The sequence below is a fragment of the Nonomuraea sp. KM90 genome, assembly GCF_052246675.1.
GTDB lineage: Bacteria > Actinomycetota > Actinomycetes > Streptosporangiales > Streptosporangiaceae > Nonomuraea.
In genome coordinates, this window is record NZ_JBQQCB010000003.1 from 227,106 (window position 1) to 283,439 (window position 56,334).

General features: G+C 70.0%; 54 protein-coding genes (2 of these 54 running past the window's edge). 34 read left to right on the top strand and 20 right to left on the bottom strand.

Annotation, left to right across the window (positions count from 1 at the left end; all coding sequences use genetic code 11):
- Window positions 1-258: the final stretch of a sigma-70 family RNA polymerase sigma factor gene (locus ACTWPW_RS05525; protein ID WP_375114995.1), read on the top strand. 684 nt of this gene lie to the left of the window's left edge; the window shows 258 of its 942 coding nt (coding positions 685-942); the start codon falls outside the window, past its left edge; it ends in the stop codon at window positions 256-258.
- Between the two features lie 47 nt (window positions 259-305).
- Here ACTWPW_RS05525 and ACTWPW_RS05530 read toward each other — a convergent pair whose 3' ends face one another.
- Window positions 306-875 (bottom strand): TetR/AcrR family transcriptional regulator, encoded by a 570-nt coding sequence (locus ACTWPW_RS05530; RefSeq protein WP_443168104.1) that lies wholly within the window; start codon window positions 873-875, stop codon window positions 306-308.
- 78 nt (window positions 876-953) lie between these two features.
- On the opposite strand from ACTWPW_RS05530, the gene ACTWPW_RS05535 reads away from it, so the two are divergent.
- Together ACTWPW_RS05535 and ACTWPW_RS05540 are read left to right on the top strand one after the other, a co-directional pair.
- Entirely contained in the window at window positions 954-1,757 is an 804-nt protein-coding gene (locus ACTWPW_RS05535) for an alpha/beta fold hydrolase (RefSeq protein WP_364114615.1), read from the top strand.
- A gap of 10 nt (window positions 1,758-1,767) precedes the next feature.
- Complete coding sequence (locus ACTWPW_RS05540) at window positions 1,768-2,529, top strand: MOSC domain-containing protein (protein WP_375114997.1); 762 nt, start codon at window positions 1,768-1,770, stop codon at window positions 2,527-2,529.
- Here the strand turns inward: ACTWPW_RS05540 and ACTWPW_RS05545 are convergent.
- A complete protein-coding gene (locus ACTWPW_RS05545; RefSeq protein ID WP_375114998.1) occupies window positions 2,522-3,448 on the bottom strand; it encodes an ABC transporter substrate-binding protein in 927 nt (308 codons plus the stop codon). The genes ACTWPW_RS05540 and ACTWPW_RS05545 overlap by 8 nt on opposite strands.
- A gap of 210 nt (window positions 3,449-3,658) precedes the next feature.
- Between ACTWPW_RS05545 and ACTWPW_RS05550 the strand changes: the two genes are divergently transcribed.
- The 7 genes from ACTWPW_RS05550 to ACTWPW_RS05580 all read left to right on the top strand — a co-directional run bounded on the left by ACTWPW_RS05550 (window position 3,659) and on the right by ACTWPW_RS05580 (window position 12,158).
- Window positions 3,659-5,014 (top strand): ammonium transporter, encoded by a 1,356-nt coding sequence (locus ACTWPW_RS05550; RefSeq protein WP_375114999.1) that lies wholly within the window; start codon window positions 3,659-3,661, stop codon window positions 5,012-5,014.
- Window positions 5,011-5,349 (top strand): P-II family nitrogen regulator, encoded by a 339-nt coding sequence (locus ACTWPW_RS05555; protein ID WP_020546578.1) that lies wholly within the window; start codon window positions 5,011-5,013, stop codon window positions 5,347-5,349. The genes ACTWPW_RS05550 and ACTWPW_RS05555 overlap by 4 nt, the downstream gene beginning before the upstream one ends.
- A gap of 109 nt (window positions 5,350-5,458) precedes the next feature.
- Window positions 5,459-7,684, top strand: a complete 2,226-nt coding sequence (locus ACTWPW_RS05560) for a [protein-PII] uridylyltransferase (RefSeq protein WP_375115000.1) — start codon at window positions 5,459-5,461, stop codon at window positions 7,682-7,684.
- A 223-nt stretch (window positions 7,685-7,907) separates the two neighbouring features.
- Window positions 7,908-10,766, top strand: coding sequence for a nitrate- and nitrite sensing domain-containing protein (locus ACTWPW_RS05565; RefSeq protein WP_375115001.1), 2,859 nt, complete (start codon window positions 7,908-7,910; stop codon window positions 10,764-10,766).
- Window positions 10,767-10,787: 21 nt separating this feature from the next.
- Window positions 10,788-11,210 (top strand): roadblock/LC7 domain-containing protein, encoded by a 423-nt coding sequence (locus ACTWPW_RS05570; RefSeq protein WP_043616017.1) that lies wholly within the window; start codon window positions 10,788-10,790, stop codon window positions 11,208-11,210.
- Window positions 11,211-11,236: 26 nt separating this feature from the next.
- Window positions 11,237-11,599 (top strand): DUF742 domain-containing protein, encoded by a 363-nt coding sequence (locus tag ACTWPW_RS05575; RefSeq protein WP_364114627.1) that lies wholly within the window; start codon window positions 11,237-11,239, stop codon window positions 11,597-11,599.
- 28 nt (window positions 11,600-11,627) lie between these two features.
- A complete protein-coding gene (locus ACTWPW_RS05580; RefSeq protein ID WP_364114629.1) occupies window positions 11,628-12,158 on the top strand; it encodes a GTP-binding protein in 531 nt (176 codons plus the stop codon).
- Here the strand turns inward: ACTWPW_RS05580 and ACTWPW_RS05585 are convergent.
- Entirely contained in the window at window positions 12,155-12,949 is a 795-nt protein-coding gene (locus ACTWPW_RS05585; protein WP_375115002.1) for a nitroreductase/quinone reductase family protein, read from the bottom strand. The two genes, ACTWPW_RS05580 and ACTWPW_RS05585, sit on opposite strands and share 4 nt — an antisense overlap.
- Window positions 12,950-13,024: 75 nt before the next feature.
- Here ACTWPW_RS05585 and ACTWPW_RS05590 point away from each other — a divergent pair, with 75 nt between their 5' ends.
- A complete protein-coding gene (locus ACTWPW_RS05590; RefSeq protein WP_443168105.1) occupies window positions 13,025-13,474 on the top strand; it encodes a MarR family transcriptional regulator in 450 nt (149 codons plus the stop codon).
- A 175-nt stretch (window positions 13,475-13,649) separates the two neighbouring features.
- Here ACTWPW_RS05590 and ACTWPW_RS05595 read toward each other — a convergent pair whose 3' ends face one another.
- Entirely contained in the window at window positions 13,650-14,423 is a 774-nt protein-coding gene (locus tag ACTWPW_RS05595) for a TetR/AcrR family transcriptional regulator (protein ID WP_443168106.1), read from the bottom strand.
- A gap of 78 nt (window positions 14,424-14,501) precedes the next feature.
- On the opposite strand from ACTWPW_RS05595, the gene ACTWPW_RS05600 reads away from it, so the two are divergent.
- Both ACTWPW_RS05600 and ACTWPW_RS05605 read left to right on the top strand, forming a co-directional pair.
- Window positions 14,502-15,440: an ATP-binding cassette domain-containing protein gene (locus ACTWPW_RS05600; RefSeq protein WP_375115005.1), complete on the top strand. Its 939-nt coding sequence runs from the start codon at window positions 14,502-14,504 to the stop codon at window positions 15,438-15,440.
- Window positions 15,437-16,231: an ABC transporter permease gene (locus tag ACTWPW_RS05605; RefSeq protein ID WP_375115006.1), complete on the top strand. Its 795-nt coding sequence runs from the start codon at window positions 15,437-15,439 to the stop codon at window positions 16,229-16,231. Before ACTWPW_RS05600 ends, ACTWPW_RS05605 begins: the two co-directional genes overlap by 4 nt.
- 16 nt (window positions 16,232-16,247) lie before the next feature.
- Here ACTWPW_RS05605 and betA read toward each other — a convergent pair whose 3' ends face one another.
- The 5 genes from betA to ACTWPW_RS05630 are packed head-to-tail and all read right to left on the bottom strand — an operon-like array spanning window position 16,248 to window position 22,769.
- The gene (gene betA, locus ACTWPW_RS05610) at window positions 16,248-17,873 is read right to left on the bottom strand and encodes a choline dehydrogenase (RefSeq protein WP_443168107.1); all 1,626 of its coding nucleotides are present in this window, start codon (window positions 17,871-17,873) and stop codon (window positions 16,248-16,250) included.
- Window positions 17,870-18,808, bottom strand: a complete 939-nt coding sequence (locus tag ACTWPW_RS05615; protein ID WP_364114641.1) for an ABC transporter substrate-binding protein — start codon at window positions 18,806-18,808, stop codon at window positions 17,870-17,872. Before ACTWPW_RS05615 ends, betA begins: the two co-directional genes overlap by 4 nt.
- Window positions 18,809-18,859: 51 nt before the next feature.
- Window positions 18,860-19,834: an ABC transporter substrate-binding protein gene (locus tag ACTWPW_RS05620; protein ID WP_375115008.1), complete on the bottom strand. Its 975-nt coding sequence runs from the start codon at window positions 19,832-19,834 to the stop codon at window positions 18,860-18,862.
- Complete coding sequence (locus ACTWPW_RS05625) at window positions 19,831-21,744, bottom strand: ABC transporter permease (RefSeq protein WP_375115009.1); 1,914 nt, start codon at window positions 21,742-21,744, stop codon at window positions 19,831-19,833. Before ACTWPW_RS05625 ends, ACTWPW_RS05620 begins: the two co-directional genes overlap by 4 nt.
- Complete coding sequence (locus ACTWPW_RS05630) at window positions 21,741-22,769, bottom strand: quaternary amine ABC transporter ATP-binding protein (RefSeq protein ID WP_375115125.1); 1,029 nt, start codon at window positions 22,767-22,769, stop codon at window positions 21,741-21,743. The genes ACTWPW_RS05625 and ACTWPW_RS05630 overlap by 4 nt, the downstream gene beginning before the upstream one ends.
- 366 nt (window positions 22,770-23,135) lie before the next feature.
- Here ACTWPW_RS05630 and ACTWPW_RS05635 point away from each other — a divergent pair, with 366 nt between their 5' ends.
- The 4 genes from ACTWPW_RS05635 to ACTWPW_RS05650 all read left to right on the top strand — a co-directional run bounded on the left by ACTWPW_RS05635 (window position 23,136) and on the right by ACTWPW_RS05650 (window position 27,140).
- Window positions 23,136-25,793 carry a nitrate- and nitrite sensing domain-containing protein gene (locus tag ACTWPW_RS05635; RefSeq protein WP_443168108.1) on the top strand — a complete coding sequence of 886 codons (2,658 nt, stop codon included), beginning with the start codon at window positions 23,136-23,138 and terminating at the stop codon, window positions 25,791-25,793.
- Window positions 25,790-26,212 carry a roadblock/LC7 domain-containing protein gene (locus tag ACTWPW_RS05640; protein ID WP_364114649.1) on the top strand — a complete coding sequence of 141 codons (423 nt, stop codon included), beginning with the start codon at window positions 25,790-25,792 and terminating at the stop codon, window positions 26,210-26,212. Before ACTWPW_RS05635 ends, ACTWPW_RS05640 begins: the two co-directional genes overlap by 4 nt.
- Window positions 26,213-26,278: 66 nt before the next feature.
- Window positions 26,279-26,593, top strand: a complete 315-nt coding sequence (locus ACTWPW_RS05645) for a DUF742 domain-containing protein (RefSeq protein WP_364114651.1) — start codon at window positions 26,279-26,281, stop codon at window positions 26,591-26,593.
- The gene (locus tag ACTWPW_RS05650; RefSeq protein ID WP_364114653.1) at window positions 26,574-27,140 is read left to right on the top strand and encodes a GTP-binding protein; all 567 of its coding nucleotides are present in this window, start codon (window positions 26,574-26,576) and stop codon (window positions 27,138-27,140) included. The genes ACTWPW_RS05645 and ACTWPW_RS05650 overlap by 20 nt, the downstream gene beginning before the upstream one ends.
- 10 nt (window positions 27,141-27,150) lie before the next feature.
- On the opposite strand, the gene ACTWPW_RS05655 is transcribed toward ACTWPW_RS05650, so the two are convergent.
- The gene (locus ACTWPW_RS05655) at window positions 27,151-28,110 is read right to left on the bottom strand and encodes an SIS domain-containing protein (RefSeq protein WP_443168109.1); all 960 of its coding nucleotides are present in this window, start codon (window positions 28,108-28,110) and stop codon (window positions 27,151-27,153) included.
- The gene (locus ACTWPW_RS05660; protein WP_443168110.1) at window positions 28,107-29,072 is read right to left on the bottom strand and encodes a hypothetical protein; all 966 of its coding nucleotides are present in this window, start codon (window positions 29,070-29,072) and stop codon (window positions 28,107-28,109) included. Before ACTWPW_RS05660 ends, ACTWPW_RS05655 begins: the two co-directional genes overlap by 4 nt.
- Before the next feature lie 361 nt (window positions 29,073-29,433).
- On the opposite strand from ACTWPW_RS05660, the gene ACTWPW_RS05665 reads away from it, so the two are divergent.
- From ACTWPW_RS05665 to ACTWPW_RS05680, 4 genes are read left to right on the top strand one after another with little or no spacing between them, the layout of a single operon-like run.
- Window positions 29,434-30,552, top strand: a complete 1,119-nt coding sequence (locus tag ACTWPW_RS05665; protein ID WP_364114659.1) for a polyamine ABC transporter substrate-binding protein — start codon at window positions 29,434-29,436, stop codon at window positions 30,550-30,552.
- Between the two features lie 11 nt (window positions 30,553-30,563).
- Entirely contained in the window at window positions 30,564-31,430 is an 867-nt protein-coding gene (locus tag ACTWPW_RS05670; protein ID WP_375115014.1) for an ABC transporter permease, read from the top strand.
- Window positions 31,423-32,202: an ABC transporter permease gene (locus ACTWPW_RS05675; RefSeq protein ID WP_375115015.1), complete on the top strand. Its 780-nt coding sequence runs from the start codon at window positions 31,423-31,425 to the stop codon at window positions 32,200-32,202. Before ACTWPW_RS05670 ends, ACTWPW_RS05675 begins: the two co-directional genes overlap by 8 nt.
- Window positions 32,189-33,238: an ABC transporter ATP-binding protein gene (locus tag ACTWPW_RS05680; protein ID WP_375115016.1), complete on the top strand. Its 1,050-nt coding sequence runs from the start codon at window positions 32,189-32,191 to the stop codon at window positions 33,236-33,238. The genes ACTWPW_RS05675 and ACTWPW_RS05680 overlap by 14 nt, the downstream gene beginning before the upstream one ends.
- Here ACTWPW_RS05680 and ACTWPW_RS05685 read toward each other — a convergent pair.
- The gene (locus ACTWPW_RS05685; RefSeq protein ID WP_375115017.1) at window positions 33,232-33,837 is read right to left on the bottom strand and encodes a TetR/AcrR family transcriptional regulator; all 606 of its coding nucleotides are present in this window, start codon (window positions 33,835-33,837) and stop codon (window positions 33,232-33,234) included. The genes ACTWPW_RS05680 and ACTWPW_RS05685 overlap by 7 nt on opposite strands.
- A 124-nt stretch (window positions 33,838-33,961) precedes the next feature.
- Here ACTWPW_RS05685 and ACTWPW_RS05690 point away from each other — a divergent pair, with 124 nt between their 5' ends.
- From ACTWPW_RS05690 to ACTWPW_RS05715, 6 genes are all read left to right on the top strand, one after another.
- On the top strand, window positions 33,962-35,230 hold the full coding sequence (locus tag ACTWPW_RS05690; protein ID WP_375115018.1) for a glycosyltransferase: 1,269 nt from the start codon (window positions 33,962-33,964) through the stop codon (window positions 35,228-35,230).
- A gap of 47 nt (window positions 35,231-35,277) precedes the next feature.
- On the top strand, window positions 35,278-36,675 hold the full coding sequence (locus ACTWPW_RS05695) for an aminobutyraldehyde dehydrogenase (RefSeq protein ID WP_443168111.1): 1,398 nt from the start codon (window positions 35,278-35,280) through the stop codon (window positions 36,673-36,675).
- Window positions 36,676-36,969: 294 nt separating this feature from the next.
- On the top strand, window positions 36,970-40,071 hold the full coding sequence (locus ACTWPW_RS05700; protein WP_443168112.1) for a nitrate- and nitrite sensing domain-containing protein: 3,102 nt from the start codon (window positions 36,970-36,972) through the stop codon (window positions 40,069-40,071).
- Entirely contained in the window at window positions 40,068-40,490 is a 423-nt protein-coding gene (locus tag ACTWPW_RS05705; protein WP_090935862.1) for a roadblock/LC7 domain-containing protein, read from the top strand. Before ACTWPW_RS05700 ends, ACTWPW_RS05705 begins: the two co-directional genes overlap by 4 nt.
- Window positions 40,491-40,511: 21 nt before the next feature.
- Window positions 40,512-40,916: a DUF742 domain-containing protein gene (locus tag ACTWPW_RS05710; RefSeq protein WP_225964010.1), complete on the top strand. Its 405-nt coding sequence runs from the start codon at window positions 40,512-40,514 to the stop codon at window positions 40,914-40,916.
- Window positions 40,917-40,944: 28 nt separating this feature from the next.
- A complete protein-coding gene (locus ACTWPW_RS05715) occupies window positions 40,945-41,475 on the top strand; it encodes a GTP-binding protein (RefSeq protein WP_443168113.1) in 531 nt (176 codons plus the stop codon).
- A gap of 186 nt (window positions 41,476-41,661) precedes the next feature.
- Here the strand turns inward: ACTWPW_RS05715 and ACTWPW_RS05720 are convergent, their stop codons facing one another.
- The 5 genes from ACTWPW_RS05720 to ACTWPW_RS05740 form a co-directional block, all read right to left on the bottom strand.
- Window positions 41,662-42,525 (bottom strand): DUF4429 domain-containing protein, encoded by an 864-nt coding sequence (locus ACTWPW_RS05720; RefSeq protein ID WP_443168114.1) that lies wholly within the window; start codon window positions 42,523-42,525, stop codon window positions 41,662-41,664.
- Window positions 42,526-42,665: 140 nt separating this feature from the next.
- Window positions 42,666-43,436: an ABC transporter ATP-binding protein gene (locus ACTWPW_RS05725; RefSeq protein WP_443168115.1), complete on the bottom strand. Its 771-nt coding sequence runs from the start codon at window positions 43,434-43,436 to the stop codon at window positions 42,666-42,668.
- 159 nt (window positions 43,437-43,595) lie between these two features.
- Window positions 43,596-44,384 (bottom strand): ABC transporter permease, encoded by a 789-nt coding sequence (locus tag ACTWPW_RS05730; RefSeq protein ID WP_375115022.1) that lies wholly within the window; start codon window positions 44,382-44,384, stop codon window positions 43,596-43,598.
- Between the two features lie 11 nt (window positions 44,385-44,395).
- Window positions 44,396-45,211 (bottom strand): ABC transporter permease, encoded by an 816-nt coding sequence (locus ACTWPW_RS05735; RefSeq protein WP_375115023.1) that lies wholly within the window; start codon window positions 45,209-45,211, stop codon window positions 44,396-44,398.
- A complete protein-coding gene (locus tag ACTWPW_RS05740; protein WP_364114687.1) occupies window positions 45,208-46,209 on the bottom strand; it encodes an ABC transporter substrate-binding protein in 1,002 nt (333 codons plus the stop codon). Before ACTWPW_RS05740 ends, ACTWPW_RS05735 begins: the two co-directional genes overlap by 4 nt.
- Window positions 46,210-46,832: 623 nt before the next feature.
- Between ACTWPW_RS05740 and ACTWPW_RS05745 the strand changes: the two genes are divergently transcribed.
- From ACTWPW_RS05745 to ACTWPW_RS05775, 7 genes are all read left to right on the top strand, one after another.
- Entirely contained in the window at window positions 46,833-49,679 is a 2,847-nt protein-coding gene (locus ACTWPW_RS05745; protein WP_443168116.1) for a nitrate- and nitrite sensing domain-containing protein, read from the top strand.
- Window positions 49,676-50,098: a roadblock/LC7 domain-containing protein gene (locus tag ACTWPW_RS05750; protein ID WP_364114691.1), complete on the top strand. Its 423-nt coding sequence runs from the start codon at window positions 49,676-49,678 to the stop codon at window positions 50,096-50,098. The genes ACTWPW_RS05745 and ACTWPW_RS05750 overlap by 4 nt, the downstream gene beginning before the upstream one ends.
- Entirely contained in the window at window positions 50,098-50,517 is a 420-nt protein-coding gene (locus ACTWPW_RS05755; protein ID WP_375115025.1) for a DUF742 domain-containing protein, read from the top strand. The genes ACTWPW_RS05750 and ACTWPW_RS05755 overlap by 1 nt, the downstream gene beginning before the upstream one ends.
- Window positions 50,498-51,085, top strand: a complete 588-nt coding sequence (locus tag ACTWPW_RS05760) for a GTP-binding protein (RefSeq protein WP_346104696.1) — start codon at window positions 50,498-50,500, stop codon at window positions 51,083-51,085. Before ACTWPW_RS05755 ends, ACTWPW_RS05760 begins: the two co-directional genes overlap by 20 nt.
- A 99-nt stretch (window positions 51,086-51,184) precedes the next feature.
- Window positions 51,185-52,564 carry an aldehyde dehydrogenase family protein gene (locus tag ACTWPW_RS05765; RefSeq protein ID WP_443168117.1) on the top strand — a complete coding sequence of 460 codons (1,380 nt, stop codon included), beginning with the start codon at window positions 51,185-51,187 and terminating at the stop codon, window positions 52,562-52,564.
- A 5-nt stretch (window positions 52,565-52,569) separates the two neighbouring features.
- Window positions 52,570-53,007 (top strand): DUF3598 family protein, encoded by a 438-nt coding sequence (locus tag ACTWPW_RS05770; RefSeq protein ID WP_443168118.1) that lies wholly within the window; start codon window positions 52,570-52,572, stop codon window positions 53,005-53,007.
- Window positions 53,008-53,994 carry a nitrilase-related carbon-nitrogen hydrolase gene (locus tag ACTWPW_RS05775; RefSeq protein ID WP_375115028.1) on the top strand — a complete coding sequence of 329 codons (987 nt, stop codon included), beginning with the start codon at window positions 53,008-53,010 and terminating at the stop codon, window positions 53,992-53,994. It abuts the gene before it with no gap.
- Here the strand turns inward: ACTWPW_RS05775 and ACTWPW_RS05780 are convergent.
- The 3 genes in view from ACTWPW_RS05780 to ACTWPW_RS05790 are tightly spaced (each overlapping or abutting the next) and all read right to left on the bottom strand, a layout consistent with a single transcriptional unit that may run on beyond the window.
- On the bottom strand, window positions 53,972-54,760 hold the full coding sequence (locus ACTWPW_RS05780) for an ABC transporter permease (RefSeq protein ID WP_375115029.1): 789 nt from the start codon (window positions 54,758-54,760) through the stop codon (window positions 53,972-53,974). The genes ACTWPW_RS05775 and ACTWPW_RS05780 overlap by 23 nt on opposite strands.
- Window positions 54,757-55,590 carry an ABC transporter permease gene (locus ACTWPW_RS05785; protein WP_443168119.1) on the bottom strand — a complete coding sequence of 278 codons (834 nt, stop codon included), beginning with the start codon at window positions 55,588-55,590 and terminating at the stop codon, window positions 54,757-54,759. The genes ACTWPW_RS05780 and ACTWPW_RS05785 overlap by 4 nt, the downstream gene beginning before the upstream one ends.
- Window positions 55,587-56,334: the 3' portion of an ABC transporter substrate-binding protein gene (locus tag ACTWPW_RS05790; RefSeq protein WP_443168120.1), read on the bottom strand. It continues 203 nt past the right edge of the window; 748 of the gene's 951 nt are visible here — the last part of the coding sequence; its start codon lies beyond the right edge, outside the window; its stop codon occupies window positions 55,587-55,589. The genes ACTWPW_RS05785 and ACTWPW_RS05790 overlap by 4 nt, the downstream gene beginning before the upstream one ends.

Genomic DNA, 56,334 nt, shown 5'->3' on the forward strand with positions numbered 1-56,334 from the left:
ATGATCGCCGACGAGACCTGGGCCGACCCCGAGCAGCAGGCCATCGACATCCTGGAGCGCGAGCGCCTCGACCAGTGGCTGACCGGGCTCGAGGGCTCCACCAGCGAGATGCTGCGGTGGCGGTACGGCCTGGTCGACGGGCGCGAGCACACGCTGACGGAGGTGGGGGAGCGCTACGGCATCGGCCGCGACCGCGCCCGCCGGATCGAGCGTGACGCGCTGGCCCGCCTCCGCAAGATGGCGACCGCGGCCGCCTAGGCTTCCCGGGTTTCACGGCGGCCGGGTCTGCCCCGGCCGCCGTTTCCTCATGAGTGGGTCAGGAGGCGGCGCAGGAACTCCTCGACCGCGGCCTCCGCCGTGGCGTGGTCGCCGCCCCTGGCCACCAGCAGGGCGCTCTCGTTGACCGCCGCCAGCAACATGTGCGCGTGCAGGTCGAGGAACTCGGGCGGCACCGCCCCCGTGGCCTGCAGGGCCGCCTTCAGCATGCCGAACGAATGGCGCTCCTCCAGGGCCCGCCACCGCTCCCACCCCAGCACCGACGGCGCGTCGATGAGGACGATGCGCTGGACGACCGGGTCGCCGGCGAGCCTGATCCAGGCCAGCACGCCGGCCCGCAGCGATTGCGCCGGATCCTTCAGGCCGCGGACCGCCTGCACGATCTTGACGCCCACGGCCGCCTCCGTGGCCTCCAGCACCGCCTCGAACAGGGCTTCCTTGCCCGCGTAATGGTGGTAGAGCGCCCCTCTGCTCAGCCCCGACTCCTGCAGCACCGTCTCGATCGAGGTGTCGTCGTAGCCCCGCTCGGCGAACAGCCGCGTGGCGATGGTCAGGACCCTGTCGCGGGTGGCCGCGCCGCGTTCGGCCTTGAGGTTCATGGATCCCAGTCTAGACAAACCGACTGTCGGTCTGTAATTTCGTAGACCGACAGTCGGTTTGTAATCGGGAGGGTTTCCATGGACGGCATCAATTACGTGGACGTCGGGCAGGGGCCGGTCAGCCTGTTCGTGCACGGCGTCGGCACCAGCTCCCACCTGTGGCGCAACGTCATCGCCGAGCTCCGCGACGAGCGCCGCTGCGTGGCCGTCGACCTGCCGGCGCACGGCGGCAGCGCCGTACGCGACGACCTCTCCATCCCCGCGCTCGCCGAGGCCGTCGAGGAGCTCTGCGAGCACCTCGGCCTCAGCGAGGTCGATCTCGTCGCCAACGACACCGGCGGCGCGGTGGCCCAGGTCTTCGCCGTACGCCACCGCGAGCGCCTGCGTACGCTCACCCTCACCAACTGCGACGTGCACACCAACACGCCGCCCGAGGCGTTCCGGCCCACCGTCGAGCTGGCCGCCAGGGGAGAGCTGGCCGCGCTCACCGCCGCCGTGCTCGACCAGCCCGAGCTGCTGGCCAGGACCGCGTTCGGCGACGGCTACGAGCGCATCGACGACCCGGCGGCGCTGGTCGACGCGTACCTGCGGCCGATCTTCGCCAAGCCGGACGGCGGCCGTGCGTTCGAGCGGCTGCTGGCCTCCATCGACGCCAAGGACCTGATCGCCATCGAGCCGCAGCTCACCGTGCTGACCGTGCCGACGCTCGTGGTGTGGGGCACGGGTGATGTGTTCTTCGACGTGAGCTGGGCGCGCTGGCTGCGCGACACGATCCCGGGCGTTCGGGAGATCGTGGAGATCGACGGCGGGCGGTTGTTCTTCCCCGACGAGCGGGCCGCCGAGCTCGTGCCCCATCTGCGGCGGTTCTGGGCCCAGCCGTAGGCTCGTCGGCATGCATGTCGAGACGCTACGCCGTTATCCGGTCAAGTCGATGCTGGGGGAAGAGATCGCCGAGAGCGAGGTGACGGAGCGGGGGCTCGGCGGAGATCGGGCGCGGGCGGTGCTCGACGTCGCCACCGGGAAGATCGCCAGTGCCAAGAACCCCCGGCTGTGGCGCGGGCTGCTGGCGATCGAGGGCGCGCGGGTGCCGGGCGACGCGGAGCTGTCGGAGCTGCTCGGGCGCGAGGTCCGGCTGATCGACGTGCCGCCGGAGGGTGCCGAGCTCGAACGGTCGGTGCCGGAGGAGGTGCTGGCCGAGGGCATCGAGGCCGAGGTGCCCCACACCATGACCACGATCGGCACGGGGTCCCCCGAGGGCACGTTCTTCGACTTCGCGCCGGTTCACCTGATCTCCACGTCCGCTCTTGAGCGGATCGGCGCGCTCGGCCCGCGCGGGCACGTCGAAGCCCTCCGCTACCGGCCCAATCTGGTGATCGCGACCGAGGCGGAGGGCTTCGTGGAGAACGACTGGGTGGGACGCGGGCTGCGCGTCGGCGACGACGTGCTGCTGCAGGTCATCGTGGCCACCCCGCGCTGCGCCGTCCCGACGCTGGCGCACGGCTCGCTGGGGCGCGACGCCGACGCGCTGCGCACGGTCTCCCGGCACAACCGGGTGCCGGTGTTCGACCTGGAGCCGCAGGCGTGCGCCGGTGTGTACGCGCGCGTCGTGCGGCCCGGCCTCGTCAGGAAGGGCGATCAGGTACGGCTCACGTGAGCGGCGTCAGATACTTGTCCAGGTCGTCAAGGATCTTGCCGGCCGCCGTGACGCCGATCCCGAGCATCCAGATCTCGTCGTCCACGTTGTGGGCGTTGCCCGACTTGACCGCTTCGAGGTTCTTCCACAGGGGCCCGCCGGTCACCTCGGCCTGCGACTTGGCGGCGGCCTCGCCGTACGCGCTGTAGAAGACCGCGTCCGCGTCGGCCTGGGCGATGTTCTCCTGGCTCAGCTTGCCGAAGCGCTTGTCCTCCTGGCTGGCGAGCTGCTGCACCTCGGGCCTGGGGATGCCCGCGTCGCCGACGACGATGCCGCTGAACGACTCGGGGCCGTACATGCGGATCTCGGTCGGCATGAACCGCACGATGCTGACCTGCAGCTTCGTGAACTTGGCACCCACCTCCTTCGCCCGCGTCCCGTACGCCGACAGCAGCTGCTGCGCCTGGTCCTTCTTGCCCAGCGCCTCGGCGTCGAGCAGGAAGTTCTCCTTCCAGGTGACGCCGACCCGCTCGGTGAACACGGTCGGGGCGATCTTGGCGAGCTTGTCGTAGAAGGCGGCCTGGCGGAACTTGGAGCCGAGGATGAGGTCCGGCTTGAGCGCCATGATGGCCTCGATGTTGAGCTGCTGGAGCGTGCCGACCGCCTTCGTGCCGGCCAGCGCGGAGCCGAGGTATTTCGGCCACGCCTGGTTCTCCTGGGCCTGCGCGGCGCCGACGGGGGTCAGGCCGAGCGAGACCATCGTGTCGAGCTTGTCGGTGTCGAGCACGACGACCCGCTTCGGGGTCATGGGCACCTTGGTCTCGCCCATGGCGTGCTTGACGGTCCTGGTGGGGCCCTCCTCCTGGGAGGTGGTGGAAGTACCACAGGCGGCGAGAGTGAGGATGGGGAGCATGGCGGCGACGGCCAGGCTGAGACGCATGGGCATTTCCTTGATCGCTAAGGTTAGGCAACCCTAAGTGTCTCATGTCCGGTATAGCGCTTCCGAAATCGGTGGCGTGAGAAGCCCGAAACGTACGCGAAACACCAGCGCGGCGAGATTCACGAATGTGAAACACGCCTGGTCGAGCCACGAAACCCCAGGCGAACACGCTGTGGCCACACGTCACATGTAAGAAGGAGGGTCGCTTCGATGATCGACAGCGGCACTACCGCCTGGATGCTGGTATGCACCGCCCTGGTGCTGCTGATGACTCCGGGCCTCGCGTTCTTCTACGGGGGCATGACAAGGGCCAAGAGCGTCCTGAACATGATGATGATGTCGTTCGTCAGCATCATCGTCGTGACGGTCGCCTGGGTCTTGTACGGCTACTCGCTCGCGTTCGACACGGCCGGTGATGGCGCCGGCTTCGTCAACAAGATCGTCGGAGGACTCGACTATGTCGGTCTGAGCGGGGTGTTCAACGCCGTCTACGAAGGACTGATCGTCGAGGGCGGCAGCGTGACGGCCGAGGCCGCGGCGGCGGACAACTTCCCGCTGATGGTGTTCTCGGCCTTCCAGCTCACCTTCGCCATCATCACCGTCGCGCTGATCAGCGGCGCCATCGCCGACCGGGCCAAGTTCGGCGCGTGGGTGGTGTTCTCCCTCGTGTGGGCCACGGTGGTCTACTTCCCCGTCGCTCACTGGGTCTGGGGCGGCGGCTGGCTCACCCAGCTCGGCATCGAGGACTTCGCCGGCGGTACGGTCGTCCACATCAACGCCGGCGCCGCGGCCCTCGCGCTCGCGCTCGTCCTGGGCAAGCGCAAGGGCTGGCGCAAGGAGCCCATGCGCCCGCACAACCTGACCCTGGTGCTGCTCGGCACCGGGCTGCTGTGGTTCGGCTGGTTCGGCTTCAACGCGGGATCCGAGCTCGCCCCCGACCAGACCGCCGGTCTGGCGTTCATGAACACCCAGATCGCCACGGCCGTCGCCGCCGGTGCCTGGCTCGTGGTGGAGAAGCTGCGCGACGGTCACGCGACCACGCTCGGCGTCGCCTCCGGCGCGGTGGCCGGTCTGGTCGCCATCACGCCCGCCTGTGGTTTCGTCGACCCGTGGGCCGCCCTGGTCATCGGCGTGCTCGCCGGCGTGGGCTGCGCCTACGCCGTCGGCCTGAAGTACAAGGCCGGCTTCGACGACTCGCTCGACGTGGTCGGCGTGCATCTCGTCGGCGGTGTGATCGGCGCCGTGGCCCTGGGCTTCGTCGCGGCCTACCCGTTCCTGCCCGGCCAGAACAAGGGCATCCTGATCGAGGGCGGGCAGGTCAGCCAGCTCGGCCTCCAGGTGCTCGGCCCGGTCGCGGTCGGCGGCTACTCCTTCGTGGTCTCCTGGATCATCGGTAAGATCATCGACAAGACGATGGGCTTCCGTGTCGCCGAGGAGTCCGAGGTCACCGGCATCGACATCACGACCCACGCCGAGACCGGCTACGACCTCGGCACGGTTCACGCCTCCGGCGTCAACTCCCCCAACGGTCCCGCCGCACCCGCTCCGAAGAAGGTGGACGCATGAGGCTCATCACGGCGATCATCAAGCCCTTCAAGCTGGATGACGTGAAGGCCGCGCTGGAACAGTTCGGCATCAAGGGGATGACGGTCAGCGAGGCGAGCGGCTACGGCCGGCAGCGCGGCCACACCGAGGTGTACCGCGGCGCCGAGTACCAGGTCGACCTGGTGCCGAAGGTCCGGCTGGAGGTCCTCGCCGAAGAGGATGACACCGAGGACGTGATCGACGTCATCGTCAAGGCCGCGCACACCGGCAAGATCGGTGACGGCAAGGTCTGGTCCGTGCCGGTCGACACCGTCATCCGCGTGCGCACCGGAGAACGGGGTCCGGAAGCCCTGTGAGGTACCTGGCCGACGAAGTCCAGGTTGAGTTCCGCAGGGTTTTCCTGATGGATCCGCGGCGATGCTCGGACAACGGCGTCCGGGCGGAGCTCGGCAAGGGGGCACAGTAGTGAGGGGAGAGGCCCGTTCGTACGCCGCGGCCCGCAAGGAGCGGGCCGCGGACACCGACCGCTGGCTCAAGGATCTCTTCCGCACGGCGAGCGACGGCGACCACGTCTCACTGGTCGCCGTCGGGAGCCTGGGCAGGGGCGAGCTGGCGCCCGGCAGCGACCTCGACCTGGTGCTGCTGCACAACGGCCGGGCCGACGTGGCCAGGATCGCCGACCGGATCTGGTATCCGATCTGGGACTCGGCGGTCAACCTCGACCACTCCGTACGCACGGTGGAAGAGGCGGTGTCCGTCGCCAGGCAGGATCTCAAGGCCGTGCTCGGCCTCATCCAAGCCAGGCACGTGGCCGGTGACCCCGAGCTGACCAGGAAGGCCAGGGAGTCCGTGCTGGCCGAATGGCGGGCCGACTCCCGGCGCAGGCTCGGCGAGCTGCGTGACGCGGCCGACAAGCGGGCCCAGGTCAGCGGCGAGCTGGCCTTCCTGCTGGAGCCCGACCTCAAGGACGGCCGCGGCGGGTTGCGCGACGTCCAGGCGATGCAGGCCGTGGCCGCCGCCTGGGTCGCCTCGGCGCCGGGCCCGCGGGCGCGGGAGGCGTACGAGCTCATCCTCGACGTGCGGCACGCGCTGCACATCGTCACCGCGCGCGGCACCGACCGGCTGGTGCTGCAGGAGCAGGACGCGGTGGCCGGACTGCTCGGCCTGCTGGACGCCGAAGCGCTGATGCGCAGGCTGGCCGAGGCGGGCCGCACGATCTCCCACGCGTTCGACGCCACCTGGCGCACTGTTGACAGGCTCCTGTCAGGCCCCGCTCCCCGTGGCCGCCGCCCGCTGGCGGACGGCGTGGTGGAGCATGGCGGCGAGGTCGTGCTCGCCAGGGGGATCGACCCCCGCAAGGACCCGGTGCTGGTGCTGCGCGCCGCCGCGGCCGCGGCCGACTCCGGGCTGCCGCTGGCGCCCGCCACCGTGTCCGTACTCGCTGCTCAGTCCGCCCCGATGCCGGTGCCGTGGCCCGAGGAGGCCCGCGACGCGCTGGTGTCGATCCTCGGCGCGGGCCGGGCCGCCGTGCCCGTGTGGGAGGAGCTCGACCAGGCGGGCATCCTTGTCAAGCTGCTTCCTGACTGGGAGCGCGTACGCCACCGCCCCCAGCGCAACCCCATTCACCGCTTCACGGTCGACCGCCACCTGATCGAGGCCGCCGCGAACGCCGCCAGCCACACCCGCGAGGTCTCCCGTCCCGACCTCCTGCTGATCGGGGCGCTGCTGCACGACGTCGGCAAGGGCTGGCCGGGTGACCACTCCGCGACCGGCGAGGTCGTGGTCCGCGACATCGCCACCCGCATCGGCCTGCCCGCCCAGGACGTCGAGACGCTGGCCACCGTCGTACGCCACCACCTGCTGCTCCCCGAGACCGCCACCCGCAGGGATCTCGACGACCCCGTGACGATCGAGAAGGTCGCCGCGACGGTCGGTACGCGGGAGGTGCTCGACCTGCTGGCCGCGCTGGCGGTCGCCGACGGCAACGCGACCGGTCCGGCCGCGTGGAACAGCTGGAAGGCCGGGCTCGTCGCCGACCTGGTGCGCCGCGTCAGGTCCGTGCTGGCCGGCTCACCGCCGCCCAAGCCGCCCACCCTCTCGCCGGAGCAGGCCGCGCTGGCCCGCCACGGCGGCGGCGCGATCCGGGTCAACGGGGGAGCGGTCACGGTCGTCGCCCCCGACCGGGTGGGCCTGCTGTGGAGCGCCGCCGGGGTGCTGTCCGCGCACCGGCTCGTCGTGCGCTCCGCCTCGTCCGCGTCCGCGGGATCCACCGCGGTGATCGAGTTCTCCGTCATCCCCGAGTACGGTTCCCCTCCCGACCCGGCGACGCTGGAGTCCGATCTCCGTCTCGTCCTTGCTGGCCGTCTTGACATAGAGCAGCGGCTGGCCCGCCGCACCCGCTCCTTGCGGCCGCCCCGCGTACCCGTGGCCCCACCTCGGGTGACACTGGTCGACGACGCCTCCGCCACCGCCACCGTGGTGGAAGTCAGGGCCCATGACAGGCCGGGACTCTTGTGGCGTATAGGACGGGCGTTCGGGGAGTGCGGTCTTGACGTGCGAGCCGCTCGCGTGGAGACTCTCGGCGCGGAGGCAGTGGACGTCTTCTATGTTGTGGACCGCGCTGGTCGCCCCCTCAGCGACGAAGCGCAGAGGGCTCAAGTCCGCGATCAAGTCCTTGCCGCACTGCGATAACCAATAGCACACGACAAACGGTCACGTTTGTAACGATTGTGTCCGAAATGCCTGGTAAGTCGGATGCTGCGGATACCTTGTGGACGGCTTGAAGACCCGTTGCTGACGGGACGATTGAGGGGTAGCGGAAGCGGTGACTACGGGGAACTCCAGCAGCGGCCCGGCCGCGGAGCGGGATCGCGAGAAGCGGTCATTGCCGCGGCTCGGCCTGCGAAATTGGCGCGTGAGGTGGCGGCTCACCGCCCTCATCCTGGTGCCCACCATCGCTGCCGTGGTGCTCGGGGGAGCGCGCGTGGTGGGTTCGGTCCAGAGCATCGGCGTCTACGACCTCACGGCCACCTCGGCGGAGCAGGCCGGCCGCATCCGCGACCTCGTCCAGGCGATCGGTCTGGAGCGTGACACGGGCGGCTGGATCGGCGCCAACCGGGCGATGCGCAAGTCGCTCGCCGCGCCTTTCGCGCAGCGCAAGGCGGCCGTGGACACGCTGGTCAAGGCCGTACGCTCCGACCTCGACACGATGGACGACGCCTACGGCCCGCGCGTGATCAAGGCCGCCGCCCAGGCGAAGTACGACCTGGGCCGCCTGTCCAAGATCAGGAGCGAGGGCCAGGCCAACACCATCCGCTACGACTTCCTCACCGACACCCTGATCAAGCTGCACGACGAGCTGGCCCTGATGTCGGACGACTCGCAGATCGTCGGCCAGTTCCGCGCGCTGAGCGCGCTGGTGTCGGCCAAGGAGGAGATCTCCCGGCAGCGCGTGCAGCTCCTGCAGGCCTCCTACGACGGCGATCGGGTGGACGCGAAGGCGGTCGAGCAGTTCATCGCCTCCAACGCCCGCCAGCAGAGCGACATCTCCACCGTGGGCGTCGAGGCCGGCGTCGAGGTCGGCCTGGAGCTGTCCAAGGCCCTCACGTCCAACCCCGAGTACGTCAACGTCCAGCTCACCAAGTCCCGCGCGGTCACGCTGGCCAGCGGCCGGGCGCCCGGCGCGGTGCTCAACGACAACCTGATCTCCGCCAGGGCCGAGCGCGAGAGGTGGTTCAAGGAGAACACCGTCGCCGTCGACGTGCTGCACGGCATCGAGAAGGAGCTGGCGGGCAAGGTGAACCTGCGCAGCCAGGAGCTGCGCGAGTCCGAGATCCGCAACGCGATCATCGCGGGCGCCCTGATCCTGGCGCTGCTGCTGATCGTCCTGCTTCTCACGGTGGCCATCGCCCGCTCCATGGTGAGCCCGCTGCGCCGGCTGCGCACCGAGGCCCTGGAGATCGCCGGCTTCCGGCTGCCCGACGTCGTGCGCCAGCTCCGCATCAGCGGCGACACGTCCGTGCGCGACGTGCAGCCGATCGAGGTCGAGGGCCAGGACGAGATCGGCGAGGTGGCCAGGGCCTTCGACCAGGTGCACCGGCAGGCCGTGCGCCTGGCGGGCGAGGAGGCCGAGCTCCGCAGCAACATCAGCTCGATGTTCGTCAACCTCTCGCGCCGCACGCAGACGCTGGTCGAGCGGCAGATCTCGCTGATCGACGGCCTGGAGAAGGGCGAGCAGGACGGCGGCCGGCTGTCCGACCTGTTCAAGCTCGACCACCTGGCCACCCGCATGCGCCGCAACTCCGAGAACCTGCTGGTCCTGGCCGGTCACGAGGCCACCCGCCGACGCAGCCAGCCGGCCAAGCTGGTCGACGTCGTACGCGCCGCGCTGTCGGAGGTCGAGGGCTACGAGCGCGTCCAGGTCCGGGTCCACCGGGCCACCTCGGTGCTCGGCAGCTGCGCCAACGACCTGGTCCACCTGGTCGCCGAGCTGGTCGAGAACGCCATCCAGTTCTCCCCGAGCCACTCCCAGGTCACGGTCACCAGCAGCCTCATCGAGGGCGGCGGCGCGCTGCTGTCGGTGAGCGACACGGGCATCAGCATGACCGAGGACGAGCTCGCCGAGGCCAACCGCCGCCTGGCCGAGCCGCCCGTCGTGGACGTGTCGGTGTCCCGGCGCATGGGCCTGTTCGTGGTCGGCCGCCTGGCTCTGCGTCACGGCATCCGGGTGCAGCTCAGGAAGGGCGAGGGCAGCGGCCTGATCGCCATGGTGCTGCTCCCGCCCGCGCTGATCGCCGACGGCCAGCAGCAGCCGCTGCCGCAGCGTCCCGCGTTCGGCGGCGGCACCGTGCCCAGCCAGGCTGGCGCGCCCCTGCAGAACGGGGCGCAGAACGGCTCGTTCAGGTCGTTCGGCAGCTTCGACTCCCACGAGCCCGGGCCGGCCAGGCAGCACTCCCAGGACCCCTTCGACGGCAACGGCCAGGCCCGGCCCGCGCCCGGGATGTTCGACGGCGGGCCCGCGCGGCAGGGACCGGGGACGTTCGACAGCGGGCCCGCGCGGCCCGCTCCGGGGACGTTCGACAGCACGCCGGGGACGCACAGGCCGGCGTTCGGGGCGTTCAACTCTGACCCGGGCAGGCCGGAGGTGAACGGCTTCACCGCCGACACCGACGGTGGCTCCCACCGCAGGCAGTCGCCGTCGTTCGACTCCGGCGTCTACCCTTCGTACCCCAGCCCGGGCTCCTACCCATCCGGTAATGGCGCGTTCCAGACGCCGCCACCGCCGCCGTCGTACCCCACGAACGACGTGCGCACGCCGGACCCCGCCCCCTCGGTGGACATGTCGCCGATGGAGCAGGAGCAGGAGGAGTACCTCCCGATCTTCGCGTCGGTGGAGTCGGCCTGGTTCCGCCGGCCGCCGGAAGAGCAGTCGCCGCCGCCCGCGGTCGCGGGCGAGCCCACGCCCCCGAAAGCCGTACCCTCTGGGGAGGAAGCGTGGCGAACGGCCGCAGACGCCGGATGGCGGGCGGCGGCCGCAGCGAGCGATCCCAGTCTCGGCGGCATCACTGCCGCCGGGCTGCCCAAGCGGACCCCCAAGGCCAACCTGGTGCCTGGCACGGCGAGCCAGCCCGCGCAGCAGCAACAGCCGCAGCGGCCGGCTCCTCCGGCTCCCCCGGTCTCAGCAGACCGGGTGCGTAGCCGGCTGGCCAGCTATCAGCAGGGTGTGCGACGGGGCCGCCAAGAAGTACGTGGACAGGAGGAACAGAGTGAGTAAGCGTCCCGCCGGGGAGGATGCGTGACAACCCTTAGCCATGAGGCGCACAGGTTCGACTGGCTGATCACCGACTTCGTACGCAACACGCCCGGAGTCGCGCATGCCGTCGTCGTCTCGGCGGACGGGCTCTGCCTGGCCGCCTCGGAGGGCTTCCCTCCGGACCGGGCCGACCAGCTCGCCGCGGTCTCCGCGGGCCTGCTGAGCCTGACCGTGGGTGCGTCCAGGGTGTTCGAGGGCGGTGCGGTGACGCAGACCGTCGTCGAAATGCAGCGCGGGCTGCTGCTGGTCATGGCCATCAGCGACGGCTCGGTGCTGACGGTGCTGGCGGGTCCGGATTGTGACATGGGCCTCGTGGCGTACCAGATGACGTTGCTGGTAGACAGAGCGGGACAGGCGCTCACGCCGGCCTTGCGCGCGGAGCTGCAGGCCGCCAGGACCCGGTGATGTGATGGAACTGATGGGAGAGGGCCGTGTACGGCGCTGACGGAATCGGGGACGAAGAGCCCCTGTTCCGTCCTTACGCGGTGACGGGCGGCCGATCCGAGCCGCGCTATCACCTCGCGATGGAGACGTTGATCTCGTCGATGTCGATCCCGGACGACGAGATGGCCATGCTCACCCCCGAGCAGGAGGCCATCATGCAGCTCTGCAGGTCGTTCCGGTCGGTCGCCGAGATCTCGGCCCTGCTCCGCGTCCCGCTGGGCGTGGCGAGAGTGCTCGTGGCGGACATGTCCGACGAAGGGCTTGTCCGCCTGCACCAGCCACGCCTCAGCCAGGGACAGCCAGACCTCAACATGCTCGAAAGGGTGCTCAGTGGACTACGCAGGCTCTAGCCCTGGCCTCACATCGACGAAGATCGTCGTGGCCGGGGGCTTCGGCGTCGGGAAGACGACGTTCGTGGGGGCGGTGTCGGAGATCCTCCCGCTCACCACGGAAGCGGTGATGACCGACGCGTCCGCGGGCATCGACGACCTCGGCATGACGCCGAACAAGCAGACCACGACCGTGGCGATGGACTTCGGCCGCCTGTCGCTCGACCGTGACCTGATCCTCTACCTGTTCGGCACGCCCGGTCAGCACCGGTTCTGGTTCATGTGGGACGACCTGGTGCGGGGTGCGATCGGCGCCGTGGTGCTGCTCGACACGCGCCGGCTCGCCGACAGCTTTCCGGCCATCGACTACTTCGAAGAGGCCAAGCTGCCGTTCGTGATCGGGGTCAACGGCTGGGACGGGCAGTTCCCGCACTCCGACAACGAGGTCAGGGAGGCGCTCGCGCTGTCGCCGCACGTGCCGATCGTGCGCACCGACGCCCGCAACCGCGAGTCGGTCAAGGCGACGCTGATCTCGCTGGTCGAGCACGTCGTACGCCTGCGGGCGGCACCCGTCCGCTAGCTCGCCCAGGGCGCCTCCTCCAGGGAGTTGAGCACCGGGACCAGCTGCTCCTCCTCATAGGCGAAGTGGGCCTCCATCTCACCGGCGATGCGGTCGAGCGTCGCCGGGTCGGTGGCCCCGCGCAGCTCCTCGATCAGTCCGGCGATCACGGCGTGCTCGTCGCGCAGCCGGTCGAGGGGCTGCTTCAGCTCCGGGAACAGCTTTTCCAGGTGCGGGAAGGCCACGCGCTCCTCGCCCGTGTGGTGGAAGGTCAGCGCGTCGCAGAAGGCCAGGCAGTGCGCCCGCAGATCGGCGGCGGGCGCCTCGCCGGCCCGCAGCCCGGCCAGCTCGCCCCTGAGGTGGTCGTGGATCCTGACCAGCTCGTCCCCGAACGCCTGCAGCCGCTCGCGCTCGGGATGGAGGGCGATGACCGGGATGACCCGGTCGGTCTGTGCCTGGTACGCGGCGAAGGCCGGGTCGAGGGCCGCCTGGCGGGCGTACACGCGGTCGCGCTCCGCACCTTCGAGCGGCACCGCCCGGGCCGTGAACGTCTCCTCGCCGAGCTCGACCGTGACCCTCGGGTGCGCCACCACGTTGTGATACCAGGCCGGATGCGCGTCGCCGCCCGCGTTGGAGGCGAACACCAGGACGCGCTCGCCGTCGCGCAGGTAGACGGCCGGGTTCGTCCGCCGCCGGCCCGATCTGGCGCCCACCGTGGTCAGCAGCACCAGCGGGGCGCCCTCGAACATGCCGCCCACCTTGCCGGCGTTCGCCCGGAACTCCGCGATGACCTGCTGGTTGAAATCCGTCATCTCACTATCCTTTGGGGAGGCGAGGTTCATATTTGCTTTGCAAGCAAAGCTAATTTAGACAGCAAGGTGTTCGGGATGTCAACTGACGGCTTGAGCGTGGACGACGGGATCAGGACGTTGCTGCTGCTGATGCCGCGCATGGTGGGGCGCGCCAAGCGGCTGAAGGTGCCGGAGGCGGTGCAGGCGCTGTCGCTGGCGCCCCGGCATCTGTCGCTGCTGGCGTACCTGCTGTTCGACGGGCCGATGACGGTGAACGAGCTGGCGGCGCGGCTGGAGGTGGCGCCCGCGACGGTGAGCCTGATGGTGGGGGAGCTGAGCAGGAAGGGCGTGATGGAGCGGCGCGAGGACGACGCGGACCGGCGGCGCACGATCGTCAGCATCGCCGCGCTGCATCAGGCGGCCATCGACGAGTGGCTGGGCTACGGCGCCAAGGCGTGGCGGCGGGCCCTGGAGCCGCTCACGCCGGAGCAGCGGCGCCTGTTCGTGGACACGCTGCGCGCCTACGAGCAGGCGCTCTCCGGCTGACGCGGGATCTGCGGGCTTCCCGGCCGGCGCGGGGTCCGAAGGGGTGCGGTCAGGCTGACGCGGGGTCCGAAGGGGTGCGGTCAGGCTGACGCGGAGTCTGAAGGGGTGCGGTCAGGCTGATCGGGGTCTGCAGGGGTGTGGTCGGTCGGGGTGATCGGCGGCTGAGGGGGCGCGGTCAGGCCGGTGGGGCGGCGCGCCGGTTCACCAGGGCCTCGATGCCGTCGAGCACGCGCTCCAGCCCGAACTCGAAGGCGTGCTCCGGGCTGTAGGCCGCGTTGAGCGCCTCGCCCGCCGCCTCCCCGACCCGGGCGGCCGTGGGGTAGTGGCTGGTGTCGGCGATCCGGCTGAGGAAGGGCACGTGCGCGGCCCACCACTGCTCGTCGGTCAGCCCGGTCAGGCTCTCCGCCTGCGCGGCCTCCACGGCCCCCCTGGCCGCGCCGTGCACGAAGCCGGTGATCAGCGTGATCACCGAGTCCATCTCCAGGTCCGACAGGCCGATGCCGTCGACCGCGCGCAGCTCGTAGTCGTATTTGGCGGTGACGTTCGGCCCGAGCACCGGGCGGCTCGCCGCCACCTGCAGCAGCCACGGGTGGCGCAGGTAGAGCGCCCAGTTCTCCCTGGCGATCTGCTCCAGCCGGCCCCGCCAGCCGCCGGGCACGTCCTCCGGCCTGGCGGTCTCGCCGTAGACGGTGTCGAGCATGACGTCGAACAGCTCCGGCTTGCCCGGCACGTACGTGTAGAGCGACATCGTCCCCACGCCCAGCCGCTCGGCCACCCGGCGCATGGACAACGCCTGCAACCCCTCGGCGTCGGCCACCTCGATGGCGGCGCGCACGATGCGGTCGACGCTCAGCTCCGGCTTGCCCTTGCGGCTGGCGCGCTCGCTGGTGCGCCAGAGCAGCGCCAGGCTTCGCGCGGGGTCGCCCTTTCCCGAGTACTCGACGGTCACATTCGTACGGTACACCGTACGGTTGCCGGGGTAGACCGTATGCTGTACGGTACGCCGTACGATTTCTTAGGAGGCGGCATGTCAGCGGTGATGGCGCAGGGCCTGCGCAAGACGTACGGGGAGAAGGCGGCGCTGGACGGCGTCGATCTCGACGTGGGGCAGGGCACGGTGCACGGGCTGCTCGGCCCCAACGGCGCGGGCAAGACCACGGCCGTCCGCATCCTGACCACGCTCCTGCGCCCCTCGGGAGGGCGTGCCGAGGTGGCCGGCTTCGACGTCGCCACCCAGCCCCGCCAGGTGCGCCGCAGCATCGGCCTGGTCGGCCAGCACACCGCGGTGGACGAGTTGCTGACCGGCCGGCAGAACCTGGAGCTCTTCGGCCGCCTCTACCACCTGGGCGCCGCCGCGGCCCGGGCCAGGGCGGTCGAGCTGCTGGAGCAGTTCGGCCTGGAGCACGCGGGGCCGGCCAAGGAGTATTCCGGCGGCATGCGCCGCAGGCTCGACCTGGCGGCGAGCATGATCCTGGCCCCGCCGGTGCTGTTCCTGGACGAGCCGACGACGGGGCTCGACCCGCGCAGCCGGGCGGAGATCTGGCGCGCCGTGCGCGACCTGGTGTCCCGCGGCACCACGGTGCTGCTGACCACCCAATACCTGGAGGAGGCCGACCAGCTCGCGGACCGGATCTCGGTGATCGACGCGGGCCTGGTGGTGGCCGAGGGCACGCCCGACGAGCTCAAGTCCAAGCTCGGCGGCGACCGGCTCGACGTGGTCATCCACGACCCGGAGCGGGTTGCGGAGGCGGCCGGCATCGTCGCGAGCGTGGCGGCGAGCCCGGCGGAGGTCGACCCGGACACCAGGCATGTGAGCGCGCCGGTGAGCGAGCGGGTGCAGGCGCTCACGGAGGTGCTCGCGGCCCTCGCGGCGGCCGGGATCGAGGCCGAGGACGTCACGGTACGCCGCCCGACCCTCGACGAGGTCTTCCTCAACCTCACCAACGCCGGAGGAGGCGCCGAATGACCGCCGTATCGCTTCGATGGGCCCTGGCCGACGGCTGGACGGTCGCCCGCCGGGACCTGATCCACTGGGCCAACCAGCCCATGACCGTGGTGTTCGGCGTGGTCTTCCCCGTCGTCATCACCCTGGCCTTCGGCTACCTGTTCGGCGGCGCGGTGAAGGTGCCGGCCGGGGCGGACTACTTCGCCTTCCTCATGCCCGGCATGTACGGCATGACGATGCTCTTCGGCCTGAGCGCCACCATGATCGCCGTCACCACCGACGCCTCCAAGGGCGTCACCGACCGCTTCCGCTCCATGCCCATGGCGCCGTCCGGCGTCCTCATCGGCCGGGCCATCGCGGACCTGCTCAACTCGGTGCTGATCCTGGCCGGCCTGCTGGCCTGCGGCCTGGCCGTCGGCTGGCGCCCGGCCACCCTCACCGGCGCGCTCGCCGCCGTGGGCCTGCTGCTGCTCCTGCGCTTCTCGCTGCTGTGGATGGGCATCTACCTGGGCCTGCTCACCAAGGACCCGGGCGGGGTGGTGGCGGTGCAGACGCTGGAGTTCCCGATCGGGTTCCTGTCGAACGCGTTCGTCGCGCCCGCCACCATGCCGGGCTGGCTGGGCGCGGTCTCGGAGTGGAACCCGCTGTCGTCGACGGTGGCGGCCACCAGGGAGCTGTTCGGGAACCCGGGGTGGGGCGGGGAGTCGTGGGTGGCCCAGCACGCGGTGCTGATGGCCGTGCTGTGGCCGGTGGCGATCACGGTCGTCTTCTTCACCCTGTCGGTCCGCCTCTACCAGCGCCTCGACCGCTGAGCGGTCGCCGTGGGAGTCACCTGTGCCGGTGGAACTCCACGGGTTCCGGGGCGAGCGGGGTGTTGCCGAGGATGAGGTCGGCGGACTTCTCGGCGAGCATCATGACCGGGGCGTAGATGTTGCCGTTCGTGACGTACGGCATGGCCGAGGCGTCCACGACGCGCAGCCCGTCCAGGCCGTGCACGCGCATCGTGTCGGGGTCCACGACCGACAGCTCGTCGGTGCCCATCCGGCAGGTGCACGACGGGTGCAGGGCCGTCTCGCCGTCCTTGGCGACCCAGGCGAGGATCTCCTCGTCCGTACGGACCTCCGGGCCGGGGGAGAGCTCGCCCCCGTCCAGGTCCGCCCACGCGGGCTGGGCCAGGATGGCACGGGCGTGCCTGATCGCCTCCACCCACTCCCGGCGGTCCTGCTCCGTGGACAGGTAGTTGAAGCGCAGGGCGGGCTTGTGGCGCGGGTCCGTGGAGGTGATGCGGACCGAGCCGCGGGCGTCGGAATACATCGGACCGATGTGCACCTGGTAGCCGTGGCCGCCCGCCGGGGCCGAGCCGTCGTAGCGGACCGCGATCGGCAGGAAGTGGAACATCAGGTTCGGGTACGCCACCTCGTCGTTCGAGCGGATGAAGCCGCCCGCCTCGAAGTGGTTCGTGGCCCCCGGGCCGCGCCTGCGGAAGAGCCAGTCGGCGCCGATGAAGGGGCGCCGCCACAGGGCCAGGGAGGGCTGCTGGGAGACCGGCTGCCGGCAGGCGTGCTGCACGTAGACCTCCAGGTGGTCCTGGAGGTTCTCGCCCACGCCGGGCAGGTCGTGGACCACCTCGACGCCCAGGGGCTCCAGCAGGGCTCTCGGGCCCACGCCCGAGAGCTGCAGGAGCTGCGGGGTGTTGATGGCGCCGCCGCAGAGGATGACCTCCGCGGCCTCGATGCGCTCGCCGCCGCACATGACGCCGACCGCGCGGGTGCCCTCGAAGAGCACCTTCTCGACCAGGGCCCGGGTCCGGACCTTCAGGTTGGGCCGGTGGCGTACGGGGTGCAGGTACGCGCGGGCGGCGCTGAGCCGGCGGCCGCGGTGGACGTTGCGGTCGAAGGCGGCGAAGCCCTCCTGGCGGTAGCCGTTCACGTCGTCGGTCAGCGGGTGGCCCGCCTGCTGGACCGCCTCGAAGAACGCCTCGAACAGCGGTCCGCGGGCGGGGCCGCGCTCCAGCTTCAGCGGGCCGTCGCCGCCCCGGAAGGTCGTCCCGGGGTCGGCCAGGCAGTTCTCCATCCGCTTGAAGTAGGGCAGGCAGTGCGCGTAGTCCCAGTGCTTCATGCCGGGATCGGCGGCCCAGCGCTCGTAGTCGAGCGGGTTGCCGCGCTGGAAGATCATGCCGTTGATGCTGCTGGAGCCGCCCAGCACCTTGCCGCGGGCGTGGTAGATGCGCCGCCCGTTCATGTGCGGCTCGGGCTCGGACTCGTACTTCCAGTCGTAGAAGCGGCTGCCGATCGGGAACATCAGCGCGGCCGGCATGTGGATGAACACGTCCCACAGGTAGTCGGGGCGGCCCGCCTCCAGCACCAGCACCGAGGTCGAGGGGTCGGCGCTGAGCCGGTTGGCCAGGGCGCAGCCGGCCGAGCCGCCGCCCACGATGACGAAGTCGAACCTCAACGGGGAATCCAGTCCTTCCACACGATCTTGTTCTCTTCCACCCACCGCTTGGCGGCCTGCTCGGCGCTCATCTTCTCGTTGATCATGTCACTGGCCACGGCGTTCTGGTCGTCGTTGGTCCAGTTGAAGTTGCGCACCAGCTCGTACGCCCGCCCGCCGGTCTGGGCGAACCGCTTGCTGACGATCTTGTCCAGCAGGTACGGCGGGTAGTCACAGGCCACCCTCGCCGGGTTGTCGTCGCAGCCGACGGCGTAGGGCGGCAGCGCGATCTTGACGAGTTTGGTCTTGGTGAACAGCCATTGCGGCTCGTAGAAATACATGAGCAGCGGTGTCCGATTCTTCGTCGCGGCCTGGGCGGCCTTGATCAACGCGTCCTCGCTGCCCGAGTAGACGACCTTGTAATTGAGCCTGAGGTTCTTGACGAGTGCCTCGTCATTCGTGACGAAGGTCGGATCTCCGTCCAGAACCTGTCCGGCATTTCCGGTTTTTTCGGTCCGGAATAGGTGGGCGTACTTATTGAGGTTTCGGTAGTCCGTAATGTCGGGGTACTTTTTGGCCATCCACTCGGGCACGTACCACCCGATGACGCCCTTGTTCCCCGTGAGGCCCGCCGAGAGGGCGACCCCCTTCTCCTCGATGTAGGTCTTCTTCCAGTCGTTGTGGCCCCAGCTTTCGACGATCACGTCGACCTTGCCGGATTCGAAATCCCGCCAGGACTGGTCCTCTTTCACGGGCCGCTTGTTCACCTTGTAGCCCAGCTCGTACTGGAGCAGGTGTGCCAGCACGGCCGCCTGGGCCTCGTACCCCACCCAGGCGTGGACGTCGATGTTGACGGTCCCCTTGGACTGCGTGCTGGTACCGGGCTCCGCGCTGGAGCAGGCCGTCAGTAACAGGGCCGCGACGAGCGGCCCGGCGAGCGTCTTCGTTCGGGTCATGAGAGGTCTCCGGGACCGCGGCCCCAGGGGCGGGGCCGCGGTCGAGAGGGGTTACTTGGGGATCCAGGCCTGCCACTTGGCGGTGTTGGCCTCGACCCACTTCTTGGCGGCTTCCTCGCCGGTCATGCCGTTGTTGGTCATGTCGTCGGCGACGGCGTTCTGGTCCTCGTTGGTCCAGTTGAAGTTCTTGACCAGCTCGTACGCCTTCCCGCCGGTCTGCGCGAACTTCGTGCTCACGATCTTGTCGAGGTCCATCTCCGGGTAGTCGCAGGCGACCTTCTTGGGGTCGGCGTCGCAGCCCTCGGTGTAGGCGGGCAGGTTGACCCGGACCAGTTCGGTCTTGCTGAACAGCCAGTGCGGGTCCCAGAAGTAGAACAGCAGCGGCTTCTTCTGCTCCTGTGCCTGCTGGGCGCCCTTGATCAGGGCCGCCTCGCTGCCGCCGACGACGACCTTGTAGTTCAGCTTGAGGTTCTTGATCAGGGCTTCCTCGTTGCTGACGTACGACGGGTCGCCGAAGAGCAGCTGGCCCTTGCCGCCGGACTCGGAGGTCTTGAAGAGCTCGGCGTACTTGTTGAGGTTCTTGTAGTCGGTGATGTCGGGGTGCTCGTCGGCCATCCACTTGGGGATGTACCAGCCGATGACGCCCTTGTTGCCGGTCGAGCCGGCCACCTGCGCGGTCTTCTTCTCGTCGATGAACTGCTTCTTCAGGTCGGGGTGACCCCAGTTCTCGATGATGACGTCGACGTCGCCGGTCTCGAAGCCCTCCCAGGCCAGCTGCTCCTTGATCTCGGGCAGCTCGACGTTGTAGTTGAGCTCGTTCTTCAGCAGGTACGCGACGACGTTCGCGCTGGCCTCGTAGCCCACCCACGGGTTGATCGCGATCTTCACCGTGCCGGTGGGGCCGGCGGAGGCGCTGGCGCCGGCCGCCGGGGCGGAGGCGCTGGGGGAGGTCTCGACTGTGGCTCCGCCGCAGCCTGCGGCGGCGAGCCCAAGGGCGAACAGGCCTGCGAGCAGGCGAATCTTCATGTGGACTTCCTCTTTCGGGGGGAAGGGCGCCTGTCGGCGCCCTGCGTTATGCGGTCGAGCATGACTCCGAGGAGCACGGTCGCGATGCCCGCGACGAACCCCATGCCGAAGTCGGTCCTCTGGGAGAACCCGGTGACCACGTCGTAGCCGAGGGCCCCCGCCCCGACCAGGCCACCGACGACCACCATGGCCAGCGTCATCACGATGCCCTGGTTGGCCGCGAGCAGGATGGCCCGCCTGGCCATGGGCAGCTGTACCTTCCACAGGAGCTGGCGGGGGGTGGAGCCGGCCGAGGTGGCCGCCTCGACGACCGTGGCGGGCACGGCCTTGATGCCGTCCTCGACCAGGCGGACCACCGGCGGCACCGCGTAGATGATCGAGGCGAAGATCGCGGTGAACCGGGTGGTCTCGAACAGGGCCAGGGCCGGCAGCAGGTACACGAACGCGGGCATCGTCTGCGCGGCGTCGAGCAGCGGCCGCTGCACGGCCGAGTAGCGCGGCGAGCGGGCCGCGGCCACCCCCAGGAACAGGCCGATGACCAGCGTGACCAGCACCGCGACGGCGACCGTGGTCATCGTCTGCATCGTGTGCTCCCACACGCCGAGCAGCGCGATAGCCAGCAGGCAGCCCAGCGCGATCAGCGCCGGCCGCGTGCCGCTGACCCGCCAGGCGACCGTCAGCACGGCGAGCGCGACCAGCCACCACGGGGCCGAGGTGAGCAGCGACTCCAGCGGGTTGAGCAGCGCGTACGAGGTCACGTCCTTGATGAACGTGGTCACCGCGTACCAGTTGGTCTCGGCCCACCGCACGGCGGCGTTGACCTCGGCCACCAGGTTGACGGTGAGATTCTCCGGCCAGACCTTCGGCAGCACGGGAATGAGCGCCAGCCCGGCGGCGGCCAGCGCGCCGGCCGCGACGAGGTCGGCCCGGGCGATCCTGGCGTGCGGGTCGCGGTGGGCGAGCGCCATCATCATCCGGTCGAGCATCACGGCCATGATCACGATGGCGATGCCGGCCGGCAGCATGAGGCCGACCTGGGCCCGGGACAGGCCGAGCAGGATGTTGCTGCCCAGGCCGGGGGCCGCGATCAGGTTCGCGATGACGACCATGGACAGCGCCATCATGATCGTCTGGTTGACGGCCAGCGCCATCGTGGACCTGGCCAGCGGCAGGTAGACCTTGAACAGCGTCTGGCGTCCCGTCGCGCCGAGGGAGGCGGACGCCTCGACCGCCGTGGGGGAGACCCCGGAGATGGCCAGCGCGGTGATGCGGATGGCGGGCGGGATGGCGTAGATCATCGTCGCGATGGCGCCGGCGGGCGCGCCGATGTGGAAGAACAGCGCGAGCGGTGCCAGGTACGCGAACGTCGGCATGATCTGCATGACGTCGAGCACCGGCGTGATCGCCCGCCGCACGCGCACGGAGAGCCCGGCCCAGACGCCCAGCGGGATCCCGATCGCCAGCGACAGCAGCACCGCCACCCCGACCAGGGCGAGCGTGTCCACGCTCGACTCCCACAGCCTCAGCACGCCGAACGCGCTCACGCTGCCGACCGCCAGCAGCGCGATCCGCCAGCCGCCGGCCAGCCACGCCAGCGCCCCCAGGACGCCGGTGATGCCGGGCCAGCCGAGCGCGTACAGGGTTGACTGGAACAGGTCGTAGAGCGAGCCCACGCCGAGCCGGATGTAGTTGAGGAAGTACAGGAAGAGCGGGTTGTCGTTGCGGTGGTCGTCGATCCACTCACGCAGCTCGGTGACGGCCAGGAACTGCGGCGCCTCCTTGTCGTGCGGCAGCGTCCCGGTGCCCTGGAAGACCAGGTACGCCACCACGAACAGCACCGCCACCCCGGCCGGGGCCGCCCACCTCGGTAACCCGAGCCTGGAGGGCGTGGTGACGGCCGTGCTGCTCATGTGCCCGCCCTGGCGCCGACGTCCTGGCCCGCCAGGAAGGCGAGCAGGTCCACCCGGTCCACGACGCCCACCAGCTCGTCGCCGTCCACGACCCTGATCGGCCGGGAGGAGGCGGAGGCCACGCCGATGGCGTCCTTGATGACCGTGGCGACCGGTAGCTCGGGCCCGTCCAGCGGCTCGCCGGGCTCGGGGTCGCGGCAGATCCAGCGCAGGCTCAGCACGTGGCTCCTGGGCACGTCGCGGACGAAGTCGGCCACGTAGTCGTCGGCCGGCGCGCCCACCAGCTCCTCGGCCGTGCCGAGCTGCACGATCGAGCCGGCCCGCATGATCGCGATCCGCTCGCCCAGCTTGAGCGCCTCCGAGAGGTCGTGCGTGATGAACACCATCGTCTTGCCGACTTCCCGGTGCAGCCGGATCACCTCGGCCTGCATGTCGCGCCTGATCAGCGGGTCGAGCGCGCTGAACGGCTCGTCGAACAGCATCACCTGCGGGTCCACGGCCAGCGCCCTGGCCAGGCCGACGCGCTGCTGCATGCCGCCGGACAGCTGGTCGGGGTAGGCGTCGGCGTGCCCGTCGAGGCCGACGAGCGAGAGGATCTCCCCGGCCCGCCGGTGCCTGTCGGCCCTGGCCGTGCCCTGGATCTCCAGCCCGTATGCCACGTTGTCGATCACCTTGCGGTGCGGGAGCAGGCCGAAATGCTGGAAGACCATGCTGACCTGGTGCCGGCGGATCTCGCGGAGCCGGGTGGGCGTGGCGGCGACGATGTCCTCGCCGCCGATCGTGATCCGGCCCGCGCTCGGCTCGATGAGCCGGGTCAGGCAGCGTACGAGGGTGGACTTGCCGCTTCCCGACAGGCCCATGACCACGAAGACCTCGCCGGGGCGCACCTCGAAGCTCACGTCCCGGACGGCGGCCGTGCAGCCCGTCCTCTCCCTCAGCGCCGCGGGTTCGAGATGTCTGTCCTCGCTGTCCAGCACCTTTTGTGCCCTGGTTCCGAAGATCTTCCAAAGGCCCGCAACGGTGATTGCCGCGCTGTCGGGAGAATCTCCCACACTCGCCTCCTCGTTTTGCCGTCGCTCAACATATGTCGGGAATAGCGAGATTCTCAACGCCGTGACCCTCTGGAGACCGGGGTGCGCCTCTGGCGTTACTCGTTTGGAACGAGCCAATCCCCCATTGGGGGACATTTATTCTGTTAAAGGTTTATTTCGTGCTCTCCCGGCTTCCGTCATGGAGCGCCAGGTTCTATCCTCAGGAGCCACGCGAACCAACTTTTGTCGCGTTATGTTCGCTTGGCCACAAGCCATGGGATGTGTTCCAATTACCGGCACTTGCCGATTTCCCCAGGGCACAGACTTCACATATACGCCGATTCGGGCGAGGTGCGTTCGGTGACTACAGAGCTCGGCGTCAGGCAGGCCAGCGAGGGCGGCTGGCGCCTGCGCAATTGGCGTGTCCGGGCGCGACTCGTGGCCCTCATCCTCATCCCGACGGCCGCCGCCGTGCTGCTGGGCGGTGTCCAGGTGCTCGCCTCGACCTCGGCGGCCGGAGACTACGCGCGGACGAACCAGTTCGCCACGCTCTCCGCCGAGCTCGGCGGGCTCACCCACCTGGTCTCCGCCGAACGCGCCAGGACCGCCTGGTACATCGCACGCAACCGGCCGGCCGCGGGACTGGCCGAGGTGCAGGCCCAGATGGAGCAGGTGGACCAGTCGGCCAGGGAGGTGCGCGGCATCGCCCAGCAGTTGCTGACCGACTCCACCGGACGTACCGCGGACCAGATCGAGAGCCTGCTCAACCGCCTGAACGACCTGACCGCCCTGCGCGAGCAGGCGCTGGAGGCCAACCTGCTGCCCGGCCCGGCCGTCGAGCTCTACACGACGGTGATCAACGACCTGCTCTCCGTGCACAACGAGCTGGTCAAGGGCAGCGTGGACGACGAGCTGTTCCGCCAGACGAGCATGCTCGACAGTCTCGCCCGCGCCAAGGAGAGCATCTCCTACCAGCAGGCGCTGGTCACCGTCGTGCTCGTCGAGGGGGCGTTCGACCAGGAGCAGCTCAAGCGCTTCCTCGGTGAGCAGTCTCGGGAGGCCAACGAGCGCAAGGGCTTCGCCACCGAGGCCACCGCGGACGAGCGCCGCCTGTTCGACGAGACCGTCAACGGCAGGTCCGCCGACCGCATGTTGTTCCTGCGCGAGCTGGTGCTGATCAGGGCCACCGAGGGCCTGCCCCTGCGCGGCCTCGACCAGTCCAAGGAGGACGACGCAGCGGAGTGGTTCGACGCGACGAACGTGGTCGTCGACTCCATGCGCGAGGTCGAGCAGCGCCAGGCCCAGGGCATCGTGGACCGCAGCGAGGCGCTCAGCGCGGACGAGCGGCGGCAGGCGTTCGTGACCGCGGGCGCCGTGCTCGCGCTGCTCGTGGTCGTACTGCTGATCACCACGGGCGTGGCCAGGTCCCTCGTACGTCCGCTGCGCCGCCTGCGCGGCGAGGCGCTGGAGATCGCCGGCAAGCGGCTGCCCGAGTTCGTGCAGCACCTGAGGGAGTCCCGCGACGGCGAGGTCGCCACCGAGGTGCCGCCGATCGGGATCTTCTCCAAGGACGAGGTGGGCGAGGTCGCGCGGGCCTTCGACGAGGTGCACCGCGAGGCCGTACGGCTGGCGGGCGACGAGGCCAAGCTGCGCTCCAACGTCAACGCCATGTTCGTCAACCTGTCCAGGCGCAGCCAGACGCTGGTCGAGCGGCAGCTCACGCTGATCGAGAAGCTGGAGCGCGGCGAGCGCGACGACGCCCGGCTGGGCGACCTGTTCAAGCTCGACCACCTGGCCACCCGCATGCGGCGCAACAGCGAGAACCTGCTCGTCCTGGCCGGCCAGGAGGCGGCGCGCAAGTGGAGCGAGCCGGTCGAGCTGATGGACATCGTGCGGGCCGCGCTCGGCGAGGTCGAGAGCTACGACCGGGTCAGCATCCAGATCGAGTCGGACGTCGCCATCGCCGGGCAGGCCGTCACCGACGTGGTGCACCTGCTCGCCGAGCTGGTCGAGAACGCGGTGTCGTTCTCCTCGCGGGACACCAAGGTCATCATCTCCAGCAGCCGCATCGACGGCGGCAGCCTGATGCTGTCGGTCACCGACCACGGCATCGGCATGAGCCAGGACGAGCTGGCCGAGGCCAACTGGCGGCTGGCCAACCCGCCCGTCGTGGACGTGTCGGTGTCGCGGCGGATGGGACTGTTCGTGGTCGGGCGGCTGGCGCTGCGGCACAGCATCCGGGTGCAGCTCCGGCGGCAGGACATCGGCGGGCTGACCGCCATGGTGCTGATCCCGCCCATGCTGCTCACCGAGGTGCCCGGCGCGATGGCCGGCGCCGGGCCGCGGCTCCAGGTGCCCAGGCAGGCGAACCCGCCGTCCTACCCGACGCAGCCGCCCGCTCGCCTGTCGGGGCCGCCGCCCGGGCATCCGTCGTTCGACGGCGTCAGCCCGGCGCCCGAGCCGTCGTCCTGGTTCAGCTCGTCCCAAAGCCACTCGATCGAGCAGCTCCCGCCCGACCTGACCGCGCCCCGGCCGTTCACCGACCTGACCTCGCCGGGCTCGTCGTCGTTCGCGGACCTCGGGCCGTCGGGTTCGTCGTTCGCGGACCTGGGCCCGTCGGGTCCGTCGTTCGCCGATCCGGGCACCCCGGGCACGTCGTTCCCCACGCCTTCCGCCTCCGGGAAGGACGAATTCCTGCCGATCTTCGCCTCCATGGACGAGAGCAGCTGGTTCAGCAAGTCCGCGCCGACGGCGGACCACCGTGACGAGCCGTGGTCGTCCCCTGCCGACCAGGGCTGGCAGGCCGCCGGCGCGGCCACGGAGCCCGCGCGGAGCGGCACCACGAACTCCGGCTTGCCGAAGCGGACGCCGAGAGCCAATCTGGTACCGGGCACCGCAACTCCGCAGCCGCCGCCCGTTCCCGCTCCTCCGGTGTCCCCCGATCGACTGCGTACCCGGCTGGCCAGCTACCAGCAGGGCGTGCGCAAGGGACGCGCCGAGCTCGAGGAGGATTCGTGAAGGAGCTGAGCCAGGCCGCCAGGGACATCAACTGGCTGGTCAGCGGCTTCGTCGAAGAGGTCCCCGGCGTGGCACACGCCGTGGTGGTCTCGGCGGACGGCCTGCCCATGGCCTTCTCCCGTGGCTTCCCGAAAGACCGCGCCGATCAGCTCGCCGCCATCGCGGCCGGGCTGGTGAGCCTCACGCAGGGCTCGGCGCGCGTGTTCGAGGGGGGCGGGGTGACCCAGACCCTCGTCGAGATGGAACGGGGCCTGCTGCTGGTGATGTCGATCAGCGACGGGTCCTGCCTGGCGGTGCTGGCCGCACCCGACTGCGACATGGGCTTGGTCGCTTACCAGATGACGATCCTGGTCGAGCGCGCGGGGCAGGTGCTCACCCCTGCTGTACGGGCGGAGCTGTCCGCCGCGCGCCCGTGGTGATGGGAGTGAACGTTGGCATCGTGGCACAACGGGGATCCGGAGCCCGAGCGAAGTTCGCTCGTCCGGATGTACGCCGTCACCGGCGGCAGAACGACTCCGCGCACTCAGCTCGCCATGGAGGCACTGGTATCGTCAGCCACCTCGGCACAGCTCGGTACGACGTACACGCGTGAATACCGCGCGATCAGCGAGCTGTGTCGGCAGGTTCGGTCCGTGGCGGAGATCTCCGCGCTGCTCAGCGTGCCCCTAGGGGTGGCGAGGGTGCTGGTCGCCGACATGGAGGCGGATGGGCTGGTCAAGGTGTACCAGCCACAGCTGGATGCGGGCCTTCCTGACAGGGGCCTGCTCGAAAGGGTACTGAGTGGACTTCGCAGGCTCTAGTCGCCTCACCTCCACGAAGATCGTCGTGGCGGGCGGGTTCGGCGTGGGGAAGACCACGTTCGTGAAATCCGTGTCCGAGATCATGCCGCTGACCACCGAGGCGGTGATGACGGACGCCTCGGAGGGCATCGACGACCTCGGCCACACGCCGGGCAAGACCACCACCACCGTGGCCATGGACTTCGGGCGGCTCTCGCTCGATCACGAACTGATCCTCTACCTGTTCGGCACGCCGGGGCAGCACCGGTTCTGGTTCATGTGGGACGACCTCGTCCGCGGGGCCATCGGGGCCGTGGTGCTGGTGGACTCGCGGCGGCTGGCCGACAGCTTCCCCGCGGTGGACTACTTCGAGAACTCGGGGCTGCCGTTCGTGATCGGGCTCAACGGCTGGAACGGGGAGTTCCCGCACGTCGAGAGCGAGGTGCGGGAGGCGCTCACGCTCTCGGCGCACGTGCCGATCGTCCGTACGGACGCGCGTGCGCGGCAGGCGGTCAAGAACACCCTGATCACGCTCGTCGAGCACGCGCTGACCGTACGGTCCCACTGAGCCGTCGCCGCTACCGCGCCGACCACCAGTAGGCGGCCACCAGCTCCGCGACCAGCGTCTCGGTGAGCAGGGCCACGTCGGGGTCGTCGTCGTGGGTGTAGCGGATCGCCGCCGTGGCGTCCTTCACCTCGGCGCCCACGGTGATCACCGTGGACTCGCGCTCGCGTACCCAGTCCATGGCCTGGGCGTCGTAGCGGGAGCCAGGGAAGAGCAGCGCGCGGTAGTCGAGCGTCTTGGTGAGGTAGACGTCCACGTGGGACCAGTCGCCGCTCTCGCACGCGTCGGCCGGGCGGCGCGGGCCCTCGCGGAACATCAGCGCCGACTGCTCCGCCGACGACAGGCGCTCGGCGGGGGCGATCGTGTAGACGCCGTGCGGGCCGTCCAGCAGCTCCAGGGCCAGCGGGAGCCACTCGTCCCTGCGGTCCAGCAGGTCGGCCGTGGCCTCCGCCGCCCTGCCAACCAGGGCGGGGAGGTCGCGGTCGCGGCCCGTGAGCCTGGACTCCAGGGCGAGGAGGAGGGCCAGGGTGTGCTGGAACGTACGGCAGGCGACGCCGCCGCGCTCCTCGCCCGCCCCCATGTCGATCACCAGGTCGGCGGCCTCGGTGAGGGGCGAGCCGGGCCGGTTGGTGATCGCCGCCAGGTAGGCGGGGCCGCCCGCGTACCGTTCGGTGGCGTCGAGCGTCTCCCGGCTGGAACCGGTGGCCGAGATCGGGATGACCAGGGTGCCCTCGGCGGGCGGGAAGCTCGCGGCGGCGGAGGCGTACTCGGCGTGGGCGTTCACCCCGGCGGCGCGCAGGCGCAGGGCGGCCACCCCGGCGGCGTACCGGGAGCTGCCCATGCCCAGGAAGAGGACCCGGTCGACATCCCCGGGGAGTCCCTCGAACGGGTCCGCCGCCCGCAGCGAGCCAGCCAGGGTCGCCAGGGACTCCGGCTTGGACTCCAGGTCGGACAGGTAGAGCTCAGAATTCACGCGAAGTTCTCCTCGGGGTACCAGGTGTGCAGAACGCCCATGGGGGCGTAGCGCCAGCGGGGGAGGTGGCGGGCGGCGTAGATCAGCTCGCGGCACTCCTGCTCCACCTCGAACGGGCGGATCAGGCTCTCGTCGAGCAGGTCCGGCCTGCCCCGCTCGGACAGGCGGTGCCGGTAGGCGGCGAGCAGGGCGGCGCGGGCCCGCCTCGCCCAGCTCGCCGCCAGGTCGGGTGGGGTGCCGCGTCTCTTGATCGCCACCTGGGCGACGTGTTCGAGGCTCGTGGTGAGCTGGGCCACGTCCCTGGCCGGCGGCTGGTACGGGTCGGCGTCGGCGACGGTGGGGTTGCCGTCGAAGTCGATGACCGCGTAGCCGTCCTGCCACTTGAGGATCTGGCCCACGTGCAGGTCGCCGTGGATCCGGATCAGCGGGGTCGTGATGGGCTCCGTCAGCGCGGCCAGCTCCCGCCTGAGCGCCCCGGCCCGGCTCGCCAGCCACTCACCGTCCGGCCCGTCGGTCAGCGCGAGCGCCTCCGCGAGCGCCTCCTCAGCCCTGACCGCCGCACCACTTCCCGGCGACCGCGCGCCTTCCGGAGCGCGCGGATCAGGACCGAGACCGGGAAGGGGGTGGTCAGGGGCGGGGAGGGTGGAGAGGGCGAGGTGGAGGTCGGCGGCGAGGCGGCCGAGCTCCGGGGCGAAGCCCGTGGTGCCCGCCTCGGCCTCGTCCACGCACCACTCCCAGCCGTCCCGCGCCTGCGGCAGATACCCGGTGACCAACGCCAGCAGGTGCTCGCGCCCCCGCAACACGCCTGTCAGAGCCGCGTAAGGAGGCGCGGTGTCGTTGAAGCCCGCCTCAACGAGGTGGGCGAAGACCTCCGGAGCGGGGTGCGGCAGCGGTACGGGCGGGGTGAGCCACTTCACGACCACCCGCTCGCCCACCACCACCGAGTAGTTCGTCTGGTCCACGTGAGGTCCGAAATCACGTTCACCTGGGGCCCCAGTGTGGAGATCTTCAGGACCGTACGAGAAAGTGGGCAGCGGAAGGAAGCGCCGGACCCCGAAGGGCGGCGGCACCTCCCCCTCCAACAGCGCCAGGAGCGCGGTTGTGAGCCCGCGATCTCGGGCGGTGAGGGGCCTCTCACCGAGAGAGATCATGCGGCGACGTATTGAATCCCAATTCAACAGCAGGACCAAACTTCCAGGTAGCAATGTCAGCAAAAGTCTTGCTCATGTTGATTTGGGCTGCAACACTCCTGCTCTGGTCTGCTGTGTCCGGTAAGGTCGCGCGACCCCTCTTACATCACAAATTTCAGAAGGAGTAGCGGCCGTGTCCCGTACCCGGTTCACCCGTCGTCTCCCGGCCACCGTGGCGGTGGTCGGCCTCGCGCTTGCCGTCGCGGCGTGCGGCGGTGAGTCGTCGTCAAGCTCAGATGGCAGAACGGTGGCGGCCGACCAGCTCAAGCCAAACGCGGACCTGTCGCAGCAGACCCTGCAGATCACGGTCTGGGACGGCTACACCCCCAAGGAGCTTCCCGAGAAGGTCAAGGAGAAGCTCAAGGTCAAGGACCTGAAGGTGGCGCTGCACGACACCAACGAGGTCGCGATGACCAAGCTCACCGCCCCCGGTGACAGCGGCATCGACGTGGCGTTCGTGTCCGGCCAGTACGCCCAGGCGCTCAACGCGCAGGGCCTGCTGGAGCCGATCCACCCCGAGCTGATCCCCAACCTGGCCAACCTCTACCCGGAGGCCACCCAGCTCTCCTACGACAAGGGCAACAAGTACTCGGTGCCCTACACCTGGGGCACCACCGGCATCTGCTACCGCAAGGACCTGGTGAAGAAGGTCCCGGACAGTTGGAACGATCTCCTCAAGCCCCCGGCCTGGGCCGAGAAGAAGGTCACCATGATGACCACCGAGCGCTGGCTGGCCCTGCCCGCGCTCAAGTCCCTCGGCTACTCGGTCAACACCGACAAGGACGAGGAGATCGAGAAGGCCCGCGAGCTCCTCATGGCGCAGAAGCCGCACCTGCTCACCTACGACGACACGACGTTCGGTGACCGCCTGACCTCCGGCGAGGCCGTCATGGTCGAGGCGTGGGACGGCTGGTGCCCGACCACGGACGAGAAGGGCAACATCGGCTTCGCCGTGCCGAAGGAGGGCAGCGACCTCTGGGTGGACACCATGGTGATCATGAAGTCCTCCAAGAACAAGGAGGCGGCGCACGCCCTGATCAACTACATCCTGGACCCCGAGATCCACAGCTGGGCGGCCGCGAACATCAACTACAAGGTCCCCAACAAGGCGGCCATGGAGAAGGTGAACCCGCCGAAGGGCTCGCTGCTCGGCATCCCGCCGGCCGAGCTGCTCGACGGTGAGTCGCTCATCGACCTCGGCCAGGCGTCCACGAAGTACACGCGTCTGTCGGCCGACGTCCAGGCGAAGTAGTTGTCGTTGTAGTGAAGTCTGAGGTCAAGGCCCGGCCGGTGTCCCGATCGCGGGGACGCCGGCTGGGCGCGTTCGTGTTCCTGGCCCCCGGGCTGACATACCTGCTCGTGCTGCTGCTGGTGCCGCTGGCGCTGGTGATGAGCTACACGGTCTTCCAGCGCGGGCGATTCGGCGGCGTGGTCTACGAGTTCACGACGGAGAACTTCGAACGCCTGGTGGACCCGCTCTACCTGAGCGTGGTCGGCAGTTCGCTGAAGATCGCCGCGGTGACGACGCTGATCGCGCTGCTGGTCGGCTACCCGACGGCGTACCTGATCGCCCAGCTCCCGCGCAAGTGGAAGACGATCGCGCTGGTCGCGATCGTGCTGCCGTTCTGGACGAACTTCATCATCCGCGTCTACGCCTGGATCATGCTGCTGAGTGGTCCCGGGTTGATCAACAGCGGGCTGAAGGTGTTCGGGCTCGGGCCGCTGGACCTGCTCTACAACGAGGGCGCGATCGTGGCGGGGCTGGTCTACTCGTACCTGCCGCTGATGGTGCTGCCGTTGTACGCCACGATCGAGAAGCTCGACCCGCAGCTCAGGGAGGCCTCGGCCAACCTGGGGGCGTCGGCGTTCACCACGTTCCGCAGGGTCACGCTGCCGCTCACGGTGCCGGGCGTGCTGACGGGGTGCCTGTTCGTGTTCGTGCCGAGCTTCGGCAACTTCGTCATCCCCGAGATGCTCGGCGGCAGCAAGTCGATCATGGTGGGCAACCTGATCCGCCAGCAGTTCCTGTCGGCGCGCGACTGGCCGTTCGGCTCCACGCTGGCGCTGGCCCTCATCGCGGTGCTGATCGTGCTGCTCGTCGCGCAGGCCTGGGTGGCGCGCCGTGCGTAGGTCCAAGCTGCTCCATGTCCCGTTCTGGGCCACGTACGCCTTCCTGTACCTGCCGATCATCGTGCTCGTCGTCATGTCGTTCAACGCCGGCGAATCGGCCTACAGCTACGAGGGGTTCAGCCTCAAGTGGTACGCCGAGCTGGCCGGGGACGAGCGGGTCCTGGGCGGTGTGGTCAACACGCTGATCGTGGCCACCGGGTCCACCGTGATCGCGACCGTGCTGGGCACGCTGCTGGCCGTCGGCCTGGCGAGGTACACCAAGTCCAAGACCCTCGACGCGGTCGCGCTGATGCCCGCCGTGCTGCCCGACCTGGTGCTGGCCATCGGGTTGCTGGTCTTCTACGGCATGATCCAGCTCACGCTCGGCCTCTACTCGGTGATCCTGGCCCACGGCGTGTTCGCGATGGCGTTCGTCGCGGCGGTCGTGCGTACCCGGCTGACCGGCGCCGACACCTCGCTGGAGGAGGCGTCGCGGGATCTGGGGGCCGGGCCGGTGGTGACGTTCATGAAGATCACGCTGCCGCAGCTCATGCCCGGCATCGTGGCCGGCGCGCTGCTGGCGTTCACGCTGTCGCTGGACGAATTCGTGATCGCGTTCTTCACGATCGGCAACAGCGAGCCGACGCTGCCGATCGTCATCTACTCAATGATCCGTTTCGGGGTCACCCCGAAGATCAACGCGCTGGCGGCGATCCTGCTCCTCGTGAGCTTCACGGCGGTGATCGCCGGGCAGCGCCTGACCAAGATCGGGGAGTCACGTGCTCAAGATTGACGGGGTCAGCCGCAGGTTCGGGGACGTGACCGCGCTCGACAACGTTTCGCTGGAGATCGGCCAGGGCGAGTTCTTCGCGCTGCTCGGGCCGTCCGGCTGCGGCAAGACCACGCTGCTGCGCATCATCGCCGGGTTCGAGACGCCCGACGCGGGCGCGGTCAGCCTGGACGGTGACGACCTGCTGTCCAGGCCCCCGAACCGGCGGCCGATCAGCCTCATGTTCCAGTCGTACGCGCTGTTCCCGCACATGACCGTGGCCAAGAACGTGGCCTACGGGCTGGAGCGCGAGGGTCTCCCGAAGGGGGAGGTCAGGCAGCGCGTCGGCGAGGTGCTGGAGACGGTCGGGCTGTCGGCGCACGCCGCCCGCAAGCCCGCCCAGCTCTCGGGCGGGCAGCGGCAGCGGGTGGCGTTGGCTCGTTCCATCGTCAAGCGGCCCCGGCTGCTGCTGCTCGACGAGCCGCTGTCGGCCCTGGACAAGAAGGTCCGCGCCGACATGCAGCTGGAGCTCAAGCGGCTGCAGCACGAGGTGGGCATCACGTTCGTGGTCGTCACGCACGACCAGGAGGAGGCCATGTCGCTGGCCGACCGCATCGCGGTCTTCGACAGCGGCTCCGTGCGCCAGGTGGACCAGCCGGTCGAGCTGTACGAGCGGCCGCGCTCGCCGTTCGTGGCCGACTTCGTCGGCGCCAACAACCTCTTCCGCGGCACCGCCAGCGGCCTCGACGGCATCAGGAGCGAGCAGTTCGGCATGTTGCCGGGCACGCCGCTGGCGGAGCTGGAGGCGGGCGCCGACGCGCTGCTGGCGGTGCGGCCGGAGAAGATCGAACTCGCCGAGGAGAACGCCACCAGGGGGCTGCCGGGCAGCGTCCTGGACGTCAGCTTCTACGGTGGTGTGTCACACCTGTCCGTGGAGGTGCCCGGCCACGCCAAGCCGGTCCTCGCCGCCGTCCAGGGCGCCAGCTCCGTACGGGCCGGGGCCAAGGTCAAGGTGCGCTGGGACGCCCAGGACGCGGTGATCATGGCAGTCGATCAGTGAGTCAGGTCGTTGCCCGTGGCCGCGCGGGCGTAGGAGAGGATCAGCTCGGCCGCCTCGCCCGGGCCGATCAGCGGGTGCCTGGCCGTGATGCGGTAGCCGTACGCGTCCTCCAGCGCCACCAGGTTGCGCGCGATCGTCAGCGAGTCGGCGCTCAGCCGGAACACCCCCAGCGCGGCCCCGGTGTCCAGGATCGCCTGGTACATCGACACCTGCCGGTCGTAGAGCGAGGTGAGCAGCACGCCGTAGACCCGGTTGCGGCCGGCGGCCCCGCCCAGCTCGTTGAGCAGGCGCACGTCGGGGTCGAGCGGTCCGGTGGGCAGCCCCGACCTGATCGTGACCACCAGCTTCTCGACGGGGTCGGTGATGGTGGCGAGCCGGCGCAGGCGCTGCTCGTAGAAGCGCTCCATGCCCGCGTGCTGCGCCTCGACCAGCAGCTCGCTGAGGTCGGGGTAGTGGTAGAGCACGGCGCCCGAGGTCAGACCTGCTTCCTCGGCGACATGCGAGAGCTGTACACCGTCGATGCCGTGGCGGATGATGGCCCTGCGTGCGGCCTCGATCAAGTCGATGCGCCGGTCACTGCGGCTTTTACGCTGAGCCACCACCACCACCTTCACTCGTTTGGCTGCTGTTCAGTTAGCCGTGACCATAGTGCCTTTAAGTTGACCTTCCCGCTAGATCTGTTTTTGAATTCCTCTTCAAATTGACGAGTTCCCCGGAGTCTCGATGTCTCTCACGATCCTGTTCATGCCGGAAAGCGCCTACGGCCCCACCAACAACTCCATCGGCATCGGCGACATCCTGCGGCAGCGCGGGCACCGCGTCGTCTTCGCCGCCGAGGCGTCGTGGAAGGGCAAGCTCGAGGCGCTCGGTTTCGAGGAAGACCTGGTCGACCTCGCGCCCGCGCCCGAGGACGCCGAGGAGCAGGACCCCGGCCAGTTCTGGAAGGACTTCATCCGGGACACCGCGCCCGAATACCGCAAGAGCACGCGCGAGCAGCTCGAGACCGTCACCCAGCCCATCTGGGCCGAGCTGATCGAGGGCGCGAAATACTGCGAGCCGCAGCTCAAGGCCATCATCGAGCGGGTGAACCCGGACGTGATCGTCGAGGACAACGTGATCACGTTCCCGGCGCTGCTCACGGCGGGCAAGAAGTTCGTCCGGATCGTCTCGTGCAACCCGCTGGAGGTGCGCGGCGAGAACGTCGCGCCGGTCTTCTCCGGCCTGCCCGCCGACGACCGCTCCGAGTGGGACGCCTTCCGGGCCGAGTACGACCGCACCCACCGCGAGATCTGGACCGCCTTCAACGAGTGGTGCGTCGAGCAGGGCACCGAGCCGCTGCCCGACCTCGACTTCATCCACGAGGGCGACCTGAACCTCTACGTCTACCCGGAGATCCTCGACTACACCGACGCCCGCCCGCTGGGCCCCTCGTGGCACCGGCTGGACTCGTCGGTCCGTGAGACGGACGAGGACTTCACGCTGCCCTTCGAGCGCAGGAGCTCGCTGGTCTACTTCTCGCTCGGCTCGCTGGGCTCCTCCGACGTGGAGCTGATGCAGCGGGTGATCGACGTGCTCGCCACGACGCCGCACCAGTACATCGTCTCCAAGGGCCCGCTGCACGAGGAGATCAAGCTGGCCGACAACATGTGGGGCGCGGAGTTCCTCCCGCAGACTAAGATCATCCCACTGTGTGACTTGGTCATCACCCATGGCGGCAACAACACGACCACCGAGGCGCTGCACTTCGGCAAGCCGATGATCCTGCTGCCGCTCTTCTGGGACCAGTACGACAACGCCCAGAGGGTCGATGAGCTCGGTTACGGTGTCAGGCTCTCGACCTACACCTTCACCGACGAGGAGCTCACGGGGGCGGTCGCGCGCCTGCTCGGCGACACCGAGCTGCGGGCGGGGCTCGCCGCCGCGGGCGAGGAGATCCGGCGTCGCGACGGCCTGCGCAAGGCCGCCGACCTGATCGAGCAGCTCGGCCAGTAGCACGGCCCTGGTCCCTTAGCACGACCCCTGAGAGATGAAGTTTCCTGATGCGTGAACTGATCAACCCCGCCACCGGGCTCCCATGTGCCGAAATTCCGGACACGCCGGTGGAGGGCGTGGCGTCGGCCGTACGTGCGGCCCGCGCGGCGTACAAGGAGTGGTCCGAGACCACCCCGGCCGAGCGCGCTCGGCTGCTGCTGCGGCTGGCCGACCTCGTGGAGGCCGACGCCGAGGAGCTGACCAGGCTCGAGGTGGAGGAGACCGGCAAGCCGGCGGCGGTGTTCCGGGACGGCGAGCTGCCGTTCGCGGTGGACAACCTGCGCTTCTTCGCCGGCGCCGCCCGCTCGCTGGAGGGCACGGGGGCCGGGGTGTTCAGCGCCGGCTACACCTCGGTCATGCTGCGCCGTCCCGTCGGGGTGGTGGGGTCGATCGCGCCGTGGAACTTCCCGTTCGTGATGGCGGTCTGGAAGGTCGGCCCGGCCGTGGCCGCGGGCAACGCCGTGGTGATCAAGCCGGCCCCCCAGACGCCCCGTACGACGCTGCGGCTGGCCGAGCTGTTCGCCAAGGCGGGCGCGCCCGACAACCTCGTCCAGGCGATCACCGGCGACGCCGAGGTGGGCCAGGCGCTGGTCACCGACCCCGGTGTGGACATGGTCAGCGTCACCGGCTCCACCGAGACCGGCCGCGCCGTGATGAACGGCGCGGCGGCCACGCTCAAGCGGGTCCACCTCGAGCTCGGCGGCAAGGCGCCGGCGCTGGTGTTCGAGGACGCCGACCTGGCGGAGATGGCACGCGGCGTGGCCATGGGGGCGACGTACAACACCGGGCAGGACTGCACGGCGGCCACCCGGGTCTACGTCGCCAGGGAAATCTACGGCGACGCCGTGGAGGCGATTCGGGCAACTCTTGCCAACATCACCGTCGGCGACCCCTGGGACCCGGCGACGGACATCGGCCCGCTGATCTCGGCCGCGCACCGGGACCGGGTGCACGGGTTCGTCTCGCGGTCAGGTGGGCGCGTGCTGCACGGCGGCTCCCCGATCGGGGGCTCCGGCTTTTTCTACCCTCCCACACTCGTGACCGACGTCGCACAGAACAGCGAGATCGTGCAGGGAGAGCTTTTCGGGCCGGTTCTGGTCGCGCTCCCGTTCGACGGTGAGGACGAAGCGGTCCGGCTGGCCAACGACACTAGATACGGCCTGGCCTCGTCGGTGTGGTCGCGCGACGTCGGCCGGGCCATGCGGGTCTCGCACCGGCTCGATGTGGGCGTGACGTGGGTCAACGATCACCTGCCCATCGCCAGCGAGGCGCCGCACGGTGGGGTGAAGGGCAGCGGGTTCGGCAAGGACATGAGCCAGGAGGCGGTGCAGGAATATTCGGTGACGCGGCACCTGATGGTGAAGCACGCGGCACCGGCCGAGCGGGATTCGTTCCGGCCAGCCTGAAGACGTGTACGGCGTTATGCCACCCAAAGTGCCTCTTTGGGTGGATGAGATGGGATATGTTCGGTTGGCCGATCTGGTACGGGTTGTGTTCCAATTACCCAGCCGGACAGAATCCCATGCGCCCCACGCGTGTCTGATTTTCTTCGAGCACGTACCGGCGAGAGGTTGCGAAACTCAGTGAGGACGAAAGACCCCAGGCACACGAGGTCAGGGGAGTACACAGGCGGACGGTTCCGGCTGGCGAACTGGCGTGTGCGCTCTAGGCTGGTCGCTCTGATCCTCATTCCCACGATCGTGGGTGTGCTGCTCGCCGGCATCCAGCTGGCCGACGCCATCGGCACCAGCGCCGAATACCGCCGGCTCACCCAGGTGGCCGAGCTGGTCCAGCGCATCGGTGCGCTCAACCACGAGCTCGGCAAGGAGCGCACGCTCACCGCGTGGTACGTCGCCGACCGCCGCAGGGGCGGCCGCTTCGTCCAGCTCAAGACCCAGCGTCAGGCCACCGACAAGGCCAAGCAGCAGGCGCTGGCCGCCGCCGGGTCCATCGACGCCGCGCACTCGGCCCGCGTGATCGAGGGCGTCGACAACATGCGCCGCTGGCTCGACGGCCTGGACAGCCTCCGCAACTCCATGGTGGGCAACGTGCCCGCGCGCGCCGCCGTCGGTACGTACAGCACGATGATCGACGTCTTCTCCTCCATCCAGGGCGACCTGGGCGACGGCGTGAGCGACGACGACCTCCAGGGTGACGTGGCCGCGCTCGGCTCGCTCCAGCGGGTCAAGGAGGAGGTCTCGCGGCAGCAGATCATCCTCATCGTCACGCTCGCGCAGCGCAGGGTCGACAGCGCCGACTGGTCGGACTTCCTGGGCTCCTGGAACAAGCAGCAGGCCGAGCTGTCCGCGTTCGAGCTGGAGGCCGACGCGACGGACCTCAAGGCGTACCGGGACGGGGTCAAGGGCTCGCAGGTCGACCTCGCCGACGCCATGCGCCAGCGCGCGCTGGCACAGGTGAGCGAGAACAACCGGATCAGGGACCTCGACGTCACCACGCTGCGCGACCTCAACGACTGGTACGAGAGCACCACGGTCACGACCAACGCCATGCGCAAGGTCGAGGACGGCCTGGCCACCAAGATCGTGGCCACCACCCGCGACCTGAGCGACACCGAGCAGCGCAGCGCCATCATCTCCGGCGCGCTGATCCTCGTCCTGCTGCTCCTGGTCCTGGTCATCACCACCCGCGTGGCCGGGTCGCTGGTCCGCCCGCTGCGCCGGCTGCGGGCCGAGGCGCTCCAGGTCGCCACGACCCGGCTGCCCGACACCGTCCGCATCCTGCGCGAGTCCGGCGAGGGCGCGAACATCCCCGAAGTGCCGTCGATCGGCGTCAACACCCGGGACGAGATCGGGGAAGTGGCGCGGGCGTTCGACGAAGTTCACCGCGAGGCGATCCGGCTGGCCGGCGACGAGGCCAAGCTGCGCGCCAACGTCAACTCGATGTTCGTCAACCTCTCCCGCCGCAGCCAGACGCTGGTCGAGCGGCAGCTGCAGCTCATCGAGGGCCTGGAGCAGGGTGAGGAGGACGAGCAGCGGCTCGCGAACCTCTTCCGCCTCGACCACCTGGCCACCCGCATGCGCCGCAACAGCGAGAACCTGCTGGTCCTCGCCGGCCAGGAGGCCGCGCGCAAGTGGAGCGAGCCGGTGCCGCTGGTCGACATCGCCCGCGCCTCGCTGTCCGAGGTCGAGAACTACGAGCGGGTCCAGATCCAGATCCCGTCCGGCATCCTCATCGTCGGCCCCGCCGTCACCGACGCCGTCCACCTGCTCGCCGAGCTGATCGAGAACGCGATCTCGTTCTCCCCGCGCGAGAGCAAGGTCACCGTGACCAGCGCCCCCGCGGAGGGCGGCGTGCTGGTGTCGATCAACGACCTGGGCATCGGCATGAACCAGGAGGAGCTGGGCGAGGCCAACTGGCGCCTGGCCAACCCGCCGGTCGTGGACGTCTCCGTCTCGCGGCGCATGGGCCTGTTCGTGGTCGGCCGGCTGGCCCTGCGGCACGGCATCCGCGTGCAGCTCAGCATGCGGGAGACCGGCGGCCTGAGCGCGCTGGTGATGATGCCCGACATGCTCATCAGCAACGGGCAGGGCCTGCCCCAGCAGGGCGGGCAGTACGAAGCGTTCACCACGTTCGACCCGAGCATGTTCGGGCAGCCGTCGCCCAACGGGATGGGGTCGCACCCCTCCTTCGACGGGCCCGACCAGGTCGTGGACACCCAGTGGCCGGGCTCGCTGCCCGCACCGGGGACCGGTAACTGGCCCTCGTTCGGCGAGCAGCCCTACGAGGAGCAGCCGTCGTTCGGCGAGCAGCCCTTCAGGGAGCAGCAGCCGCAGGGCGCGCAGGCCGACGAGCCGCGCTGGCCGCCGTTCGGCGGCGACGAGCCCCCGGCCGTGCCGCAGCAGCCCGCGCAGCCGTTCGGCGAGCAGCGCTGGCCGTCGTTCACCGAGGAGCCCTCGCAGGCCGCCGAGCCGTCGCCGTTCGCCGAGAACAGGTGGCCGTCGTTCGCCGAGCAGCCGCCGCCCCTGCAGGCCGACGAGCCGCGCTGGCCGTCCTTCTCGACCGAGCCGCCGCAGCAGCCGCAGGACGAGCCGCGCTGGTCGTCGTTCGCGGACCCGCTCCCGCGCAGGTCGCTGTTCGAGTCCGAGGATCGGCCCCGGCCGCAGCACGGCGACTCCTACCGGTCCCCGTTCGCGGACGAGCCCAAGCCGGCCGACCAGTACGAGCAGAACGGCCACTCCAGCGACTACAACCCGTTCGGCCCCGGCGACTACTCCTCGCAGGACATGACCGGGCCGCTGCCCGTGGTGCGCAGCTCGCCGATGGACGACCAGGGCGACGAGTTCCTGCCGATCTTCTCGTCGGTCGGCTCCGACTGGTTCCGCCGGCCGGACCCCGAGGTGCTGCAGCCGCGCTACGAGCCGGAGGGCGAGCCGGAGATCACCGCCGTGCATCCGGCCGTGCCCGCCGACCCGCCGCCGCACGCGGCCGCACCCCCGGCCGCCGCGCCCCCCGCCGCGGACGGCACGTCCGCCCTGCCGCAGCGCCGGCCGGGGGCGTCCGGCGCCGGAGCGAGCTGGTCGTCGCCCGCGGACTCAGGTTTCCAGGCAGCGCAGGCCGCCGCCCAGCCCCAGCAGGCCGGTACGACGGCGTCGGGCCTGCCCCGCCGCGTTCCCAAGGCCAACCTGGTGCCCGGCACGGCCAGCCTCGCCGAGCCCCAGGCCGCGTCACCGGCACCGCAGATCTCACCCGAGCGGTTGCGCAGCCGGCTCTCCAGCTTCCAGCAGGGTGTCCGGCAAGGCCGGGCGTTCACCCGCGGAGAAGAAAATGAGGAGGACAAATGAGAGAAATGAGCCAGGGAGCGCGCGGTATCAGCTGGCTGATCACGGACTTCGTGAACAACGTGCCAGGCGTCGCCCACACGGTCGTGGTGTCGTCTGACGGGTTGCCGCTGGCCTTCTCCGAGGGTTTTCCCAAGGATCGGGCCGACCAGCTCGCCGCGGTCGCGTCCGGAGTGATCAGCTTGACCCAAGGGGCCGCGCGGGTCTTCGAGGGCGGTATGGTGACGCAGACCGTTATCGAAATGCAGCGTGGACTCTTGATGATCATGTCGATCAGTGATGGATCCTGCTTGGCGGTCCTGGCCGCTCCCGACTGTGACATGGGTCTGGTCGCGTACCAGATGACCCTGCTGGTCGAGCGGGCGGGACAGGTGCTGACTCCGGCCGTACGCGCTGAGCTGCAAGCGGCCCGCCCCCGCTAGTACGGGCGGTGACAGGAGATCATGGTGTCAGGTCAGGGTTGGGCTGGTGATAGCACTCCGCCGCATCCGGCGGCTCCCCGTCCGCAGAAGCAGAGTTCCCTGGTGCGGCCCTATGCCGTGACCGGGGGGCGCACCGCGCCGCGGATGAAGTTCGCCATGGAGGCGCTCGTGTCCTCCGTGACGTCGGAATACCAAGACATTTCCCTACTAAGTCCGGAGTATCAGGCGATCATTCAGCTGACCCGGAACGTCAGGTCGGTTGCCGAGATCTCCGCCCTTTTACGCCAGCCTCTTGGTGTGGTCCGGGTGCTGATCGCCGACATGGCGTCGGAGGGCCTGATCCGCGTGCACCAGCCTGCGCTGGACGCGGGAAAGCCGGACCTCAACTTGCTCGAAAGGGTGCTCAGTGGACTTCGCAGGCTCTAGCCCCGGCCTAACCTCGACGAAGATCGTCGTGGCCGGGGGCTTCGGCGTGGGGAAGACGACGTTCGTTGGAGCGGTCTCGGAAATCCTGCCGCTCACCACGGAGGCCGTCATGACGGACGCCTCCGCGCACGTCGACGACGTCTCCCTCACGCCGAACAAGACGACCACGACCGTCGCCATGGACTTCGGCCGGGTCTCGCTCGACCGTGACCTGATCCTGTACCTGTTCGGCACGCCCGGACAGCACCGCTTCTGGTTCATGTGGGACGACCTCGTACGCGGTGCCATCGGTGCGGTCGTCCTGGTGGACACCCGCCGGCTGGCCGACAGCTTCCCGGCCATCGACTACTTCGAAGAGGCCAAGCTGCCGTTCGTGATCGGCATCAACGGCTGGGACGGCCAGTTCGCGCACGCGGAGGAGGAGATCAGGGAGGCGCTGTCGATCGGCGGCCACACCCCGATCGTGCGGCTGGACGCCCGGCAGCGCGAATCGGTCAAGTCCACCTTGATCACCTTGGTCGAACACGCGCTGACCCGCCACATGCACACCCCGGTGTAAGCCCGTTCCCGCCTGGAGCCGGAGAGCCGCGCGAGCCTCCACCCGTCGCCCCGACACGATGGCCGGCTGACGGCATCCAGAAGGACCTCGCTCCAGGCGCGCCACGGCGTCGCGACAGCCCACCCCCTCGCCCGCCGAGGTGGTGGGCTGTCTCATGCCCGCACCCGCGGTCGTCGCGTTCGCGGGTCACATGCGTGACAGCAGCTCGGCCTTCTTGGCCTGGAACTCCTCCTCGGTCAGCAGCCCGGCGTCCCGCAGCTCACCCAGCTTGGCGATCAGGTCGGCCACCTCGGCGCCACGGCCCGCCGGGATCGGCGTCCGGGGTGCCAAGGCCACCTCTCCCGCGGGCCCGGCGGCGGCGCCGGTGCGTACGGCGGCCAGCACGGCGGCGGCGAAGGGCAGCGACTTGTGGGTGGCGCCCCAGCCGAGCCCGAAGATGACCGACGCCGGGTCCTTGTTCGCGTCGGAGGGCATCCGCCGCCCGCGTACCTTCAACCGCAGCGACCCGCTGGCCCCCTCGGGCCGGTGCCACTCGACGCCCTCCAGGTCGGCGACGGAATAGCGCTGATCGCCCGCGGCGTATTTGGCGGACGACGCCCCCGACCAGAACCAGGTGAAGGTGATCGCCTCCCCGTCGAACGTGGCCGCCCCGTCCCACCCCTTGAAGGCGCGCGGCACCGGGGGAGCGGCGACCAGGAACCGGCTGGCGGGCCCGTGCTCGGTGACGGCCGCGCGCAGCTCGTCGGCGTAGTAGTCGGCGAGCGTCTCCTTGCCGGCGGGCAACACCAGCCGGTAGGGGTCGTCGGTCTCCCTGAGCTGCCCGGCCGCGACCGTCATCACGGGATCGGCGCCGCGCCGGGGCAGCACGCGCAGCACCACCGTGCCGCGCCTGCCCCGCGCGAGCGTGACCTCGGCGATCGCCGCGTAGGGGATGACGCGTTCACCGAGTTCGGAAACGAGTTTGGGGGCTTTTCCCCGCTCGGGCGCGATGGTCAGCGATTCCGCCCCGAACAGCCAGGCGCAGTCCCGGCCCGCCAGAACATCCTCCACGTCCACAGAGTAGACGCGTTCGCATGGCGGGCGCGGTCACAGTTCCGACGGCGCCGGAGGCCGCGCCCGCGCACGCCGAGGGCCGCGCTCCCGGCGCGGCCCTGCGGACGCCGGGCGCCTGGACGGTGTCTGGACGGTGGCTAGACGGTGGCGTGGCCGCGGACGAGCCGCCCCACCTCGGCGCGCAGATGCACGAAGTCGGGGTGCTCCCGCGTCGTGATCTGGTCACGGGGCGCGGGCAGGTCCACCTTCAGGTCCCCCACCACATGTGCGGGCGCCTTGGACAGCACCACCACGCGGTCGCCCACGTAGACGCTCTCGTCGATGTCGTGCGTGATGAGGACGATCGTCATCTGGTGGTGGCCGCGGACCTTGAGCACCAGGTCCTCCAGGTCCTCCCGGGTCTGCGCGTCCACCGAGCCGAACGGCTCGTCCATGAGCATCAGCGTCGGCCGGTACGCCAGCGCCCGCGCGATCGCCACCCGCTGCTGCATGCCGCCCGAGAGCTGGAACGGGTATTTGCGCCCCGCGGCCTCCAGCCCCACGGACTCCAGGGCCTCCTGGGCGGCCTCGCGGCGCTGACGCTTGTCCATGTTCTTGCGGCGCAGCGGCAGCGCCACGTTGTCGGCGACCGACATCCAGGGGAACAACGAGCGGCTGTAGTCCTGGAAGACCACGGCCAGGTTGTCCGGCGTCTGGCGGACCAGCTCGCCCTCGACCCTGATCTGGCCGCCCGTGGGCGTGATCAGGCCGGCGATGGAGCGCAGGAGCGTCGACTTCCCGCATCCCGAGGGACCGACGATGCAGAGCAGCTCACCCTCGGCGACGCTCAGGTTGAGTCCGTCGATGGCGTGGTGCGCGTTGGGAGTACCGCCGCCGTACACATGGGAAAGGTTGTCTATCTCGAGCAATGGATTTCCTAGGGGGCGAGACCGCGGACAACACGGCGACTCTTAAGAGCCAGAATGACTCTAGCGGAGCGGTTATTGATGGACATGTCAGTCAGGTAAACCGATTCAGGGCGCGATCTTACTCTCGCACGTTAAAGGCTGCCATGGGAGCCACAGCCGCTAACCGGCCAGATCCCGGGCGGCGTGGTGCCAGGCGAGCACGCGCCGCTCGACGACCAGGAACAGCTCGTTGAGCAGGTAGCCCAGCACGCCGAGCAGCACGATCCCGGCCCACATGGCGGGCAGGTCGAAGGTGGCGTACGCGTCGGTGATCTGGAAACCGATGCCGTTCGTGGTGCCGGGCAGCAGCTCGGAGAAGACCATGACGATCAGGGAGAGCGACAGGGCCAGCCGCAGCCCGGCGAACATCTTGGGCAGCGCCGAGGGCAGGATCACCCGGAGGAGCCGCTCGGCCCGCGACAGCCGGAACGCCTGGCACGTCTGCAGGTGCAGCGGCTCGACCGAGCGGGCCCCGTCGGCGGTGTTGAGCAGCACCGGCCACACGATGCTGAACATGATGAACGCGAGCTGCATCCGCAGCCCGAACCCGAACAGCACGAGGAAGACGGTCACCAGCGCGGGCGGCGGGATCGCGCGCAGGAACTGCAGCACGCCGTCGAGATAGTCGTACGCCCGCGCCGACAGCCCCACCGCCAGCCCGAGGACGACCCCGGCCAGCGCGCCCCCCGCGAACCCGAGCGCCATCCGGCCCAGGCTCGGCAGGATGTTCTCGATGGCCACGTCGGTCAGGAACAACGTGCCGGGCGGCCCCGAGAACCACATCGCGTGCATCCGCGCCACGATCGTGCCGGGCGAGGGGAAGAAGGTGTTGCCCGCCATCAGCGTGGCCGCCTCCCAGAGGAGGACGAGCACGATCAGCACCACGGCGCGGAAGACGGCCGTCCGCATGCCCCTGCCCCTCATTCCCGCTCTCCCAACTGCGTGTGGTGCCAGCGGAACGCGCGCCGCTCGGTCGCCACCAGCAGCGCGTTCACCGCGACGCCGAACAGGCCCACCCAGAACACCCCGGCCAGGATGTCGGCCATGCGCGCGGGCACGGCGATGCCGGCGAAGAAGATGAACACGCCGATGCCCTCACCCCGACCGGCCACGATCTCGGTGCTGACGGTCAGGATGAGCGCGACCCCGGCCGCCAGGCGGATCCCGGTGGTGATGAAGGGCGCCGACGACGGCAGGGAGACGCGCAGGAGCACGGACAGGGGGCCGAAGCCGTACGAGCGCAGGGACTCCTTGGCCAGGGGGTCGACGCCGCGCAGGCCGTACATCGTGTTGTAGAGGATGGGCCACAACGAGGCGTAGACCACGAGCGTGACCCGGTGCTGCAGGCCGGTGCCGATGACCAGGGCCACGAGCGGGATCAGCGCCACGGACGGGATCGGCCGCAGGAACTCCACGACCGAGCGCGTGGCCGCGTCGATGATCGGCACGCTGCCGAGCAGCAGGCCGAGCGGCACCGCGAGCAGGGCCGCGATGCACAGGCCGATCGCCCAGGCGAGCAGGCTCGTCAGGGCGTGCACCCGGAAGGCGGGATCGGCCAGCAGCGTCATGGCCCGCCCGACGATCTCCGTGGCGGGCGGCAGGAACTCGGGATCCGCCAGCCCCGTCCTGCTGAGCAGCTCGATCAGCGCGGCGAAGGCGAGCGCCCCGGCCGCCCGGCGTGACCAGCGAGTGGTGGCGGACGCCGGACGGGCACGGGACAGGGTCTGAGCGCTCACCCGGAGGTGGTGGGCGACATGAGCGACTTGACGTCGATGGCCTTCGTCAGCCACTTGGCTTCCAGCATCCAGTCGGCCACCCGCTGGAGGCGGACCGGGTTGTCGTTGCTGGAGAAGTAGGGGAAGGTCACGGTGGCGGCCGTGGCCGCGTCGATCTGCGTGAAGTTCGGCAGCACCTTGGCCACCACCTCACGGTTGTTCTCCATCAGTTTGGCCGCGTTGTGGATGGCGCGCTGGAACGCCGCCGCCACCTTCGGGTTCTTGTCGTACCACTCCTGGGTGCTGACGTAGCCCGAGATGGGGAACTCGGCGGCGGGGCCGGAGGCGGGGTCGAGGATCTTGCGGGCGCCCATGCTGGAGGTGGCCGCGGTGACCATGGGCTCGCCCAGGTACGCGGCGTCGATCTGGCCGCCCTTCCACGAGGGCATGATGTTCTGGAACGTCACCTGGACGTACTTGATGGTGGCCGGGTCCACGTTGTTGGCCTTGAGCACCTGGGTGAGTGCCAGCTCCTGGAAGTTGTGCAGGACGTTCACGTTGATCGTCTTGCCCTCCAGGTCCTTCGGGGTCTTGATGGGCGAGTTGGGCAGGGCCATGATGCTGAGCGAGTCGGGGGCTGCGCGAGAGCCCTCGGCCAGGATGCGGAGCTTCAGCGCATCCTTGTCATGGGCGGCGAACATCGACACGTAGTTGCCGAACATGGCGTCGATCTCGCCCCTCACCATCATGGGGATGGCTTCCGGAGCCGCCTGGACGACCTGCGGGGTGACGTCCAGACCCTCCTGCTCGAAGAGCCCTTGGTCGATGGCGACGTAGATGGCGGCGCTGTCGATGGCCGGCAGGGTGGCGATCTTGAGTTGTGTCTTCTCGAGACCACCGCCGGCCGAGGCGGACGGCGGCGCGCTGGCGGTCGGGGAACCGCCCGTGCTGCACGCCACGGCGCCGAGTGTCAAAGCGAACCCGATGATGGCGGCCCTGGCGGAACGGCCAAGCCTCATGTCAGGGACTCCCTTCAGATGGAGCCAGGGGGGGACCGGGGGGCTTCTGCTCCCGGGGGCTGTGTGCCTGACGCACAACAGGGATCGACCGTAGCACCAAATTGGTGGTCCTTATCGTGAAAATAATACTTGTGGTTGCAATGTCTGTTTGCCGCTATATCGTGAAAATTTGACGACCCGCGAGAATCCTAATGTTTGTCCGTTTTGGGAAAGGTGGTGAGCGGCGGGACTCGCGTTGCATCTGATGCTCCACAGTTGATCTTTTCCACGCGTCGGGACCGGGCCCGTGGAACGATCTCCTGTTGCCTGTTTCGCCTGGTGGAAGCAGGTTTATCAATTCCGTCAGATTTTCTGGACATTTCGGGATAAACACCTCATCGGGGCACTAGTGGTGGTTGGCCCTGGTCGACCCTTGTGCTCAAATGGCGCTTATCTCGACGTACATATTGCCCCACCTGCATTTACCTGCATGGTCTCCGAGAATTCCCCGCAGGGGCGAGAGGTTGCGAAGGCAAGTGAGAACGCAGAGCGCTGAAGCTTCCGCTGACCGCGAGCCGCACGGCCATCAGAAGCGACGGCTGTCCGATCCACCCTCGAAGAGGTTCGGATTGGGCAATTGGCACGTGCGGTCGCGCCTGGTCGCGCTGATCGTCGTTCCAACGGCCGTCGCCGTGGGTCTGGGCGGGCTGAACGTCGTCACCTCGCTCAGCGATGCCAACACCTACCAGACCCTCAGAGAGGTCGCCGAGCTCAGCGAGCAGCTCGGGGCCGTCACGCACAACCTGTCCTTCGAACGTGACGAGACCGCTCTCTACATCGCCCAGGGCCGGCCGAACAATCGCGAGCCCCAGCTCCGGACGACGTACAGCGGCGTGAACGGCCTCATCGAAGAGGCCAAGCAGCGGGCCCTCGCGCTCACCGACACCCACGCCGAGGCGGTACGGCCGGTGCTGCGGCGTCTCGAAGAGATCCCGACGCTGCGCGAGACGGCCGTCAACGGCAAGATCCAGCCCCTGCCGATGATCAGGAAATACTCGGAGATCATCGCGACCCTGCTGCGGTTCCACGACCAGGTGGGCCAGGTCGCGGTGGACGACGAGGTGGCCGACAGCGCCAGCTCGATGGCCGCCATCGCCCGGGCCAAGGAGCAGGCGTCCAAGCAGCGCGGCATCCTGGCCAGCGCGCTGGACAAGAAGGGGTTCGACAGCGGCGAGCTCGACGCCCTCACCGACGCCAAGTCGCGCGAGGAGAGCGAGGAGACGCTGTTCGCCACCCTCGCCACCCTCGACCAGCTGGAGCTCTACCGCAACACCGTCGTGGGCCGGGACGTCGACCAGACCGACCTGTTCAGGTTACGGGCCATGGCGCAGTCGTCGGAGGGCAAGGAGCTCAGCATCGGCGTACGGCCCGACCGGGACGTGGTCACCTGGTTCGAGGTCAGCACCGGCAAGATCGACGCGCTGCGCAAGGTGGAGAAGGAGCTGTCCTCCTCCGTCATCCTGCGCGCCCGTGGCCTGGAGGAGGGCGCCAACCGCTCGGCGATGATGTCCGGCGGGCTCATCCTGCTCCTGCTGATCGTGGTTCTCGCGATCATCTCGCTCATCGCCCGCTCGCTCATCAGGCCGCTGCGCAGGCTCCGCCGCGAGGCGCTGGACATCGCCGGGCAGCGCCTGCCGGAGACCGTCCAGCAGCTGCGCGACAGCGGCGACGGCACGGTCGGGCCCGTCGTGCCGATCGGCGTGGACACGCACGACGAGATCGGTGAGGTGGCGCGGGCGTTCGACGAGGTGCACCGCGAGGCGGTCCGGCTGGCGGGCGAGGAGTCCCGCTTGCGCAGCAACGTCAACGCGATGTTCGTGAACCTTTCACGGCGCAGCCAGACGCTGGTGGAGCGGCAGATCACCCTGATCGACGGCCTGGAGCAGGGCGAGCAGGACGAGCAGCGGCTCGGGAACCTGTTCAAGCTGGACCACCTGGCCACCCGCATGCGCCGCAACAGCGAGAACCTGCTGGTGCTGGCGGGGCAGGACCCGCCGCGCCGGTGGAGCCAGCCGGTCAAGCTGGTGGACGTCGCGCGGGCGTCCCTGTCGGAGGTCGAGAACTACGAGCGGGTCGTGCTCCAGGTGCCCGACGGGGTCTCCGTGGCCGGGCAGGCCGTCAACGACGTCATCCACCTGCTCGCGGAGCTGGTCGAGAACGCGCTGTCGTTCTCTCCGCGCGAGAACAGGGTGACGGTCTCGGGCAGCCGGATCGACGGCGGCGGCGTGATGCTGTCGATCACCGACTCCGGCATCGGCATGACCCAGGAGGAGCTGGCCCAGGCCAACGAGCGGCTGACGGACGCGCCCAGCGTGGACGTGTCGGTGTCGCGGCGTATGGGGCTGTTCGTGGTCGCCAGGCTGGCGCACCGGCACGGCATCCGGGTGCAGCTGCGCCCGCACACCTCCGGCGGCCTGACCGCCATGGTGCTGATCCCGGAGAACATGCTGGGCTCCCAGGCCCCCAACTTCGCCGGAATGCCGTCCTTCTCCGGCAACCAGCCGCCCTCGTTCTCGGACAACCAGCCGCCGGCCCTCGCGGGCGCGGCGAGCGGCGGGCCCAGGGACGAGCCGTACTCGGGGCCGCATCCCGCCCCGCCGGCCACCGACTGGCCGCAACCCCCGCCACCGGCCACCGACTGGCCGCAACCCCCGCCACCGGCGGCCGACTGGCCGCAGCCGGCGTTCCAGATAGGCCCCGGCCACCCGTCGTTCCCGTCGAACCCCGAGGCGGGCGGGAACTGGTCGGCGGATCCCCCCTGGCAGCCCGACCCCGCCGCCTGGCCCGCGGAACCGCGTGGCGGCCACGACCTGCAGGGCGGCTTCCAGAATGGTTTCCAGAGCGGCCCCCCGAGCGGTGACGTCTGGGCGCCGCACCGCGGCACCGGCTGGAACGGCGAGCGTGGCAACCTGCCCAAGAGACCGGTCCACCAGCCGCCGCCCGGCGGCTGGAACCAGGACACCAACCCGCCGCAGCGGCCGGGGTTCCCCGAGCCCGAGTCCGGCGCCACGGGTCCCATGCCGGCGGCACCGCCCGCGTCCGCCGGCGACGACTACCTGCCGATCTTCGCCGCCGTCGAGTCCGCCTGGTTCGGGCGCGACGCGAACGGCGCGAGCTGGGGCTCATCGAAGGCGGACGCGGGCTGGAGCGCGGCGGAGGCGGCGGTGGAGCCGGTGCGTGACGGATCGACGGCGGCGGGACTCCCCAAGCGGGTGCCCAAGGCCAACCTGGTACCGGGCTCGGCGGACACGGGCGCGTCCCCCAAGGGCGTGTCGCCGATGCCGTCGGTGTCGCCGGACCGGGTGCGCAACCGGCTCTCCAGCTTCCAGCAGGGCTTCCGGGCAGCGCGTGACGACATCAGCGAGGGCAGGGCGATTCCCCCCTCCGGCCCCGAAAGGGCGAACAACAACGACAGGGAGGAGGGCGCATGAACGACCTCAGCCACGCGGCACGCGGAGTCGACTGGCTGATCACGGACTTCGTCAGCACGGTCCCGGGCGTCGCCCATGCGGTGGTGGTCTCGTCCGACGGTCTGCCGCTGGCGGCGTCGTCGGGTTTCCCGGCGGATCGGGCTGATCAGCTGGCGGCGATCGCGTCGGGGCTGGTGTCCCTGACGCAGGGCGCGGCCAGGGTGTTCGAGGGCGGTGCGGTCAATCAGACGATCGTGGAGATGCAGCGCGGGCTCATGCTGATCATGTCGGTCAGCGATGGTTCGTGCCTGGCGGTGCTGGCGGCTCCGGACTGCGACATGGGGCTGGTGGCGTACCAGATGACACTGATGGTGGATCGCGCCGGTCAGGTGCTGACCCCGGCTGTGCGTGCCGAGCTGCGCGCCAGCCAGATCAGGTGATGTACGTGTCCGACCCGAGATGGAACAGCGGCGGTTGGGCACCTCCGCCTCAACCCCAGTCCCAGTCGCAGCTGAATCCTGACCCCGCCTCGCCCGTCCGCCCGTACGCGGTGACAGGTGGACGGACGGCGCCGCGGGTCAAGCTGGCGATGGAGGCCCTGGTGTCCTCGGCGACCGCCGAGCACCGGGAGTTCTCGCATATCACGCCGGAGTACCAGGCGATCAGCCAACTGTGCCGGCAGGTCCGGTCCGTGGCAGAGGTGTCGGCTCTGCTGCGGATCCCGCTCGGCGTGGTGCGCGTGCTGATCGCTGACATGGCCGCCGAAGGTCTGGTCCGCGTGCATCAGCCACAGCTGGACGCCGGAAGGCCGGACGTAAATCTGCTCGAAAGGGTGCTCAGTGGACTTCGCAGGCTCTAGCCCCGGCCTCACCTCGACGAAGATCGTGGTGGCTGGAGGTTTCGGGGTGGGCAAGACGACGTTCGTCGGCGCGGTGTCGGAGATCATGCCGTTGACGACGGAGGCCGTCATGACGGATGCCTCCGCCGGAATCGACGATCTGGGCATGACACCGCTGAAGTCGACCACGACCGTCGCCATGGACTTCGGCCGGGTCTCCTTGGACCGTGACCTGATCCTCTACCTGTTCGGCACGCCCGGGCAGCACCGGTTCTGGTTCATGTGGGACGACCTGGTGCGCGGTGCCATCGGCGCGGTCGTGCTGGTCGACACGCGCCGTCTTGCCGACAGCTTCCCGGCCATCGACTATTTCGAAGAGGCCCAGCTCCCGTTCGTGGTGGGCGTGAACGGGTGGGACGGCCAGTATCCCCACAGCGACTCCGAGGTGCGCGACGCGCTGACGCTGGCTCCGCACATCCCCTTGGTCCGGCTGGACGCCCGCTCCAAGGACTCGGTCAAGAGCGCGCTGATCAACCTGGTCGAGCACGCTCTCACGGTCCGGATGGCCGTGCCCGGCTGGGGCGGTTGACATCGCCGACCCGCGAGTGCGTTGACGCGCGGGCATTCACATGATCACAATGGCTCCCGCCGAACATCGCAGGAGCACCATGTCCCGTGGCCGCACCGCATGAACGTCCGGAACCCGATCACCGGGCAGGCCGACAGGCCGCTCGCCCCTATCCCGCCCGACCGGCTGGCCGCCGCCGCGGCCGGGCTGCGCGAAAGGTCCCCCGCCTGGCTGAGCGCCGATCGCGGCGCGGTCCTGTCCCGGTTCGGCGCCGCGCTGGCCGATGACGACGACCTGCTCGCCGCCCTGGTGACCGACACCGGCAGGGTGGGGGAGTCGCTGCTGGAGCGCCGGCTCGTGGCCGCCCTCATCGATCGATGGGTACGCCAGGCGCCCGCCCTCCTCGCCCCGCCCGCCGAGCGCCCCGCCTCCCTGCCCGGCGTCTTCGTGGCCGGCGACGCGGTGCCGTACGAGCTGGTCGGGGTGATCAGCCCGTGGAACCTGCCGCTCCTGCTCGGCCTCATCGACGCCGTCCCGGCGCTGGCCGCGGGCTGCGCGGTGCTGGTCAAGCCGAGCGAGGTGACGCCCCGGTTCATCGAGCCGCTGATGCGGCTGGTCCCCGACGAGCTGCCGCTCGCGGTCGTCGAGGGGGACGGCGAGACCGGCGCCGCGCTCGTGGACCTGGTGGACGCGGTGGTGTTCACCGGCAGCGTCGAAACGGGCCGGCTGGTGGCGTCGGCCGCGGCCCGCGCGTTCGTGCCGGCGTACCTGGAGCTGGGCGGCAAGGATCCGGCGATCGTGCTGGCCGGGGCCGGCCTCGACCGGGCGGCGTCGGCCGTCCTGTGGGGCGGCACCGCCAACGCCGGGCAGTCCTGCCAGTCCATCGAGCGCGTCTACGTGGCCCGGGAGGCGCACGACGAGTTCCTCGACCGGCTCGTGGCCAAGGCCGCCCAGGTCGGCCTGACCTGCGAGGGCGGCCCGATCGGCCCCATCATCGGGCCCGGGCAGGAGGACGTCATCGCCGCCCACCTCGCCGACGCCGTGGCCAGGGGGGCGACCGTGCACACCGGCGGGCAGATCGAGCGGCACGGGGGCGGCCACTGGTGCCGGCCGACCGTGCTGTCCGGGGTCGACCACACGATGCTGATCATGACGGAGGAGACGTTCGGCCCGGTGCTGCCGGTCATGGCGGTGGACGGGCCGGACGAGGCGGTCGCCCTGGCCAACGACTCGGTGTACGGGCTGTCGGCCGCGGTCTTCGCCGCCACGGAGGAGCAGGCCATGGCCGTCGCGGCCCGCCTGCGGTCCGGCGCGGTCAGCGTCAACGACGCCGCGCTGACGGCGCTGGTGCACGAGGGCGAGAAGCACTCCTTCCGCCTGTCCGGGCTCGGCGGCTCACGCATGGGCGTGGCCTCCATCGGCCGCTTCCTGCGCCGCCGGGCCTTCCTGGTCAACCGATCCGACGCCGCCGACCCGTGGTGGCACACGACGAAGGAGTAGCCCGGATGGGACTTCGCTCGGACATGCCGCTGCTGGCCCGGCACGAGGGTGAGTGGGAGGGCGAGTACCTCCACCTCGGGCGCGACGGCGAGCTGCTCGACCGGCACCGGGTACGGATGACCTGCGCGATCCTCGGCGACGCCACCTACCACCAGACCAACCGCTACACCTGGGACGACGGGCGCGAGGAGGTGCACGAGTTCCCCGGCACCTACCTCGGGGGCGGGCGCTGCGGGTTCGACACCGAGCGGCTCAAGGGCGAGTTCCGGGAGCTGGACGACAGCACGATCTACCTGACCTGGCGGTTCAAGGGGCAGGACCTGCGCTTGTTCGAGCTCATCGTCCTGAGCGAGGACGGGAAGTCGCGCAGCCGGGTGTGGCAGTGGATCGAGGACGGCGTGTGCGTGCGCCGGACGCTGATCGACGAGCGGCGGGCCGGCTGAATGACCGCGTTCACCGCCCTCGCGCTGCAGGTGGAGACGACGGCCGGGGCCGAGGTCAGGGCCGCCGTCGACCGGATCGGCGCCCAGGTGGGCGCCTCCAAGGCGTGGCTGGGGCCGGACCTGCGCCTGGTGGTGCTGCCCGAATACGTGCTGACCGGCTTCCCGATGGGCCAGGGCACGGCCGAGTGGCGGGACCAGGTGGCCCTCGACCCCGACGGCCCCGAATACCGGGCGCTGGCCGCCGTCGCCTCCGACCACGACGTGTTCCTGTGCGTGAACGCCTACGAGCGCGACGGGCACTTCCCCGACCTGTACTTCCAGGCGTCGGTGATCCTCTCCCCGGCGGGTGAGGCCGTGCTGCGCTACCGCCGGCTGCACTCGCTGTTCTCGCCGACCCCGTACGACGTGTGGGAGCGCTACCTGGAGATCTACGGCATCGACGGCGTGCTCCCGGTGGCCCGTACCGAGATCGGGAACCTCGCCGTGGTCGCCTCGGAGGAGATCCTCATGCCCGAGCTGGCCCGCGCGCTGGCCCTGCGCGGCGCTGAGGTGCTCTGCAACCCGACCTCGGAGGCGTCCTCCCCGGCGCTCACGCCCAAGGCGATCGCCCGCCGCGCCCGCGCCGTGGAGAACCTGGCCTACGTGGTGGCGGCCAACACCGGCGGCCTGCGGGGCATCGCGATCCCCGGCGACTCCACCAACGGCGGCTCGGAGCTGATCGACCACCAGGGGCGCGTGCTGGCGCAGGCCGGGCCGGGGGAGTCGCTGGTCGCCGCGGCGGAGCTGGACCTGGCCGCGCTGCGCCGCGCCCGGCTGCGGCCCGGCATGGCCAACCTGCTCAGCCGGGTCAAGACCGGCCTGTGGGCCGAGGAGTACGCCAGGCACGACGTCGAGCGCCCGGAGCCCGGCGTGCCCGGCGTGCCGCCCGACCGGGCCCGGTTGCGGGCCAGGCAGGCGGCGGCCATCACCCGTCTGTACGGGCGCTGACGTGCCAGCCGAGCACCGCCCGCTCGACGCCCAGGAACGCCGCGTTGAGCGCGATGCCGAGCAGCCCCAGCAGCACGATGCCCGCCCACATGGCCGGGATGTCGAACTGGCTCTGCGCCTCCAGCATCCGGTGCCCGATCCCCTCGCTGCTTCCCACCAGCTCGGAGATGACCATCATGATCAACGCCAGTGACACGCTCAGCCGCAGCCCCGCGAAGATCTTCGGGGCGGCGGCGGGCAGGATGATCCTGGTGAGCCGCTGCCAGGAGCTCAGCCGGTAGACCGCGCCGGTCTCGATGTACTGGCGGTCGACGTGGCGGGCGCCGTCCATGCTGTTGATCAGCACGGGCCAGACGACGCCGTACACGATCGAGGCCAGCTGCATCGGCGTGCCGACCTTGAACAGCACCAGGAACACCGGCAGCAGCGTGGCCGGCGGGACCGAGCGGCCGAAGTGCAGCAGCGGCTCCACCAGCCCCGACAGCCAGCGCGAGCGCCCCAGCACGACGCCGACCAGCACGCCCGCCGCGCACGCGATCGCCCACCCGGTGAACAGCCTGCCCAGGCTCGGCAGCAGGTCCGCCAGCGCCTCGTCGGTGAGGAACACCCGCGACGGCGGCCCGGAGAACCACATCTCCCGCAGCCGGACCACGATCTGCGACGGCGGCGGGAAGTACGTGGCCTGCGCGGACCGCGTGACGACCTCCCAGAGCAGCACCGCCAGGGGCAGCAGCCAGTACCACGACACCCGGCGCACGAAGCTCATGCGATCTCCCCCGTCCGCGTGCGGTGCCAGCGGAACAGCCGCCGCTCACCGGCCGTGAACAGCAGGTTGGCCGCCAGCCCGATCACCCCGGCCCACACCGTGGCCGCCAGCACCCGGTCGAGCCGGTTGGCGCTGCCCGCCAGCGACTGGAACGCCCCGATCCCGCCGCCGCCGGGCGCCAGCAGTTCCACGCTCACGGCCACGATCAGGGTGACCGCGACCGCGATCCGCACCCCGGTGGCGATGAACGGAGCCGCGCTCGGCAGGCTCACCCGCAGCACCACCGCCAGCGGGCCGAACCCGAAGCTGCGCAGCGTGTCCTTGGCGAGCGGATCGACGTCGCCCAAGCCGTACATCGTGTTGATGAGCAGCGGCCACGAGCAGGTGTAGACGACGAGCGCGGTCTTGGCGTCGTGCCCCTCGGGGAACAGGAACACCGCCAGCGGGATCAGCGCCACCGACGGGATCGGCCGCAGGAACTCCACCAGCGGCCGGGTCGAGCGCTCCATGAACGGCACGGTCCCGAACAGCAGCCCGGCGGGCACGGCGACCGCGATCGCGATCGCCAGCCCCACCAGGCACGGGCCGAGCGTGGCCAGCACGTCGGCCCTGAACTGCGCGTCCAGCGGCAGCGCCGCCGCCGTGGCGAGCACGTGCGACACGTACGGCAGGAAGTCCGGGATCAGCCCGATCCGCCCGGCCAGCTCGACGAGGCCCAGAAAGCCCGCGACCCCGGCCACACCGAGCAGTCCGCGCCCGGGTCCGGCGCCGAGCACCCCCCGCCCAGGGCCGGAGGGGAGCGCGCCGCGCCCGGGCCACCGACGGATCATCCGCCGACCGAGGCGAAGAGCTGCCCCACGTCCGCCTTGGCCTTCAGGTAGCCGTAGCCGTGCATGAGGTCGGCCAGCTTCTGCACGCTGGCCCGGTCGGCCTCCATGGTGAACGTGCCGACCTTCATCGTCGCCGCCACGTCCGCGGGAATCTGCGTGTACGTCGGCACGACCTCGTCGATGGCCTTACGGTCGGCGCCGGCGACCTGCTGGGCCTTGGCGAGCGCGCGATGGAAGGCGGCGGCCGTCTTCGGATATCTGGTCAGCCACTGCTCGGTGACGCCCCACCCGTCGATCGGCACACCCTCCGTGACCCCGGTGACGGTGTCGACGATCTGGGTGGCGCCGCTCTTCATGGCCGCGCTCAGGAACGGCTCGACCAGCCAGGCCGCGTCCACCTTGCCCGTGGACAGGGCGCCGAGCTGGTCCGCGAACGCCACGGGGACGAACTTGACCTCCTCCGGCTTGACCCCGGCCGCCTGCAGGTGGGCGTTGGTCACCGTCTGCCCGAGAGCCTTGAGCACGTTGACCGCGACCGTCTTGCCCTTGAGGTCGGCGACGGTCCTGATCGGCGAGTCCTTGGCCACGACCACCGCGGAGAAGCCGGGCGCGCCTCCCATGGTGTGCTGGAAGAGCTTCAGCTTGGCCGCGCCGGAGTCGTTGATCGTCATGAGCACCACGTAGCTCGTCATGAACGCGTCCATGCTGCCGTTGACGATCTTCGGCATGACCGCCGTCGGCGCC

Excerpts from the sequence above, each read along its gene's own strand:
- ACTWPW_RS05730 (WP_375115022.1), bottom strand. The coding sequence starts at position 44,384 with ATGCGGACGGCCGTCTTCCGCGCCGTGGTGCTGATCGTGCTCGTCCTC.
- ACTWPW_RS05600 (WP_375115005.1), top strand. The coding sequence starts at position 14,502 with ATGTCAGCGGTGATGGCGCAGGGCCTGCGCAAGACGTACGGGGAGAAG.
- ACTWPW_RS05755 (WP_375115025.1), top strand. The coding sequence starts at position 50,098 with ATGTACGTGTCCGACCCGAGATGGAACAGCGGCGGTTGGGCACCTCCG.
- ACTWPW_RS05780 (WP_375115029.1), bottom strand. The coding sequence starts at position 54,760 with ATGAGCTTCGTGCGCCGGGTGTCGTGGTACTGGCTGCTGCCCCTGGCG.
- ACTWPW_RS05785 (WP_443168119.1), bottom strand. The coding sequence starts at position 55,590 with ATGATCCGTCGGTGGCCCGGGCGCGGCGCGCTCCCCTCCGGCCCTGGG.
- ACTWPW_RS05750 (WP_364114691.1), top strand. The coding sequence starts at position 49,676 with ATGAACGACCTCAGCCACGCGGCACGCGGAGTCGACTGGCTGATCACG.
- ACTWPW_RS05710 (WP_225964010.1), top strand. The coding sequence starts at position 40,512 with ATGGTGTCAGGTCAGGGTTGGGCTGGTGATAGCACTCCGCCGCATCCG.
- ACTWPW_RS05550 (WP_375114999.1), top strand. The coding sequence starts at position 3,659 with ATGATCGACAGCGGCACTACCGCCTGGATGCTGGTATGCACCGCCCTG.
- ACTWPW_RS05775 (WP_375115028.1), top strand. The coding sequence starts at position 53,008 with ATGACCGCGTTCACCGCCCTCGCGCTGCAGGTGGAGACGACGGCCGGG.
- ACTWPW_RS05555 (WP_020546578.1), top strand. The coding sequence starts at position 5,011 with ATGAGGCTCATCACGGCGATCATCAAGCCCTTCAAGCTGGATGACGTG.
- ACTWPW_RS05765 (WP_443168117.1), top strand. The coding sequence starts at position 51,185 with ATGAACGTCCGGAACCCGATCACCGGGCAGGCCGACAGGCCGCTCGCC.
- ACTWPW_RS05535 (WP_364114615.1), top strand. The coding sequence starts at position 954 with ATGGACGGCATCAATTACGTGGACGTCGGGCAGGGGCCGGTCAGCCTG.
- ACTWPW_RS05625 (WP_375115009.1), bottom strand. The coding sequence starts at position 21,744 with ATGAGCAGCACGGCCGTCACCACGCCCTCCAGGCTCGGGTTACCGAGG.
- ACTWPW_RS05645 (WP_364114651.1), top strand. The coding sequence starts at position 26,279 with ATGTACGCCGTCACCGGCGGCAGAACGACTCCGCGCACTCAGCTCGCC.
- ACTWPW_RS05590 (WP_443168105.1), top strand. The coding sequence starts at position 13,025 with ATGTCAACTGACGGCTTGAGCGTGGACGACGGGATCAGGACGTTGCTG.
- ACTWPW_RS05690 (WP_375115018.1), top strand. The coding sequence starts at position 33,962 with ATGTCTCTCACGATCCTGTTCATGCCGGAAAGCGCCTACGGCCCCACC.
- ACTWPW_RS05615 (WP_364114641.1), bottom strand. The coding sequence starts at position 18,808 with ATGACCCGAACGAAGACGCTCGCCGGGCCGCTCGTCGCGGCCCTGTTA.
- ACTWPW_RS05585 (WP_375115002.1), bottom strand. The coding sequence starts at position 12,949 with ATGACGGATTTCAACCAGCAGGTCATCGCGGAGTTCCGGGCGAACGCC.
- ACTWPW_RS05695 (WP_443168111.1), top strand. The coding sequence starts at position 35,278 with ATGCGTGAACTGATCAACCCCGCCACCGGGCTCCCATGTGCCGAAATT.
- ACTWPW_RS05620 (WP_375115008.1), bottom strand. The coding sequence starts at position 19,834 with ATGAAGATTCGCCTGCTCGCAGGCCTGTTCGCCCTTGGGCTCGCCGCC.
- ACTWPW_RS05770 (WP_443168118.1), top strand. The coding sequence starts at position 52,570 with ATGGGACTTCGCTCGGACATGCCGCTGCTGGCCCGGCACGAGGGTGAG.
- ACTWPW_RS05545 (WP_375114998.1), bottom strand. The coding sequence starts at position 3,448 with ATGCGTCTCAGCCTGGCCGTCGCCGCCATGCTCCCCATCCTCACTCTC.
- ACTWPW_RS05705 (WP_090935862.1), top strand. The coding sequence starts at position 40,068 with ATGAGAGAAATGAGCCAGGGAGCGCGCGGTATCAGCTGGCTGATCACG.
- ACTWPW_RS05540 (WP_375114997.1), top strand. The coding sequence starts at position 1,768 with ATGCATGTCGAGACGCTACGCCGTTATCCGGTCAAGTCGATGCTGGGG.
- ACTWPW_RS05605 (WP_375115006.1), top strand. The coding sequence starts at position 15,437 with ATGACCGCCGTATCGCTTCGATGGGCCCTGGCCGACGGCTGGACGGTC.
- ACTWPW_RS05530 (WP_443168104.1), bottom strand. The coding sequence starts at position 875 with ATGAACCTCAAGGCCGAACGCGGCGCGGCCACCCGCGACAGGGTCCTG.
- ACTWPW_RS05740 (WP_364114687.1), bottom strand. The coding sequence starts at position 46,209 with ATGAGGCTTGGCCGTTCCGCCAGGGCCGCCATCATCGGGTTCGCTTTG.